The sequence below is a fragment of the Nocardiopsis sp. CNT312 genome (assembly GCF_000515115.1).
Taxonomy (GTDB): domain Bacteria; phylum Actinomycetota; class Actinomycetes; order Streptosporangiales; family Streptosporangiaceae; genus Nocardiopsis.
This window is the reverse complement of record NZ_AZXF01000011.1, coordinates 115,222-172,892: the sequence shown is the minus strand read 5'-3', so window position 1 is coordinate 172,892 and position 57,671 is coordinate 115,222. Positions and strand designations below refer to the sequence as shown.

Genomic DNA, 57,671 nt, shown 5'->3' with positions numbered 1-57,671 from the left:
GATCGACGTGCGCGACCTGGAGGTCGTGCCCCTGCCGGTGGCGCGGCTGCACACCGCGCAGAGCGGTGTGAGCGGCGGCATCTTCCTGCGCACCAGTCCGGGGGACCCGGAGTCGGTCGACATCCTCTTCCTCGACGGGGAAGGCGCCGACCTGTCGCCCGGGGCGCAGCGCAAGCTGGACCGCGTCTTCTCCCGTGCGGAGTACCGGCGGGCCTTCCCCGGCGAGATCGGTGAGCTCACCTTCCCCTCCCGAGGGGTGGAGAACTACTCCCACGACCTGCTGCGCTCGGTGGACACCACCGGTATCGCCGAGGCCGGGCTCAAGGTCGTGGTGGACTGCGCCGGCGGTACGGGTGCGCTGATCCTCCCGTCCCTGCTGGGCCGGATCGGTGTGGACGTGCTCACGGTGAACAACCGCCTCGACGAGTTCTCGCCCACCGACACGGCCTCCAAGCGGATGCGCGACATGGAGCGGCTCGCCACACTGGTGTCCGGGTCCAACGCCGACTTCGGGGTGCGGTTCGACCCGGTGGGCGAGCGGCTGTCCATCGTGGACGAGACCGGTTCCCTGATCGACGACGACCGCGCGCTGCTGGTCTTCCTCGACCTGGTCGCCGCCGAGCGAGGCGGGGGCACCGTGGCGCTTCCGGTGACGACCACGCGGGTGGCCGAGCGGGTGGCCCAGGCGCACGGAGCCCGGGTGCGGTGGACGGCCACAGCGACCGACGAGCTGACCAAGGCCGTACGCGCGGCCGGGGACGAGACGGTCTTCGCCGGCGACAACCGCGGCGGCTTCGTCGTTCCCGAGTTCAGCCCCACCAGTGACGGCATCGCCGCGTTCGTGCGGTTGCTGGGGCTGGTGGCGCGGGCGCAGCGCCCGGTGGGGCGGATCGACCGCGCCATCCCCCGGGCACACCTGCTGCGGCGCTCGGTTCCCACGCCGTGGGCGGTCAAGGGCAGCGTCATGCGGGCCGTGGTGGAGGCCGCCGGGGACAGGGAGCTGGACACCACCGACGGCGTGCGCGTCCTGGAGGAGGACGGCGGCTGGGCCCTGGTCCTGCCCGACACCTCCGAGGCCGTGACCCACCTGTGGGCCGAGGGCTCCGACTCCGACGTCGCCCACGCCCTTCTGGACGAGTGGGCGTCCGTGGTGGAGCGGGCCGAGGGATAGGTTCCCGGGGTGCGCGGCGGCCCCGCCGCGCACCCCGTCCACAGCCCCGGCCGTGGCCGGGGCGCTCCGGCTAAACTGGACACGACGGCGCTCCGGGCACGGTCGGGGAACTTCTTTCGAATCCGTGGCCCCGGGGACGAACCAAACCGGTCGGAGCGGCATCAGCACCAGAGCAGGTATCCATAGTCCGGATGAGGTCCTGCGGAGACGGCGCCCCGGGTGTCGGGGCCGCGGATCCTCCTGCCGGGGCGGGCCCGGGTGTCCCTGGCCGACCGGGGAGGGCGCACGCGCCTTCCGGGAGACGGATATGGTTTAAAGTCGAGTGTTCCCCGGTGTAGCGCGTCACCGGCCGGGTCGGTGATCCCGGCGGTGCGGACGCATGGCCGGGGTGATGAAGAGGACGACATGGGGGAAGAGACCTGACAGACCGACCACGTGAGGCGTACCGCTGCCGTGCGGCGCGTCGCCTCGCCGCTCCGGGCGGTGGGCGGGTGGAGAGCCCGTTCGGCGTCTGGAACGTGTCACCGATCAGCCGAATCAAGCACCGCCCCGTGCGGTAGGAGGCCGAGCCGACCTATGTCGAGCGTTTACTGCACGCAGTGCGGTCACGCCGTTGCGGATGATGCCCGTTTCTGCTCCCACTGTGGGACCCCGATCAGCAGGCCCCAGCAGCCGACTCCGCAACCGGGGGCGGCCGGGGATTCAGTCGGCGACGTCACATCCACTATTTCGATCTCTGGAATACAAGCCCTGGAGGACGAGTCCACCGGTGACGATCCGTCGACCGACGACCCGAACAGCGCCGACGCCCTTCCCGCGGGGACCGCGCTTCTCGTGGTCAAGCGGGGGCCCAACGCCGGCAGCCGTTTCCTTCTGGACAGTGATGTGACGACCGCGGGCCGCCATCCCAACAGCGACATCTTCCTCGACGACGTCACGGTCTCCCGTCGGCACGTGGAGTTCTTCCGGCGCGGAGGAGGTTTCGGCGTCCGGGATGTGGGCAGTCTGAACGGCACCTACGTGAATCGTGAGCCGGTCGACGAGGCGGAGCTGGGCGGAGGGGACGAGATCCAGATCGGCAAGTTCCGCATGGTGCTGCTGACGAAGCCGCGCCGCTGAGCGGCGCGAGAAGCCGGGGCGGGTGGGCCGACAAGGTTTGCGGGCCCCCGCCTCCGGAGAGCTTTGTAACGAAGGGTGCCGATTCAGCCCTCGGGTCCTGAATCCTCATGGGGGAGCGGGGACGAGTGCCCATCCGGCAATACGACGTCGTGGGACGGAGCCGCTGTGAAGCACATGGAGGTCGTCGGCGTCCGGGTCGAGATGCCCTCGAACCAGCCGATTGTCCTGCTCAAGGAATCCGACGGAGACCGCTACCTGCCGATCTGGATCGGCAGCGGGGAGGCGACGGCGATCGCGTTTGCCCAGCAGGGGATCGCCCCCGCGCGGCCACTGACCCACGATCTGTTCCGGGACGTGCTGGAGGCCCTGGACACGGGTCTGCGGACGGTGAACATCACGGGCCTGAACGACGGGATCTTCTATGCCGAACTGGTGTTCGCCAACGGTGTTGAGGTCAGTGCGCGCCCTTCCGACTCGATCGCCCTCGCGCTGCGGACCGGTACGCCGATCTACGCGCACGAGGACGTGATCGAGGAGGCGGGGATGCCCATGCCCGACGAACAGGAGGACCAGGTGGAGGCGTTCCGGGAGTTCCTGGACAACATCTCACCGGAGGACTTCGGCCGACGCGCGGAGTAGACCCGCCCCGGGGCGGGTCCACTCCGGCACGGGCCGGAGCCCGCCGCGCACGCGGCGGGCGCGAGGGGCCCGGGCGTGTGGGGGTGGGGCACTTGGCGACGCGCCGGTCGCCTTCGTTGACGCTTACGGTCGGTCGTCCTACCGTCGGTGCTGTGGAACCCGCGGCGCACCCCCGTCCCTGAGTGGGCATCCCCTGTCAATACCGCCGTGGGACGAGAGGCCGGAGGTCGGCGTGGCGGTAGCGGGCAGCGAGCGGGAGACCCATGACAGGCGGTCCGCGCTGCGGCTGGCGGGACAGCGGGGCCTGCTGTGCGAAGAGGACGTGGTGGCGCTGCCGATGGACGCCGGGTACAGGGGGCCGGCGGCGTGTACCGCCGCCGGGATCACCTACCGACAGCTCGACTACTGGGCCAGAACCGGCCTGGTGCGGCCGAGCGTGCCCGTCGGAGTCCAGGGCGCACCGCTGTACAGCCTCCCCGACATCCTCCTGCTGAAGGTGGCCAAACGACTCCTGGACACGGGCATCTCCCTCCAGCAGATCCGTACCGCCGTCGACCACCTGCGCGGCAGGCCAGCGCAGGACCTGGCCCGGATCACCCTGATGAGCGACGGTGCCAGCGTCTACGAGTGCACCTCCCCTGAGGAGGTCATCGACCTCATGCAGCGCGGGCAGGGCATGTTCGGCCTGGCCCTGGCCCACGTCTGGCGCGAACTAGAGGAGGCGCTGGGCGTGGTGCCCGCCGAGGAGCTGCCGGACGCCCCGCCGGTGGACGAGCTGGCCCGGCGTCGCAGGGAGCGCCGCACCGGCTGAGCGGGTCCGGGCGGAGTTGCGCGGAACACGCGCCCCGGGGCTCGGCTCCCGACGGGCGATCGACTACCGTTGGCACAACAAGGGTGAAAACGACATTCGTCCTGTCGTCGTATCCACATAGCGTCAACTGGCCGCCGATACCACGCGGGAGAGACCCCGGCAGGGGCGCCGACGGGGCAATACTCCCCAGTAACCTCTCAGGCACCATGGACCGTGTGGAGGAGGCCGCTCTGAAACCCGGCCCGAGGGCCCGGTGACAGAGGGGGAGACCGCGAGGAACACGCCGATCCGCTCGGCCCTGTCACCAGGAGGTCTCCGTGCCAGCCCAGTCCGCACCGCAGTCGCCGTCCGCGCCCGCCAGCGGCTTCGCCGACCGCCACATCGGCCCAACCCCCGCCGAGACCGCGCGGATGCTCGCCGCCGTCGGCTACGGATCCACCGCCGAACTCATGGCGGCCGCCGTTCCCGACGCCCTCCTCGACGACCCCGGACGCGGTGTCCGCCTCGCCCTGCCCGCGCCGGTCGGCGAGGCCGCGGCGCTGGCCGAACTGCGCGAACTGGCCTCCCGCAACCGGGTGCGCACGTCGCTGATCGGCCAGGGCTACTATGGCACCCACACCCCTCCGGTCATCCTCCGCAACATCTTGGAGAACCCCGCCTGGTACACGGCCTACACGCCCTACCAGCCCGAGATCTCCCAGGGCCGCCTGGAGGCCCTGCTCAACTTCCAGACCATGGTCTCCGACCTCACCGGCCTGCCCGTCTCCGGTGCCTCGCTGCTGGACGAGGCGACCGCTGCGGCCGAGGCCATGACCCTTGCGCGCCGCGCCTCCAAGAGCCGCTCCGACACGTTCGCGGTCGACGCCGACGTCTTCCCCCAGACCCTCGACGTGCTGCGCACGCGCGCCGAGCCCCTGGGTATCGAGGTCGTGACCGCCGACCTGTCCCGGGGCCTTCCGTGCGACGCCTTCGGCGTCCTGGTCCAGTACCCCGCAGCGAGCGGGCTCGTCCGCGACCCGGGCGCGGTCATCGCCGAGGCCCACGAGCGGGGTGCGCTGGCCGTCGTGGCCGCCGACATCCTCGCCCTCACCGTGCTGCGCAGCCCCGGTGACCTGGGCGCCGACGTCGCGGTCGGCTCCACCCAGCGCTTCGGTGTCCCGCTCGGCTTCGGCGGGCCGCACGCGGGCTACATGGCGGTGGGGGAGAAACTGCGGCGCCAGTTGCCCGGGCGACTGGTCGGGGTGTCCCGGGACGGGACCGGGCGGCCCGCCTACCGCCTCGCTCTCCAGACGCGCGAGCAGCACATCCGCAGGGAGAGGGCCACGAGCAACATCTGCACCGCCCAAGTGCTGCTGGCCGTGATGGCCGGGATGTACGCGGTCTACCACGGGCCCCACGGCCTGCGGGCCATCGCGCAGCGGGTGCACGCCGGAGCCGCGGCGCTGGCCGGGGCCCTGGAGGCGCAGGGCCTGGAGACGGTGCACACCGCCTACTTCGACACCGTGCGCGTCCGCGTACCCGACGCAGGAAAGGTGGTCCGCCGGGCACTGGAGGCCGGCTACAACCTCCTGGCCGTGGACGAGACCACCGTCGGCGTCAGCGTGGACGAGACCACCACCCCCGAGGACCTGGCACGGGTGGCGGCGGCCTTCACCGAGGGCGGCCCCGAACCGCTCTCCGACGCGGGGGACCGGCTGCCCGAGGGGCTGAGGCGCGGGATGGACTACCTCGCCCACCCGGTGTTCAACACCCACCGCAGCGAGACTTCCCTGCTGCGGTACATGCGCCGCCTGGCCGACCGCGACCTGGCGCTGGACCGCACGATGATCCCGCTGGGCTCGTGCACGATGAAGCTCAACGCCACCGCGGAGATGGAGCCGGTCACCTGGCCCGAGTTCGCGGACCTGCACCCCTTCGCCCCGGTCGACCAAGCGGCAGGGAGTCTGGCCCTGGCCCGCCAGTTGGAGGGCTGGCTGGCCGAGGCCACCGGCTACGACGCGGTGTCCCTCCAGCCCAACGCGGGCTCCCAGGGTGAACTCGCGGGCCTGTTGGCGATCCGTGCCCACCACCGCTCCCGGGGCGAGGGACACCGCGACGTGTGCCTCATCCCCAGTTCGGCGCACGGCACCAACGCCGCCAGCGCGGTGATGGCCGGCATGCGCGTGGCCGTGGTGGCCTGTGACTCCGGGGGCAACATCGACCTGGCCGACCTGAGCGCCAAGACCGCCGAGCACGCGGGGGACCTGGCGGCCATCATGGTGACCTACCCCTCCACGCACGGCGTGTACGAGGACACGGTCACCGAGGTGTGCCGCCTGGTCCACGAGGCGGGCGGCCAGGTGTACGTGGACGGGGCCAACCTCAACGCCCTTCTGGGCTGGGCCAAGCCCGGTGAGTTCGGTGCGGACGTCAGCCACCTGAACCTGCACAAGACCTTCTGCATCCCGCACGGCGGGGGCGGCCCGGGGGTGGGGCCGGTCGCGGTCCGTGCGCACCTGGCCGACTTCCTGCCGTCCCGGCCGGGCGAGGGGGCACAGGGCGCGGTGGGCGCGGTCTCGGCGGCCCCGCTGGGGTCGGCGGGCCTGCTGCCGATCTCCTGGGCCTACATGCGGATGATGGGCGGGGAGGGGCTGCGCGCGGCCACCGAGACCGCCGTGCTGTCGGCGAACTACCTGGCCCAGCGGTTGGAACCGTACTACCCGGTGCTCTACACCGGTGCGGGCGGCCTGGTGGCGCACGAGTGCGTCATCGACATCCGCCCCCTCCAGAAGGCCACCGGGATCAGCAACGAGGACGTGGCCAAGCGGCTCATGGACTACGGCTTCCACGCGCCGACCATGTCGTTCCCGGTGGCGGGCACGCTGATGGTGGAACCTACCGAGAGCGAGGACCTCGCCGAACTGGAGCGCTTCGTCGAGGCGATGGTCGCGATCCGCGCCGAGATCGACCGGGTGGCCTCGGGGGAGTGGGACGCCTCGGACAACCCGCTCAAGGGGGCACCGCACACCGCGGAGTCGCTGCTCTCCTGGGACCGCGGCTACAGTCCGCAGGAGGCGGTCTACCCGCTGGAGTCGCTGCGCCGGGACAAGTACTGGCCGCCGGTGGACCGGATCGACCAGGCCTACGGCGACCGGAACCTGGTCTGCTCGTGCCCGCCGCCGGAGGCCTTCGAGTCCTGACCGCGAGGGGGTACCGACCCATGCCTCGGTATCCCCTCTTGTCCGGTATTTCAGAAATCTACATCATCAAGGCGGCGGTTCGCGTGGGCACGGAAAAGGCAGCGAACAGGCCGACACGGCGCCTCTCGCGCTCCGCTCGCCCATGAGCGCCGCCGATCCGGCTACCGTGAGAGGGTCCGCCGCGCAGGGGCAGCGGACCGCACCGCCCCCCACCCCCCGTCGAAAGCGATCCGCCCATGACCACCACGGCCGGCCGCGAGGCCGCAGACCTGTGCGCCCAGGCCCGCGACCTCGCGGAGAACGGACACCTGGAGCGCGCCGCCGAGCTCTTCAGCAGCGCCGTGGCGGCCGACCCCCCGGTCGAGGTCCTGGCCGGTGCCCTGCTCGGCCTGGCCGTGGTCCGGGACCGGCTCGGCGATCTGGCGGCGGCCCGCGATGCCGCGCGCCGCGCCATGGACACCGGCGACCCCCGCTCCGCCCCGCGCGCCGCCCACCACCTGGCCCTGTCCCTGGAACAGGACGGACGGGTCGAGGAGGCGGCCGACGTCTGGCGCCGCCTCCTCGACCTGGGCGGTCCGGCCCAGGTCGTGGCCGCCCACCACGCACTGGCACGCCTGGCCGAGGCACGCGGGGACTCCGCGCGGGCACGGGAACACTGGGAGAGGGCGCTCGCTCCGCTCGCGGGAGCCGGGGAACCCGGCCCCCCGCACGCCGCGGCGGTCGCCGAGGCCGCCCGCGACCTCACCGGACGCCTCCTGGAACAGGGCGCCGCGGAGACTGCCGCCGCGGCCGCGGACCGCGGGCTGCGCGCCGCCCCCGACGACCCCGAACTGCGTGTGCTGCGCGCCGCGACCCGGATGGAGCAGGCCGTCACCGACCTGGTCGGTGCCCTGGACGCCCAGCCCGTGCGGCCCGACACCTTCGGCACCGCGGTCGAACTCCTGGCGGGGCTGCTGGCCCTGCGCGGGGAACCGGACGCCGCGGCCGGGGTCTGGAGCGAGGGCGTGCGCGGCGGCGCACCCGGGTGCGCCGAGGAGGTGCGCGGCCGCCTGCGGCGCGGCTTCGCACCGTGGGAGGACGACGGCGAAACGGACGGCGACGGGGGGGACCCGTGGTGGGAGCCCTACCTGGAGGAGGCCGTGGCCACCTCCAGCGCGCCCCTCCTCGCGGGGGAGCTGTTCGCTGCCCTCACCCGGATGTACGCCCTGCTCGCCGTGCCCGTGGCGGAGGGTGAGGCGCGCCCCGCCGTGCTGCGCCAGGTGATGGAACAGGCCCTGCGCGTCCCCGACGCGACGGTGTGGGGCGAGGGTGTGCACGCCGATGCCAGAGGCCGGATGGGGCGGGCGGCGGGAGGGGCGGACGTCCTCCCCCCGGGGCGGCCCGGCCGCGGCGGGCCGGACACCCCCTGAGGGTTCGGGCCGGGGATCAGGCCGCCACGCGGGGCCGGTGCGGAGCGATGGCGGCACCGTCGGGCAGAGGAGTGCACCGGTGTCGTCGAACAGGACGACACCGGTGCACAGCGGGCTCCACCCCTGCTCGGGGTGGTGGGCGAGCACCCGTGCGGCCTCACGGTCGGTGTCCGAGGAGGAGGGGCCGGGGGCTGGTGGCTGCACGTGAACACGGAGGGGCCCTTCGGTCGGACGCTCGGCTCTGCGCTGCCGCCAAGCGGAGTGGCTCACGTCACCTCATGCCGTGGTTCGGGCGGAGGGCGGCGGCTCTCCGCCTCCGCGTCCGGTTCTCCGCAGAGCGGGAGACCCGGGGCGGGCGCCTCCGTTCCGGCCGCTTCCGGTCACGTCGTCCTCAGTACCCGCCGCGTGTCCTGCGCGCCGCGGGCCGACCCCGCATGCCCGCCCCGGCCAGGCCGCCGTGCTGGAAGGCCCGGACCAGCTCACCGCCGAGGTTGACCCCCGCGCCCAGAGCCAGGCCCACCATGACCGCCTCCACCATGCTGAGCATCCCGGAGATGGCCGTGCCCTGGGTGAGTTCGATCAGCCCCCGGTACAGGATGCTCCCCGGGAGCAGGGGGGCGATGGAGGGCACGAGGTAGGGCAGCACCGGCCGTCGGGTGCGTCGCGCCAGCCAGTGGCCCACGACGCCTACCGCGACCGCGCCCACGACGGTGCCCACCACCGGCGGCACCTCCAGAACCGAGCGCAGGCCCGCGTAGATCACCCAGATCATCACCCCGAGCGCACCGATGGCGGGCAGCAGGCGGGGCGGCACGACCAGGGAGACGGCGAAGGCCATGGCGATGCCCGCGGCGCCGAGCAGCACCGGGACCTCCATGGAGATCCCCGCCGAGGGCAGGGAGTCCAGGTCGATGTGCACGTCCAGGCGCATGGCGGTGTAGGCCACCGCGGCCACCCCGGCCACGATCGCGCCGAGGATGAAGAAGGTCTCCAGCAGGCGCGCCGCCGCCGACACGTAGCTGCCGTTGATACCGTCCTGAAGGCTGGCTACCAGCGGACGCCCCGGCAGCAGGGCCATGATGTTCCCGGTGATGATCGCGCCCGCGGCCAGCCCCAGGTCGAGTTCCACGCTCACCCACAGCAGCGCCACGCCGATGGTCGCGGCCACGACCGCGGCTGCCGTCATCTGGTAGAACTCCGCCACACCGCGCCGGGCCAGGAACACCGCGACCCGGTCGCCCAGAACCGTGGCCAGGAACGCGGCCGTCGCCACGATGAGGCCGCCGCCCATCATCACACTGGCGCTGGAGGCGATCAGGCCGAGGCCGACCGTGATGAACCAGTTCGGGTAGGGCGCGCGGGCCCGGCGGATCCGGCTGAACCGGGTGGTGGCCTCCTCCAGGTCGAGTAGGCCCAGGGCGGACTCCTCCACCAGTGTGTGCAGTTCGCCGACACGGAAGTAGTCCAGGGTGCGGCGGCGCACGACGCGCTCACCGGTAACCGGCGGCTGCTCGCCGACCGGGTGGGTGGACAGCGTGATCGTGGTGAAGGTGACCGAGGCCTCTGTCCGGGGCAGGTCGAAGGCGACCGACAGGCTCAGCATGGCCTCACTGACGACCTCGGTGCTCTCCCCGCTGGCCAGCATCAACTCGCCCACGCGCAGCACCAGGTCGATGACGCGCGGGTCGGGGAGCGGCTCCTCCTCGTCGTCGAGGCCGTCGGCAGTCAGCTCCCGCTCGTGCTCGGCCCGCCAGTCGCGCATCCTGCTGAGCAGGATCTCCTCGCTCGGCGGTCCACCGCGCTCCCGCTTCGGCATCGTGTGCTCTCCGTTCCCCCTGTTCGGACCAGCGGTGACCGGATTGTTATCACCGCCTCCCAGTGGACGCCGTGATACGGGGGAGGGTTCGCCTGGACCGGGCACGAACACCGGTGAGCTCGATCACCGGAACATCCTGCCAGGGCGGGCGCGGTGCCTCCGGCGGCGACGCGCCGGGCTCAGGCGGTCGGCAGCGGCGGAGGGGTCCCGCCGAACTCCGGACAGATCGCCTGGTGCTCGCACCACCCGCACAGCTTGCTGCGGCGGGGGAGCCACACCCCCGAGCGGCCCGCCTCCTCGATGCGCTCCCAGAGAGCGGTGATCTCGGTCTCGGCGGCCCTCAGTTCGTCCTCGGTGGGGTCGTACCAGCGCACCGCCCCGTCTCCGCCCAGGTAGACGAGCTGGAGGCGACTCGGCACGATCCCCAGGTCGCGCCAGATCATCACCGCGTAGAAGAAGATCTGGAACCGGGCCTTGTCCTCGAACCGCGGATGGGGCGACTTGCCGGTCTTGTAGTCCACCACCCGGATCTGCCCCGAGGGTGCCACGTCGAGCCGGTCGACGTAGCCGCGCAGCCGCAGTCCGGTGGGCAGCGCCACCTCCAGGCGCATCTCGCGCTCCCTGGGCTCCAGCGCGGCGGGGTTCTCCAGGTCGAAGTAGCGCCGGACCAGGTGCCGCGCCGACTCCAGCCACGCGTCGATCTCCGCTTGGTCGGCGAACACCTCCCCGACCTCGGGCTTCTTGGTGCGCAGCCGCTCCCACTGGGGGTCGACGAGCCCGACCGCGGTGCGCGGGGTGCGCGTCTCGGAGGGGAGTTCGTACAGGCGCTCCAGGCAGGAGTGGACCAGGGTTCCGCGCAGCGCCTCGGGGCTGGGGGACTCGGGGAGCCGGTCCACGGCCCGGAACCGGAACAGCAGGGGGCACTGGAGGAAGTCGGCGGCCCGCGACGGCGACAGCGCGGACGGCAGGGGCACGGTGGTCATGGAGACGAGCGTAGGGGAACGGTGCCGCGGCCGTGCCTCCTCCGTCCCATGGGAGCCCTCGCCACACCCTTGGGGCAGAGCACCGTGTCGAAGGGATCTAGTCTGGGAGGTGTGACCGAGCGCAGTGACGACACCAGTACCGGGCCCCGGGGCCGTTTCTCCGCAGGGCAGGGCCTCGTCCTCGGACGGCCCTTCGGCGTGCCCGTCCACCTGAGCGCCTCGTGGCTGATCGTGGCGGCGCTGATCACCGTGGTCTACGGGGGAATCGCCCAGGACCGCCTGGCGCTGGGCCCCGGTGCCTACCTGCTCGCGTTCGTCTTCGCGGTGCTGCTCTACGCCTCCGTCCTGGTGCACGAACTCGCCCACGCGCTGGTGGCCCGGCGTTACGGGCTGCCGGTGCGGCGCATCGTCCTGTACGCCCTGGGCGGGGTCTCCGAGATCGAGCGCGAAGCGCCCACGCCCGGACGCGAGTTCTGGATCGCCTTCGCCGGGCCCGCGCTGTCGCTGGTGCTGGCGGGCCTGGGCTACCTGCTGTGGCTGCCGGTCGACCCGCTCACCGTGGTCGGGGAACTGCTGTTGCAGTTGTGGGTGGCCAACCTGCTGGTGGGCGTGTTCAACCTGCTTCCCGGCCTGCCGCTGGACGGCGGCCGGCTCCTGCGCGCGGCGGTGTGGCGGATGACCGGCCGCCCCTACGCGGGCAGTGTCGCCGCGGCCTGGGGCGGCCGGGTGCTGGCGCTGGCGATCGTGGCGCTGCCGCTGGTACCGGCCCTGTGGTCCGGTGCGAGCCCCGACCCGTGGGCGCTCGTGTGGGGCCTGGTCCTGGGCGGGTTCATCTGGACGGGCTCGACGGAGGCGCTGGGCCACGCCCGGATGCGGGCACGTGTGCCGGGGCTGCGCGCCGGGGCGCTGGCCCGCCCCGCGGTGGCCGTGGCGGCCGACACCCCTCTGGCGGAGGCGGAGAGGCGTGCGGCCGGGGCGGGGGCCGACGCGATCGTGGTCGTGGACCCGCAGGGCGCGCCCGTCTCGATCGTGCACCGGGCGGCGGCCGAGGCCGTCCCGGAGGCGCGCCGCCCCTGGGTGCCCGTGTCGAGTGTGTCCCGCGGGGTGGGCCGTGAGGCGGTGGTCCCCGCCGCTCTGGAGGGCGAGGAACTGCTGGAGGCGCTCTCGGTCCACCCTCTCGCGGAGTACCCGGTGGCGGGTCCGGACGGGCGGGTGCACGGGGTGCTGCGCTCGGCCGACGTCAACCTGGCGATGCGGGGGCGCGGGGCGGGCTGAGCGCCCTCACCGCCGGGCCCCCTGGGGCCAGAGCACGGTCACCGGCCGCGAGAGGGAGCGGGCGTAGGCGACCACGTCCGCAGTGCCGCCGGGGCCGCGTGCGGGCAGGCCGTCCCAGACGGCGATGAGCTGGTCGCTGCGGTCCACGAGCAGTCGGCCCGCGGCCATGTGCGCTTCGGGTGAGGACGCCGTGTGCCCGAGGTCGTGGATGCGCGCGGCCCCGGCGAGCAGGCGGTCGTAGGTGCCGTGGTGCTCCGCGGGAAGCGAGGCACGGTAGCCGCTCGCCGGGACGATCACCTCCAGCGGGGCGCCGGTGCCGAGCACGGTCTCGGCGAAGGCGGTGTCGGCACCGTCGGCGAGGCAGGACAGGCCGACCATGGCGCGGCCGTAGGGGGCCAGGTGGGCGCGGAGCAGGTCGGTGACGTCCGCGTCCACGTCGGGTGGCAGTGCACGGTGTCCGGTGATGCCGATGCGGATCAAGAGGCCTCCTTACACTCCTGATGGACTGGTCGGCGCGTGTGCACGCCGACCGGTCTGTACCTACCCAGTGACCGGGAGGTCGGCCGCGAGCGTGGCCAGGCGTGCGTCCAAAGCGTCGACGCAGACGGCCCGCGGCCCCCGGTAGCGGCGCCGGAACGAGCGCACCCGGCCCACCACGCGTTCGGACCCGTAGCGCAGTCCGGTGCTCAGGGCCTCCTGGAGGAGCCGGAACGCCTCGTCGATGTCGCCCGCGTCGGCGTGTGCGGAGGCCAGTTCCGCCTGGAGAAGCGCCGACTGCTTGGCGCTGGGGGGAGAGGAGGCCGCGGTGGCCTCGCCGAAGGCCGCGCGCGCCTGGTAGGGATCGCGCAGCCGCACCCCCACGAGCGCCCGGTACCCGGCCACCTTGGCCTGGTCGAAGGCGAACACCCAGGGCCAGGGCGGGTCGGCGTTGGCCGATCCGCCCGCGTCCCGTTCGGCCCGGTTGATGGCGCGCAGGGCCTCGGAGCGCTCGCCCAGGCTCGCGTGGGCGAGCGCCTCCGTGCAGGCGAGCCAGGCGCGGGCGGTGGGGTGGGCGGCGGGGCCCAGGACGTGTTCGGCCTCCCGGACCAGCCCCAGGCCGAACTCGGGGTCCTCCGCCGTGTCGGTCTCGAAGGCGGCCAGGGAGCCGAGCATGTAGACGTCGAGCAGCCGCATGCCCGCCTGGCGGGCGCGGACGACCGCGGTGCGGTAGTGCGCCCGGGCCGACCCCATGTCGCCCTGGTCGGCGTGCAGCCACGCCGCGAAGCCCGAGGCCTCACTGGCCGCGCCGCTCAGCGCGCCGAAGAAGGGTGTCCCGTGCGCGTGCCCGAGCATCTGCTCGCACAGGTGCACGTGTGCCATCGCGCTGGGCAGGAGGTTCCGGGCCGGGGCGGTGGCGTCCATCCGGCGCTGGCCACCGGTGATCGCCCTCAGTGCGGCCGTGGTGGTCTCGTCCACCGAGTGGTGCGCTCCGGCGCGGAGGGGGTGCGCCGGAGCGCCCGGAGCGCCCGGAGCGCCCGGGGCGGGCGGGAAGAGGGTGTCCGCGGTGATCGGACGTCCCGGTCTGCGCCGCGGCACGGGGCCGTTCGGCTCCGGGTCGTCGGCGAACCGGATCAGGTGCAGGGGGATCTGGAGCCGCCGGGCGAGGTCGTGGACCTGGGGGACGGTGAGCGCCTGCTGCCCGTTGACCACCCGCGAGACCCAGCTCTGGGAGTAGTCGATGGCCCGGGCCAGGGCCCCCTGCGACCAGCCGCGGGCTTCGCGCACGCCCTCCAGGACGGCCGCCATGTCGCAGGAGGCCAGTGCGGCGGCCATGTCGGGCCGTGCCCACAGGTCCGCGGGGGGAACGCCGTGTGTTCGGTTCATGGGCACACAGGGTAGGGACCCCTGTCGCCCCGGGTGGGCGTGTGGGAGAAAGAGATCCGGATGCGTGATCTGCGTAGCACCGTCCGGAGACCCTCCCGGTGCGGCGGAGCTCCGAGTGTCGCCGAGGCCGTTCGGCGGGCGGAGGCCACCAGGTCCGCGGAACGGCCTCCGCCGGACATGCGCGAGCCCTCTCCTCGCCTACCGCGGGCCCGGGACCGCCGCGCTCTAGTGCTTCAGTTCGGCGGCGGACAGCGCCGCGCCCACGATCCCGGCGGTGTTGAGCAGGGCCGCGGGCACGATGGGCGTGCGCAGGTCCAGGTGGGGCAGGAACCTCTCCGACTTGCGGCTCACCCCGCCGCCGACCACGATCAGGTCTGGCCACAGCAGCTCCTCCACCACCTGGTAGTAGCGGTTGAGCCGGGAGCGGGCCCACTCCTCGTAGGAGAGGTCGTCGCGTTGGCGTGCGGCCGAGGACGCCTGGGACTCCGCGTCGTGCCCGTCGATCTGCAGGTGGCCGAACTCGGTGTTGGGCACCAGGCGGCCGTCCACCACCAGGGCCGTTCCGATCCCCGTGCCCAGGGTGGTCAGCAGGACGACCCCGGAGACGCCCTTGGCGGCGCCGAAGCGGGCCTCGGCGACGGCGGCGGCGTCGGCGTCGTTGAGGATCCGCACGGGCCGTCCGGCGGCCTCGGAGAACAGTGCCTGGGCGTCGGTGCCGATCCATGCCTTGTCCACGTTGGCGGCGGTGCGCACCACGCCCTGCTGGACGACCCCGGGGAAGGTGATGCCCAGGCCCCCCTCCAGCGCCTCGGGGAAGTGCGCCACGATCTCGCCGATCACGAACGCCACCTCGGCGGGGCCCGAGTGCTCGGGGGTGGGTAGCCGCAGGCGGTCAGCGGTGAACTCTCCGGTTTCCAGGTCGACGGGGGCGCCCTTGATCCCGCTGCCGCCGATGTCGATTCCCAGTCCGGTGTCCGGATGTGACATGGAGTGTGCTTCTTCCTGGTTCTGTGTCCTGTGCGGGCTCCGGGGCCGCAGTCCGATCCTGCCCGATACGGGGGAGCGCGAACGCATGCGTGGTCGGTGCGGTGCCGTCGTGCCGATAATCTGGGCCACCGCCCTGACCATCGCCACGCGGGAAGACGAGAACGACAGTTGACCGGTATCCATGGCCGCCGCGGCCCCTTCGCCTACGGTGACACCGTGCAGTTGACCGACCCCAAGGGGCGCATGCACACCATCAGGCTGACCGAGGGCGGCGCCTTCCACTCGCACAAGGGCAAGATCGACCACTCCGACCTCGTCGATCGGCCCGAGGGCAGCGTGGTGCGCTCGGGGAACGGGACCGAGTACGTGGCGCTGCGGCCGCTGCTCATCGACTACACGCTGTCGATGAAGCGTGGCGCGACCATCGTCTACCCCAAGGACGCGGCGCAGGTCCTGGTGGAGGCCGACATCTTCCCCGGGGCCCGCGTGGTCGAGGCCGGTGCGGGGTCGGGTGCCATGTCCAACTGGCTGCTGCGCGCGGTCGGCGAGCGGGGCGCGGTGTACTCCTATGAGAGGCGCGCCGACTTCGCCGAGATCGCGCGCAGGAACGTGGAGCGCTTCTACGGTGGGCCGCATCCGGCGTGGAGGCTGACCGTGGGCGACCTGGTGGAGTCCCTGGAGGAGACCGAGGTCGACCGCGTGTTCCTGGACATGCTCGCCCCGTGGGAGTGCCTGGAGGCGGTCGCGGGGGCACTGATCCCCGGCGGGCTGGTGTGCTGCTACGTCGCCACCACCACGCAGTTGTCGCGGGTGGTCGAGGAGCTGCGCGAGGACCCCAGGTTCTACGAGCCGCGCTCGTGGGAGACCATGCTGCGTACCTGGCACGTGGAGGGGCTGGCGGTGCGCCCGGACCACAGGATGATCGGGCACACCGGGTTCCTGGTGACCGCGCGGCGCCTGGCCGACGGTGTGGAGGCGCCCGGACGCCGACGCAGGCCGGCCAAGGGGGCCTACGGCAAGGATTACGAGAGCGCGCGTGCCGCGGAGAGGGGAGCGGAGGGGTGAGTTCGCATATCGGCAGGAATCGGTTTTCCTTTGCTGGGAAAACCTTGCCCCCGACCGGCCACAGAGGTTACTTTCTCATTACGTCGGATCATCCTCTGGCGCTCTGACCTGGGTCGATGCGAGAGGGTCCGATGAGGCCCACGACACTCTCCCACGGTGGGAGGTTAGGAATTGGGCAGGGGTAGGTAGGTTCCGGAGTAGTCGTCCTTCTCATAGGGAGGTGGCGGACGTGGCCGAGCGCGACGACGAGCGGCAGAGCGACCGTGACCGTGAAGTTGCTGAACTCACGGCACAGGTCTCCTACATGGAAAAGGAACTCAGCGTGGTTCGGCGCAAGCTCGCCGATTCGCCCCGACATGTGCGCCTATTGGAGGAACGGCTGCGGGAGGCCCAGGGCAACCTCGCGGCGGCCAACGGGCAGAACGAGCGCCTGGTCTCCACCCTCAAGGAGGCTCGTGAACAGATCGTGGCCCTCAAGGAGGAGGTCGACCGGCTGGCTCAACCGCCCTCCGGCTTCGGCGTCTACCTGGGCGCGCGCGAGGACGAGACGGTGGAGATCTTCACCAACGGACGCAAGATGCGGGTCAACGTCAGCCCTTCGGTGGACGTCGACGCGCTGCGACCGGGCCAGGAGGTGATGCTCAACGAGGCGTTCAACGTCGTTGAGGTGGAGTCCTTCGAGACGGTCGGCGAGGTCGTCATGCTCAAGGAGATCCTTGAGGACGGCGAGCGCGCGCTGGTGATCTCCCACCACGACGAGGAGCGGATCGTCCGGCTGGCCGACCCGCTGCGCGACGAGCCGGTCCGGCCGGGGGACTCCCTGTTGCTGGAGCCCAGGTCGGGGTACGTCTACGAGCGGATCCCCAAGTCCGAGGTAGAGGAGCTCATCCTCGAAGAGGTCCCCGACATCGCCTACACCGACATCGGCGGCCTGGCCGGACAGATCGAGATGATCCGCGACGCGGTCGAGCTGCCCTACCTGTACAAGGACCTGTTCTACGAGCACCAGTTGCGCCCGCCCAAGGGCGTGCTGCTCTACGGGCCGCCCGGCTGCGGTAAGACGCTCATCGCCAAGGCGGTGGCCAACTCGCTGGCCAAGCAGGTGGCCGAGCGGACCGGCCGCGACGTCGGCAAGAGCTTCTTCCTCAACATCAAGGGTCCGGAGCTGCTCAACAAGTACGTCGGCGAGACCGAGCGGCACATCCGCCTGGTCTTCCAGCGGGCCCGGGAGAAGGCCTCCGAGGGCACGCCGGTCATCGTGTTCTTCGACGAGATGGACTCGATCTTCCGCACCCGCGGTTCGGGCGTGTCCTCCGACGTGGAGAACACCATCGTCCCGCAGTTGCTGAGCGAGATCGACGGCGTCGAGGGGCTGGAGAACGTCATCGTCATCGGCGCCTCCAACCGCGAGGACATGATCGACCCGGCGATCCTGCGGCCGGGGCGGCTGGACGTCAAGATCAAGATCGAGCGTCCCGACGCCGAGGCCGCCCGGGACATCTTCGCCAAGTACGTCACCGCGGAACTGCCGCTGCACGACGATGACCTCGCCGAGCACGGCGGTTCAACCAAGGCCACGGTGGACGCCATGATCCAGCGGGTCGTGGAGCGGATGTACACCGAGGGCGAGGAGAACCGGTTCCTGGAGGTCACCTACGCCAACGGGGACAAGGAGGTCCTGTACTTCAAGGACTTCAACTCCGGCGCGATGATCGAGAACATCGTCTCGCGGGCCAAGAAGATGGCCATCAAGGACTTCATCGACAACCAGTCCAAGGGCATCCGGGTCTCGCACCTGATGCAGGCCTGCGTCGACGAGTTCAGCGAGAACGAGGACCTGCCCAACACGACCAACCCCGACGACTGGGCCCGCATCTCCGGCAAGAAGGGCGAGCGCATCGTCTACATCCGCACCCTGGTGACCGGCAAGAAGGGCGCGGACTCCGGGCGGAGCATCGACACGGTGGCCAACACCGGCCAGTACCTGTGACGATAGGGCTGTGAGCGTGCTGTGGGGGGCCGACCGGGTTTGCCGGTCGGCCCCTTCCGTTGCCGGTGGTCTCCGGTCTCCGTGTCAGCAGGGGGTCAGCGGCCCACGGGGCCGGTTCCGGGCGCGGTGGAACCCGCCCTGACGGGGGCACACGACGTGACGCGGGGGAGACGCTGGGGGCGTGTGGCCTGCTGGTGGCCCCCGCACCCGTGGAGCGGGCCCCGGGAGGGGCGCGGTAGCCGGCGGTGGGCCGTGTGCGCTGTTGGGGCCGGCCGGCGTGCGTCGGCCACGGCGCCCGGGGTCAGCCCTTGACGTACTCGGCGCGGACCGCGTAGATGGCGGCTTCGGTGCGCGAGTGCACCTGGAGCTTGTCCAGGATGCTGCGCACGTGGTTCTTCACCGTGTTCTCGGTGATGAACAGCCGCTCCCCGATCTCCCGGTTGTTGAGCGAGTGGGCGAGCAGTTTGAGCACCTCGGTCTCGCGGGGGGTGAGCTGGGGGAGGTCCGGGCCGCTGGGGGGAGTGCTCTCCTGCTTGGCCAGTTCCGCGAACTCGCCGATGAGCTTGGTGGCCATCGCCGAACTGACGAACGACTGCCCCCGGGCGATGTTGCGCACGGCCCCGGACACGTCGGTCACCGAGATCTCCTTCAGCAGGTAGCCGGTGGCCCCCGCCTTGAGCGCGTCGAAGAGGTCGGACTCCTCGTCGCTCATGGTGAGCATGATGAACTTGGCCTCCGGCAGCGCCTCGCGGATACGCGAGCAGGCGTCGATACCACTGGTGTGCGGCATGCGCACGTCCATGAGGATGACGTCGGGGTGGTGTTCGACGGCCAGGCGGACGGCCTCTTCGCCGTTGGCCGCTTCGCTGACCACGTCGATGTCCTCGTCCAGGACCGAGACCAGGCCCCTGCGGAAGAGCGCGTGGTCGTCCACGACCATGACGCGGATGGACGGTGCGGAGGGCGGAGAGGACTGTTCCTTCGCCTGAGGGGGGAAGGCCGGAGGGGCTGTGGGGTGTGGACTCACCGGAACTCCTTGGGTGTGGCCGACCGGGGTGGGGGCGTTCCGTTCCGTGGGGGAGCGGCGGTGCCGTTCGCGCCGCCTTCAGGCGGGGACAGGTTTATTCATTTTAGGCTGCTCCCTCCACAGCGGGTGCGCATCCGGGAAACCTACCTCCGAGTATCCTGAAATTCCCTTGAAAAAATCCGTAAGGTCCGCGTTTAAACTGTTCGGGAGCGTTATGTGCCCCGCGCTTGGATGAAGGGGATATCCGTTTTCTGATCTGACCGAAACGTGAATCCGTGGCCTCGTCCCGCCCGGGCCGCGTTCCCGGTGCGGAGGCCTGCGGTCCTCCCCGCCGGCCGGCCCGGGACCCGTACCGGCCGGGGATCCGGCTGCCGGTGGCGGGTGTCCCGGCCCGGGCCCGCATACGCGCGGAGGGCTTTCCCCGGTTCGGCGGAGCACCGTTTTCGCAGGCCGTCACCTCCGGTCGGAGAAGGGCCGCCGCAATCGTGCTGGTCGGGAGGGAGGGGAGGGAATCGGCCGGTCGGACGAGAGCTGGGGAGAACACCGGAAAGAACCGGAGGAGCTGCCCCGCGCTCACCCGCCGGGACACCGACACGGTGATCCGATCTCTTTTTCCGTCCGCCCGCCGACCGGTTATCCCGCACGCGCGGGCGGCCCCTGAGGCCCAGTGCCGTCCCCGCCGCCCCGCACGGGCATGGGAGGGGTCCGGGAGGGTCCGGGCCGGACCTCGGTGCGGGGGCGGGGCCGCCGAGCCCTCTCCGTGTGGATCGGACGCCTGTCCGCAACGCCCGGGAACACGGCACTTGGGGCACGATTGGCGCGGAAGCGTTCAAGAGACGGTCTCGGTGGATAACCTCTGATCATGAGTGTGCGGCGGATTATGGGTATCGAGACCGAGTACGGGATCTCCGTCCCAGGAAACCCCGGGGCCAACGCGATGGTCACCTCCACCCAGGTGGTCAACGCCTACCTGGCCGCTTCGGCGGCCCGGGCCAGGCGCGCCCGGTGGGACTTCGAGGAGGAGAATCCGCTGCGCGACGCGCGTGGGTTCGACCTGGCTCGGGAGGTGGCCGACCCCACCCAGCTCACCGACGAGGACCTGGGGCTGGCCAACGTGATCCTCACCAACGGGGCCAGGCTCTACGTCGACCACGCCCACCCCGAGTACTCGGCCCCCGAGGTCACCAACCCGCGCGACGCGGTGCTGTGGGACAAGGCGGGCGAGCGCGTGATGGCCGACGCCGCGGCGCGGGCGGCCGCCACCCCGGGCATCGAGCCGATCCAGTTGTACAAGAACAACACCGACAACAAGGGCGCCTCCTACGGGTGCCACGAGAACTACCTCATGAACCGGTCGACGCCCTTCGGCGACATCGTCCGGCACCTCATCCCGTTCTTCGTCTCCCGGCAGGTGGTGTGCGGGGCCGGCAAGGTCGGCATCGGCGCGGACGGCCAGGGGAGCGGGTTCCAGCTCTCCCAGCGCGCCGACTTCTTCGAGGTCGAGGTCGGCCTGGAGACCACCCTGAAGCGTCCCATCATCAACACGCGGGACGAACCGCACGCAGACCCGGACCGCTACCGGCGGCTGCACGTCATCGTCGGCGACGCCAACATGAGCGAGGTCTCCACGTACCTGAAGCTGGGGACGACCGCCCTGGTGCTGGCGATGGTCGAGGACGGGTTCCTCAGCGCGGACCTGTCCCTGGAGAGCCCCGTGGCCGACCTGCGGGAGATCTCGCACGACCCGACGCTGACGCACCGGGTGCGGCTCAAGGACGGGCGGCGCATGACCGCGCTGGAGCTGCAGGCGGAGTACCTGGACCAGGCGCGCAAGTACGTCGAGGACCGCTTCGGCCCGGACGCGGACCCCGACACCGCCGACGTCCTCGACCGCTGGGCCTCGGTACTGGAGCGCCTGGGCCGCGACCCCATGGACCTGGCCGCGGAACTGGACTGGGTGGCCAAGCTCAAGGTGCTGGAGGGGTACCGCTCGCGCGATGGTCTGGAGTGGTCGCACCCGCGCCTGCAACTGGTCGACCTTCAGTACTCGGACGTGCGGCCGGACAAGGGCATCTACAACCGCCTCGCGGCCCGGGGGCGGATGCGGCGCCTGTTGGAGGAGCCGGAGGTGCTCCGGGCGGTCACCGAGCCGCCCGAGGACACCCGCGCCTACTTCCGCGGCCGCTGTCTGGCCAAGTACGCCGACTCGGTGGCCGCGGCCTCGTGGGACTCGGTGATCTTCGACCTGCCCGGCCACGACTCGCTGCAGAGGGTGCCCACCCTGGAGCCGCGCAGGGGCACCAGGGAGCACGTGGGCGCGCTGCTGGACGCCTCGGACACAGCCGCCGATCTGGTCGCGGTCCTCACCGGAGGCCGCGGCTGAGGGCGTTTCCGGACATCCGCGGCGTTGTGGCGGACACGGCCGCACCTGGTGCGGCCGGCCCCCGGCGTGTCCGTTCGGGCGCGGCGACCCGAGGTAACTAGCGAGTATCGGGCCTCGGGAAGGGGGTTGAGCCGCGCGCTGTTGGGCCAAGATAAGGGCGAGAGCTCCGAAAGGGAGGTAGCCAGCGATGGCGACGAAGGACACCGGCGGTCAGAAGCACGCCTCGCGCCGGGAGGCGGAGGTCGAGGAGACCGAGGCGACGGCGGACGCCCAGGAGAACAAGGAGAAGCTCGACGAGGAGGTCGACGACATCCTCGACGAGATCGACGACGTGTTGGAGAGCAACGCCGAGGACTTCGTCCGGCAGTTCGTCCAGAAGGGCGGCCAGTAGCCCCGCCTCAGCGGTTCGCTGACAGCGCACTCCGGTGCCGTCGGTGCCGCCGGGCGCACGGCTAGGGTCGGTTCCATCGGCCGGGAGACTCCGGCCCCAGAGCAATCGAGACAACGGCCGTCCCATCCGCCCCCATGGGTGGGACGCGAGTGGAGGGAGTCGCGTGTTCGAAGGGTTCGAGGGCGGACGGTTGCCCGCCGCGTTCATGAGTGCGGGGACCTCGTCCTTCACGGAGTTCGTCCGGTCCGTCAGCCCCGAGCTGCTGCCCGGACGGCACCTGTCCGCGGGCGGAGGGACCGAGCACCTCACCCCTGACGCGACGACCATCGTCGCCCTGACCTTTCCCGGGGGTGTGGTCATGGCCGGCGACCGGCGTGCCACCCAGGGCAACGTCATCGCCAACCGGGACATGGAGAAGCTGTTCCGCGCCGACGAGTTCTCCGCGGTCGCCATCGCCGGCTCCGCGGGGATCGGTATCGAGCTGGCCCGCCTCTACCAGGTGGAGCTGGAGCACTACGAGAAGATGGAGGGCCGTGCGCTCTCCCTCGAGGGCAAGGCCAACAAGCTGGCCCAGATGGTGCGGGGCAACCTCGGCATGGCCCTCCAGGGCTTCGTCGTGGTCCCCCTCCTGGTGGGCTACGACGAGACCGCCGAGGTCGGCCGCGTGTTCAGCTACGACGCCGTGGGCGGGCGCTACGAGGAGCACCGCTACCACTCCATCGGCTCGGGCTCGGTCTACGCCAAGGGGTCCCTCAAGAAGCTGTTCCGCGACGACATGGACGAGACCACCGCGATCAGGGCCGCGCTGGAGTCCCTCTACGACGCCGCCGACGACGACTCCGCCACCGGCGGGCCCGACCTGCACCGCAAGATCTTCCCCCTCGTCGACGTCGTCACCGAGGACGGCCACCGCCGCGTCCCCACCGACGACATCGCCCGTCTGGCCACGGAGGTGGTCGAGGGCCGGGCCGCCCGGCCCGACGGTCCGACCGCCGCACTGAGCTGACCGGGGCCGCGGGCCCACACGAGACCTCTTCCGACTAGGTAAGGAACGATCAGCGGTGTCGATGCCGTTCTACGTCGCCCCCGAACAGCAGATGAAGGACAAGGCGGACTACGCGCGCAAGGGCATCGCGCGCGGCCGCAGCGCCGTCGTCCTGCAGTACGAGGGCGGCATCCTCATGGTGGCGGACAACGTGTCCCGCACCCTGCACAAGATCAGCGAGCTCTACGACCGCATCGGCTTCGCCGCGGTGGGCCGGTACCCCGAGTTCGAGAACCTGCGCCTGATGGGGGTGCGGTTCGCGGACGTGCGCGGCTACCAGTACGACCGCCGCGACGTCAGCGGACGCCAGCTCGCCAACATCTACGCCCAGACCCTGGGCACGGTCTTCAGCGAGAGCCTCAAGCCCTGGGAAGTGGAGATCGTCGTCGCCGAGGTGGGCGAGACCGCTGACGAGGACGAGATCTACCGGATCACCTTCGACGGCTCGATCGTCGACGAGCAGGGACACGTGGCGGTGGGCGGCTCCTCCGAGCAGGTGGCCACCGTCCTCAAGGACCGCTTCGTCGCCGACGCCCCGCTCTCCGCGGCCCTGGACACCGCCGTCCACGCCCTGGCCAAGGAGAACGGGGAGGAGCGTGAACTGGAGGCGGGCAACCTGGAGGTGGCCGTGCTGGAGCGTTCACGCGAGCACAGGAAGTTCCGCCGCATCCACGGGCGGCGTCTGACCGCCCTGCTGGAGGAGGGCAGGACCCGCAGCGGCGCCGGCAGCCAGGTCACCGCGGACAGCGGCGACGAGACCGACGAGTGACGTGAGTGACGACCGCGGTGTGGCGTGCTGGACGCGCCCCACCGGCCGGGCGGGTGCGGACGGCGAGGCCCCGTCGTCCGCACCCCGGTGACGGAAGTGGGTGAGGCCGCGTGGAACGACGGATCTTCGGGCTGGAGAACGAGTACGGGGTCACGTGCACCTTCCGGGGGCAGCGCCGCCTGTCGCCCGACGAAGTCGCCAGGTACCTCTTCCGCAGGGTGGTCTCCTGGGGGCGCAGCAGCAACGTGTTCCTGCGCAACGGGGCCCGCCTGTACCTGGACGTGGGCAGCCACCCCGAGTACGCGACCCCCGAGTGCGACAGCCTCGCGGACCTGGTGGCCCACGACAAGGCCGGGGAGCGTATCCTGGAGGGGCTGCAGATCGACGCCGAGCAGCGCCTGCACGAGGAGGGCATCGCCGGCGACATCTACCTGTTCAAGAACAACACCGACTCGGCCGGCAACTCCTACGGCTGCCACGAGAACTACCTCGTCGGCAGGCACGGCGAGTTCGGCCGCCTGGCCGACGTACTGATCCCCTTCCTCGTCACCCGGCAGATCATCTGCGGTGCGGGCAAGGTCCTCCAGACCCCCCGCGGAGCGCTCTTCTGCGTCAGCCAGCGCGCCGAGCACATCTGGGAGGGCGTCTCCTCGGCGACCACGCGCTCGCGCCCCATCATCAACACCCGCGACGAGCCCCACGCCGACGCCGAGCGCTTCCGCCGGCTCCACGTCATCGTCGGCGACTCCAACATGAGCGAGACCACCACCCTGCTCAAGCTCGGCTCGACCGACCTCGTCCTGCGGATGATCGAGGCCGGGGTGGTCATGCGCGACTACACCCTGGAGAACCCCATCCGGGCGATCCGGGAGGTCAGCCACGACATGACCGGCCGCCGCAAGGTGCGGCTGGCCAACGGGCGCGAGGCCAGCGCTCTGGAGATCCAGCGCGAGTACCTGGAGAAGGTGCAGGGCTACGTCGACCGCCACGGCACCGACGCGGTGGGCAAACGGGTCCTGGACCTGTGGCAGCGCACCCTGGAGGCGGTGGAGACGCAGAACCTGGAGCTCATCTCCCGGGAGATCGACTGGGCCGCCAAGTACCTCCTGCTGGAGCGCTACAGGAGCAAGCACGACCTGTCGCTGTCCTCCCCGAGGGTGGCTCAGCTCGACCTCACCTACCACGACATCCACCGCGACCGCGGACTGTTCTATCTGATGCAGAACCGCGGCCAGATGGAGCGGGTGGTGGAGGACCTGAGGATCTTCGAGGCCAAGTCGGTGCCGCCGCAGACCACGCGTGCCCGGCTGCGCGGAGAGTTCATCCGCCGCGCCCAGGAGCAGCGCCGCGACTTCACCGTCGACTGGGTGCACCTGAAGCTCAACGACCAGGCGCAGCGCACCGTCCTGTGCAAGGACCCGTTCAAGTCGGTGGATGAGAGGGTGGAGAAGCTCATCGCCGGGATGTGAGGGCCGGGGGCTTCCGGGGGGGGTGGCCGGTTCGGCGTCATTCGGTAGTGTGACCCTGTCCTAAGCCGGAAACCAGAGGTTGTGACCCATGCACCGACGTGCCGCCGCCCTCGCGGTGCCCCTGACCGCGCTCGCCCTGGCGGTCTCGAGCTGCGGATCCATCCCCGAGGAGTGGCGCACCCCCGCCTTCCTCCGCATGGGAGAGGAACAGCTCGATCCCCGTCTGCCCACCGTCACCGGTGAGGTCGGCGAGGAGCCCGAGATCACCTTCCCCGACGAGGAGCTCCCCGACGAGGAGATCTCCGGGGTCGTGGCCACGGGCGAGGGCGAGGGGGAGCTGGTGCGAGCCGACGACCTCCTCGTCGCCAACGTGGTCCAGTACGAGTGGACCGGCCCCGGCGAGGGCGAGCCCGTCGAGGGCCAGTCCAGCTACGAGACCGGTGCCCCCGACCTGGTCCGGATGAACCAGATGCCGGAGTACATCACCGACGTACTGCTCAGCCAGTCCGTCGGCAGCCGTGCCGTCTACGTCTTCCCGCCCCTGAGCGAGCAGGAGGTCGAGCAGGCCGAGGCGCAGGGCCAGCAGGTTCCCGAGGGGGCCAGCGTGCTGGTCGTCGACGTGATGCAGCGTTTCGGTCAGGGCCAGACCGTGCCCGGCGAGCAGACCACCGACGGAGGCGGCGACCTGCCCACCGTCACCCAGGAGGACGCGGCCGCCCCGGTGATCGAGATCCCCGACACCGACCCGCCCGAGGAGCTGGAGGCCGTTCCGCTGATCGAGGGCAGCGGGCCCGAGGTCGAGGAGGGCCAGCAGCTCATCGCGCAGTACACCGGGATCCGCTGGGAGGCCGAGGAGGACGGCACCCACGAGCCGTTCGACTCCACCTGGAGCCGCGGCGGGGAGCCCTCCGACTTCACGATCGCCGAGGGCGCCGTGATCGACGGCTGGGTCGAGGGGATCGTCGGCCAGCGCGTGGGCAGCCGCCTGCTGGTGGTCATCCCCGGCGACCTGGCCTACGGGGAGACCGCCGAGGAGGCCGGCGGCGGTCCCGCGGGCACCCTGGTCTTCGTCGTCGATCTCCTGGGCGCGGTGGACAACCCGCCCCCCGCCGAGCCCGAGACCACCGAGGAGCCCTCCGAGGAGGCCAGCCCGGAGGAGGAGGCCGACGAGGAGGAGCCGGCCGGGGAGGCCACCGACGGCGAGGCCGAGGAGGAGTAGGCCTCCCGTATCCCGCGAGGCCCCGCGCCCGGCGCGGGGCTGACACTCCCGGGACGGGCGTGGTCCCCGGACGGCCGCTCCCGCCTGCGTAGAGTCGGTCCTGATCGGTCCGCGGCCGATGGGAGGGGCCATGACAGAACGACGGCGCTACTGCTACGTGTCCGGGTTGCGCCTGGGCGTCCCGGCACTGGAGGAACTGTGCGCCCAGGGGCGTCCGCCGGACCTGGTGGTGTCCTACCCGGTGGAACTGGCGCACCGCTGCGGGTACACCGACTTCGAACCCCTGACCAGCCGCCACGGCATCCCGCACCTGCGCGCCGCCGACATCAACTCCGACGAGGTGCGCGACGCCCTGTCCACCCACCGCATCGACCTCATGGTGGTGGCGGGCTGGTCGCAGCTCGTCCACGAACAACTGCTGGCCGCACTGCCCCTGGGCGGGGTAGGGCTCCACCCCTCCCCGCTGCCGGTCGGCCGGGGCCGCGCCCCCATCCCCTGGACCATCCTGCGGGACATGCGCTCCAGCGCCGTCACCCTCTTCCACCTGGACCGGGAGGCCGACACGGGGGACATCGTCGACCAGCTCTGGTTCGACATCCCCTCCGACACGACCGCCACGGGGCTCTACGAGCGCGTCGCCCACCTCCAGAGCGAACTGCTCGTCCGCCGCCTGGACGCCCTCTTGGCGGGCAGCGCGCCGCGTCGCCCCCAGACCGGGCACGTGTCGGTGTGGCCGCGCCGCCGCCCCTGCGACGGCCTGCTGGACTTCACCGCCTCCGGCGCCGACGTCGACCGGATGGTGCGGGCGCTCGCCGACCCCTACCCGGGGGCCTTCGCCAGGTTCGGCGGAGCCCACATCACCCTGTGCGGGGGAGCCGTCGACGAGACGGTCCAGGGGGGAGCACCGGGACAGATCGTGGCGGCGGGCCCCCACCGTCGGTGGGGTGTCACCTGCGGGGACGGGAGCGTGTTCGTTCCGGACTCCCTGCGCGTGGACGAGGGGGTGCGCGCCGAGCCCACCTCACTGGCCATGTTCCGTCCGGGGGCGTCCTTCGACGTGCCCTCACCGCACATGCTCGTGGCCAGCCGGTCGGACGCCGTCCCGCGCCAGGCCTTCGACAGCGACGCACTGCTGCGGGCCTGAGCGCACCGCCAACGCCACCGTCACCGCCCTCAGGCTCAGGAGCCGCCGTCGGCCAGGTGGGCGGCGCGGCGCCCGGCCGCGGCGGCGCTCAGGAAGGCGGCGCGGTCCTCGTCCAGCCCGCGCCCCATGGTCGAGACCTTGACCGGCAGCGACCGCAGCGCCTCCTCCAGGCCCTCCAGCCCCACCTCCACGAGCGTGTGCCGCCGGGCCAGGGGGGCGGCCTGGTCCCGCACGAGAGCCCCGAGGTCCCCGGGCAGGCGCGGGACCACCACGTCCGCGCGGGCCAGGGCCACCTTCCCGTAGGCGGTGCTGCTGTGGTGCGACACGCCCCGGTGGCGCGGTCTGGGGTCGGCCTCGCTCACCCTGAGCGAGGCCACCGGTCGGCCGCCGAGTACCGCCGCCGCGTTCACCGCCTCACCGCACGCCACCCCGGAGAAGCCCCACGGCGTCCCCGTTCCCAGGTTCCCCGGCCCCTGGCACACCACCGCCACGTCCGCGTTCAGCACGTGCCGGGCCGTGAGCAGCCCCGAGTGGACGGTGACCGCCTCCAGGTCGCCGCCGAACGCCTGCCCGGTGGTCACACAGCCCACCAGCAGGCCCTCCTCGCGCAGCACCCCGGTGACCCGGGAGAACGCCGCCGGCAGCGCGCCCCCGTCCAGCATCACGTAGGCGATCCGCGCCCCGGGGCGGTCGGCGCGCACCCCCGCCACCACGGCGGGCAGGGCCGAGTGCAGGTCGGCGACCACGACCGGCATCGCGTCGACCCCGGTCGCCTCGCGCAGGGCCTCGTGGTGGGGCGAGCCCTGTTCGTCGGCGCCCAGGACCGTGGCCTGGAGCGGGGTGTAGCGGGCCTTGACGAGGTGCCCGGGCCCCTCGGCGTCGGCGGGAGGCCGGTCGGGCAGGGCCACGACCATCGCGTAGCCGCCCGTCCCCAGCCCCAGGTCCAGCGCCCCGGTGTTGAGCAGGACCGTGTCGCCCACCTCCGGGTGGCCCACCAGGTCGGTGTAGGCCAGCGCCCGGCAGGTGACGGTGTCCCCCCGCCCGCGACCGGGGGCCAGCGCCACCACACAGGGGGCCACGCCGTCCCAGGACGGCAGGAGTCGACGGACTTCACCACGGCGCCACCGGATCATGATCGGCACGGTACCTTCGTTGCTGAAACCGGGACCGCAGCGACGCGCACGCGCCGCGGGTCCGACGATGCACACGGGGCGAAGAGGTGCGGATGATGTCGCGCAGGAAAACGGAACGGCAGTTGAACCTGGTCATCTGCCTGCTGTCCACGCGCCGCCACCTCACCGCACAGGAGATCCGGGCGACGGTGTACGGCTACGCGGAGGCCGAGAGCGAGTCCGCGTTCAAGCGCATGTTCGAGCGCGACAAGCGCGAGCTGCGCGACAACGGCATCCCCATCCAAGTCGGGACCGGGGACGCGGTCAGTGGTGAGGAGGGCTACCGCATCTCGCGCACCGACTACGAGCTTCCCGAGATCGAGCTGCTGCCCGACGAGGCCCTCGTCCTGGGCCTGGCCGCCCGCGCCTGGCGGTACGCCTCCCTCGGGGAGGCGGCGGCCAACGCTCTGTTCAAGCTGCGCTCCGCCGGTGTCCCCGTGGACGGGGAGGCCGCGCCCGGCCTGACCCCGGCGATGCGCACCGACGAGCCCGCCTTCGGCCCGGTCTGGCAGGCCGTGCGCGACCGGCGGCCGATCCGATTCGACTACCGCAAACCCGGCCAGGCGGAGGTCGAGCGGCGCGAGATCGAGCCGTGGGGGATCGTCAACCTGCGCGGCCACTGGTACGTGGCGGGCCACGACCGGGTGCGCGGCTCCCGCCGCGTCTTCCGGCTCGGCCGGATCCGCGGCGAGGTGAGCGTCCTGCGGACGGGGCCCGGTGTGGTCGTGCCCGAAGGGGTGGACCTGAGGTCGGTGGTGGCCGGGCACAGGGCCGAGCCCGAACGCGCCGCCACGGTCCGGGTGCGCACCGGTGCCGCCCATGAGCTGCGGCGGGGTGCCCTGCGCGTGGTCGCGGGCGAACGTGAGGGCTCCGACGGCTGGGACACCCTCACCCTGCCCTACACCGACACCCCCGATCTGGTACGGCGGGTGGCCTCATTCGGGTCGCGGGCGGCCGTGGTGGAACCGCAGGACGCTCGCGCGGCGATCCGCGCACACCTGGCCGCCACCGCCGAGCGGCAGGGCGCCGAACCGGACGGAGGGGGCGCGCCCCCCGGCGGCGCCCCCTCCGCCCCGGCACGCGGGCCGCGCTCGGCGGACCAGTTGCGCCGCCTGCTGATGCTCGTGCCCTACGCCCTGGGCCGCGACGTGCGCGTGCCCGAGGTGGCCGCCCACTTCGGGCTCAGTGAGAAGCAGGTGGTCTCCGACCTGAGCCTGCTGTGGATGTGCGGCCTGCCCGGGTACACCCCCGGCGACCTCATCGACGTGGATCTGGACGCCGCCAGGGAGACCGGCGAGATCATCATCGGCAACGCCGAGGCCCTGGCCCAGCCCCTGCGGCTCACCGCGGACGAGGCGGCCAGCCTGGTCGTGGGCCTGTCGCTGCTGGAGGCGCTGCCCGAGGCCGAGGGGCTGGAGGGCAGCGCCCTGAAGCGGGTGGGGGAGAAACTGCGGTCGGCGGCCGGGGCAGCGGTGGCGTCCCTGGCCGACGCGGTCCAGGTGCGGGTCGAGACCGACGAGGGGGTCGCCGAGACCCAGCGCCGCTGCGCCGACGCACTGGAGTCCGGCCAGCGCCTGCACCTGCGATACCTGTCCGGGTACCGGGACCAGGTCACCGAGCGCGACGTCGACCCGATGGGGCTGGTGGTCCAGGACGGCCACCGCTTCCTGGAGGGCTACTGCCACCTGCGGGGGGACGTGCGCCTGTTCCGGCTGGACCGTGTGCTGGACCTGGTGGTCCTGCCCTACGCCGCCGAGGTCCCCGAGGGCGTGGGGCGTCGCGACCTGTCCTCCGGGGTGCTCCAGCGCTCCGAGCGCGACGTGCTCGTCACCCTGGACCTGGAGCCGTCGGCCCGCTGGGTGACGGAGGACTACGTGTGCGAGTCGGTGGCCGAACGCTCCGGCGGAGGCGTCCGTGCGACGCTGCGCACCCCCGTGCCCGAGTGGGTGCTGCGGTTGGTGCTGCGGCTGGGGCCGGAGTGCCGGGTGGTGGCACCGGCCGCGCTGGCCGAGGAAGCTGCCGCGGAGGCGGGGCGGGCCCTGGCCCACTACACGCTGGACGGGGAGGGTGCGGGGGCCCGCTCGGCCCGGTGAGCCGCTGCCGTTCGTCCAGGTGTGAGGTGAGTGTCACGGCCCACCCGTTAGGGTGGTGTGCATGATCGCCCTCGCTGTCCTTGTGGGTGTGGTTCTGGCCGGAACATCCGTGATCGGGACCCTCGCCGTTCGCGCGGTCCGGTGTGCCCGGGTGCTCTCCCGGGAACTGGGCCGGACTTCCGCCGCGTACCGGGCGGGCAGGGTCGGCATGGACGAACGCGTCAACCGGAGTGGAATGCGAACGTGACCCTTCGGAACCGGACACCGCGTACGATCGAAGGCAGTCGTTCGCGCCCCACAGAGAGGTAGAACCATGGGAGCCCTCAACGGACCCACCATCGCGATCCTGGTGGTCTTGGCCCTACTGCTCTTCGGAGCCAAGAAGCTTCCCGATCTCGCGCGTTCCGTGGGCCGCAGCGCACGCATCCTCAAGGCTGAGAGCAAGGGCCTGGTCGACGACGACACCACCAAGGGTGCCGAGGACTCCGACGAGTCGAGCCGGTCGCAGACCGCCCAGCGCCAGAACACCGACGCCCCGCAGCAACAGGGCTACCCGCAGCAGCAGGGCTACCCGCAGCTTCCCGCGGGGCAGCGCATCGTCAACGAGTCGGGCGAGCCCCAGCCCCGCACCTACGGGAACTAGAACGGCGGGCGGCGCGCCTTCGGCCCGGCACCCTCGGGGGCGCCGGCCGGCGCGGCGACGCTGTGACCGTGTCGAGGGGCTCGCGTCCGCGGGGCGCGGGCCGGTGGAGAGAGAGTGACCGTACAGATGAGGGCACGAGGCCGGGGGGCCGACCCGGAGGGCCGTATGCCGCTCATGGACCATCTGCGTGAGCTGCGCGGCCGCCTGTTCAAGTCGCTGATCGGCCTGGCGCTGGGGGCCGTCGTCGGCTACGCGTTCTACCAGCCGGTGTGGGACTTCCTCACCGCGCCCTACTGTTCGCTGCCGGAGTCGGCCTCGGTCGACCCCGAGGGCTGCACCCTCATCGTGACGGGCCCCTTCGACCCGATCTTCGCCGCCTTCAAGGTGTGGGTGTTCGTCGGAGCGCTGGTCTCCGCCCCCGTCTGGCTGTACCAGCTCTGGGCGTTCGTCGCCCCGGCGCTGCACAGCCGGGAGAAGAAGTACGTCTACATCTTCGTGCCCTTGGCCGCGCTGCTGTTCTTCGGTGGCGCGGCGCTGGCCTACCAGATCACCGCGCTGGCCCTGAGCGTGTTGTTCGGGTTCTTGCCCGAGGACGCCGCGCCGTTCCTGACCGTGGGCGAGTACCTGGACTACATGGTCATCATGATGGCCATGTTCGGCCTGGGCTTCGTGATGCCCCTGCTGGTCGTCCTGCTCAACCTCGCCGGGATCCTGTCGCACGCCGCGCTGGCCAAGTGGCGCCGCGCCATCATCTTCGGGGCGTTCGCGATCTCCGCCGTCATCACCCCCGCCGAGCCGATCTCGATGCTCGCGCTCGCCGTGCCGCTGGTGGTGCTGTTCGAGATCGCCGAACTGGTCGCCTTCCTCAACGACCGCCGCAAGAGGCGCGACGACCCTCTGGCCGGGCTGGACGACGACGAGCTCTCCGACCTGGACGAGACGCCCTCGGACCTGGAGGCCACCGACAGCGGGGGCGAATCCGCCGAGCGTCGGTGAGCGCGGGTGCCAACCGCTAGGGTCTGGCGGTGGGGCCGCCGCGGGTGCCCCACCCGCCCCGGGACCGGCCCGGGGCACCGCAGGTGAGACGTGAAGGGTGCGATCGATGAGTGAGCAGTCCGGGGGCGCGCGTGAACTGCCCCCCGAGGCCATGGGCAACGAGAAGTGGCACGACACCACGCACGCGGTGTGGATGCGCTCGTCCCTGTCCAAGGAGACCTCCGATGCCGTCGTGGAGGTCGCCACGTTCGACGACGGCTTCCGCGCGGTCAGGGACGGCAAGTCGCCGGAGAAGGGCACCCTGTTCTTCACCCCGGCCGAGTGGGAGGCCTTCGTGCTGGGTGCCCGCGACGGCGAGTTCGACATCCCCGAGGAGTACCTCACCGAGGAGGAGCGCCGTATCCAGAACCGGGAGGTCGAGGTGGAGGCGGCGTGGGTGCCCTCACCGCTGAACACCCCCGAGGCGATGGAGGAGTACCGCCGCCGCGAGGCCGCCGAGCGGGCCGCCGCCGAGGCCTGATCCCGTCCCGGCGCGCCGCCGCCCCGCCCCGGTGGAGGACCCGAAGAGATGCCTGCCGACCTCGCCCTGCTGGTGGACCCCGGCCGGGGGCGCGCCGCCGTCGCCGCCGTGCGCCTGGTGCAGCGCCTGCGCGCTCGCGGCGCCCGGGTGCGCGTCCTGGCGGGGCGCTCGGGCGCCGACAGCGCCCGGCTGGCGCTGCGGGCCGCCGCCGAACGTCCGGACGCCCTCGTGGCCGTGGGCGGCGACGGTCTGGTCCACCAGGCCCTCCAGGGGGTCGTGGGGACCGGGGTGGCGCTGGCGATCGTTCCGGCCGGTACCGGCAACGACATCGCCCGGGCGCTCGGGTGCCCCGCGGGCCGGCCCGACCGTACGGCCGCGGCCCTCCTGGCCGGGAGGACCCGGCCGGTGGACGCGGTCCGCCTGACCCTGGCCGACGGCACCGAGCGCCACTACCTCAGCGTCCTGGCCTGCGGGTTCGACGCGCGGGTCAACGAGCGCGTCAACGGCTTCCGGTTCAGCGCGGGGCGGGCCGACTACCTGCGGGGCCTGGTCGCCGAACTGGGCTCCTTCGCCGCCGCCGACTACTCCCTCGACGTGGACGGGACGCGGATCGACGAGCCGGGCCTGCTGGTCGCCGTGGGCAACACCGCCGCCTACGGCGGGGGCATCCCCATGTGCCCCGGGGCGATCCCCGACGACGGCCTGCTCGACGTGGTGCTCCTGCGGGCGGCGCCTCTGGCGCACTACCTGCCGCTGCTGCCCAGGATCCTCACCGGGCACCACACAACCGACGCCACGGTGGTGGCCTTGCGGGGACGCAGGGTCGCGATCCGTGCCGGGGCGGGTGCGGCCTACGCCGACGGCGAGCGGATGGGTCCGGGGCCACTGGTGTGCGAGGCGGTGCCGAAATCGGTCGAGGTCCTGGACACGACCTCATAGTCTGGGGGCGATATGAGTAGCCACGCCGAGCGGTACGCCGCCTTCCAACGGCGCAAGAGCGCCTCCAGCGCTGCCATCGACGCCTTCCAGGCGCTGTACGGGTTCGACTTCGACCCGTTCCAGATCAGGGCGTGCAAGGAACTGGAGTACGGGCACGGGGTGCTGGTGGCCGCGCCCACCGGATCGGGCAAGACCGTGGTCGGGGAGTTCGCCGTCCACCTCGCCCTGAGCCAGGGGACCAAGTGCTTCTACACGACCCCCATCAAGGCGCTGTCCAACCAGAAGTACAACGACCTCGTCGCGCGCTACGGAAGCGACCGGGTCGGCCTGCTCACCGGTGACAACAGTGTCAACGGCGAGGCGCCGGTGGTGGTCATGACCACCGAGGTGCTGCGCAACATGCTCTACGAGGGGTCGGCCACGCTGGGCGGGCTGGCCTACGTGGTGATGGACGAGGTCCACTACCTCGCCGACCGGTTCCGCGGCGCGGTGTGGGAGGAGGTGATCATCCACCTGCCCGAGTCGGTGCAGATGGTCGCCCTCTCGGCCACGGTCAGCAACGCCGAGGAGTTCGGCGAGTGGCTCCAGCAGGTGCGCGGTGACACCACCGTCATCGTCGACGAGAAGCGGCCGGTCCCCCTGTGGCAGCACGTCATGGTCGGCCACCGGATGCACGACCTGTTCGCCGAACCGGTGGAGGAGGCCGACAGCGGGCGGGAGGACGGCGGCTCGGCGTCCAAGCGCAAGCGCGAGCGCCGCCGCGACCGGTCGTGGAAGCCGCGCGAGATCGTGGTCGGCGGTCGGAGGCTGGCGATCAACCCGCGGTTGACACGCATCGCCGAGGAGGACAGCCGCGTCACCCAGCTCGCGCACCGGCGCCGCTCCCCGCAGTCGCGGGCCCGGGGCAGCGCGCGGCCCCGCTCCCGGTACGCGCCGCCCTCGCGTCCCACCGTCATCACCGAGCTCGACGACGAGGGCCTGCTGCCCGCGATCACCTTCATCTTCAGCCGTGCGGGCTGCGACGACGCCGTGCGTCAGTGCGTGGCCTCCGGTCTGGTGCTCACCACACCGGAGGAGGCCGAGGAGATCCGTGCGTTCGCCCAGGAGCGGTGTGCCGACATCCCGCCCGCAGACCTGGCGGTCCTGGGGTTCTCACAGTGGCTGAGCGCCCTGGAGGCGGGGATCGCGGCGCACCACGCGGGGATGCTGCCGACCTTCAAGGAGGTCGTGGAGAAGCTCTTCTCCCGGGGGCTGATCCGCGCGGTCTTCGCCACCGAGACCCTCGCGCTGGGCATCAACATGCCCGCGCGCACCGTGGTCATCGAGAAGCTCGACAAGTGGAACGGCGAGACCCACGCCCAGCTCACGCCCGGACAGTACACCCAGCTCACGGGGCGCGCGGGGCGGCGCGGTATCGACGTCGAGGGCCACGCGGTCGTGATCTGGCAGGCCGGGACCGACCCCGAGTCGGTGGCGAGCCTGGCGGGTACGCGCACCTACCCTCTCGACTCCAGCTTCCAGCCCTCCTACAACATGGCCGTGAACCTCGTCGCCCGGGTGGGCCGACGCCGCAGCCGCACCATGCTGGAGGCCTCCTTCGCCCAGTTCCAGGCGGACCGGGCCGTGGTGGGACTGGTCAAGCAGTTGCGCAAGCACGAGGAGGCGCTGGAGGGCTACGCGGCCTCAGCCGAGTGCCACCTGGGCGACTTCATGGAGTACGCCGGGCTGCGCCGCGCACTCGGCGACCGGGAGTCGGAGCTGTCCAGGACCCGTTCGCTGCGCCGCCGCGACGAGGCGATGGAGAGCCTGTTGGGGCTGCGCCGGGGCGACATCATCCGGATCCCCTCGGGGCGCTTCTCCGGGCACGCCGTCGTCTTGGACCCGGGGCTCAAGCTGGATGTGCCCGCCCCGCTGGTGCTCACCGTCGGCAAGCAGGTCAAACGGGTCAACGCCACCGACTTCACCGTCCCGGTGCACCCTTCCGGCCGCGTCCGCATCCCCAAGTCGTTCTCGGCACGCTCGGCGCGCTCGCGCCAGGACCTGGCCTCGACGCTGCGCAACAAGCTCAGGGAGCAGGGCGACGCGCCGGCCGTCGAGCGGGGGAGGGACGGGCGCGGGTCGGGCGGTGGAGCCGAGGACGCCGAGGTGGTCCGGCTGCGCGCCGAACTGCGCCAGCACCCCTGCCACGGGTGCGACCAGCGCGAGGACCACGCCCGCTGGGCGGAGCGGTACTTTCGGCTGCGCAAGGAGACCGAGGGGCTGCGCCGCCGGGTGGAGGGGCGCTCGAACGTCATCGCGCGCACCTTCGACCGGGTGTGCGGCGTCTTGGAGGACCTGGACTACCTCACCGGTGAAACGGTGTCCGAGGACGGCTCCCGGCTGGCCAAGGTCTACTCCGACCTGGACCTGCTGGTGGCCGAGTGCCTGCGCCGCGGGGTGTGGCGGGACCTGGCGCCGGTGGAGCTGGCGGCCTGCGCGGCCGCTCTGGTCTACGAGCCGCGCCGTGACGACGACCCGTTCCCCCGGGTCCCGCAGGGGCCGGTCGAGGAGGCCTTGGCGGAGATGGTGCGGCTGTGGGGCGACCTCCACGAGGTGGAGGCGCGACACCGGGTGTCGTTCCTGCGCCAGCCCGACTTCGGGTTCGTGTGGACGGCCCACCGGTGGGCGCGGGGCGACCGTCTGGACGCCATCCTGCGGCAGGCCGACATGCCCGCCGGAGACTTCGTGCGCACCGCCAAGATGCTGGTGGACATGCTCAGCCAGATCGCGGGCGCGAGCGGTGACGAGCAGGTGCGCAGGAACGCGCGCAAGGCCGTCGACCTGGTCCGGCGCGGCGTGGTCGCCTACTCCTCGCTGAACTGAGCGGGGCCGCCGCCCGGGGAACAAGTCGGACCCGGGCGGCGTTGGCCGCAAAGTGGGACCCCGCGGGCACACCGTGCACCCGTCGGGGCCATCATGGGAGGGCACGGGACCCCGCCAGGGGCCTGTAGTCCGTACGTCTTCTGAAACGGGGATCAGGCAGTGCTGCGCACCCTCATCAACGGCAAGATCCACAGGGCCACCGTCACCCAGGCCGACCTGCACTACGTCGGCTCGGTCACGATCGACGCCGACCTGATGGAGGCCGCTGACATCGTGGACGGTGAGCAGGTCCACATCGTCGACATCGACAACGGCAGTCGGCTGGTGACCTACGCGATCACCGGTGAGCGCGGCAGCGGCGTCATCGGGATCAACGGCGCGGCGGCGCGGCTGGTCAGCCCGGGCGACCTGGTGATCATCATCTCCTACGCCCAGGTCGTCGAGGCCGAGCGAGCCGAGCACGTCCAGCACATCGTGCACGTGGACGCCGACAACAGGGTGATCGCCCTGGGCAACGACCCGGCCGAGCCGGTCCCGGGCAGCGAACTCGTCTCCGGGCGCCGCTGACGCCCGGCCCCGTGCGGGCCGCCGGACCTTCGTGGTCCGGCGGCCGACACGTTTTCGTGGCCGGTTCCGGCCGGATCGGTCGTGCTCGGGGCCGGGTATGCCCGTTCTCGTAATGGATGACGGGGATGAGGAACAGCGCCGGGTCGCGGAGCACGTCGAGTGGCAGAAGCAGGGGGCGTGGGTGGTCCTGTGGGGCCCCTACACCCGCTGTTTCTGGGCTTTCGCGTGCTGGCCGGTGGTCCCCGAGGAGGGGGTCGTGGTCTCTTCCGCCGACCCCAACGTCCTGTACACGCACATGCGGCAGGTCGAGCGCGAGCACCAGTATTTAGAGTGGCGCTATAAAAATCTTCGGTGAGACGCTACGATCCATCCGTTGTCAGGATGAACCGAAAGGTCGGTGGCGTGTCCACGCGAACATCCCCCCACAGCTCCGTGCTCTCGGCAGAGGGCCGCGCCCGCGTGCAGCGCCGTACCGTGGCGGCCCTCATGCTCGCCCAGGTGGTGGGGGGCCTGGGGATGGGCGCCATGCTGGCGGTGGGGGCGCTGATCGCCCTCGACCTGTCCGGTTCGCGGGCCTGGTCCGGGATGGCCACCACCATGATCACCCTGGGCGCCGCCGTCTTCTCCCTGCCGCTGGCCTCGCTGGCCGCGCGGCGCGGCCGACGCCCCGGACTCGCGCTCGGATGGGTGGTGGGGGCCCTGGGCGGCCTGGTCGTCATCGGTGCCACCGTGGCCGGGTGGTTCCCCCTCTTCCTGGTCGGCATGGTGCTGATCGGGGCGGGTACCGCGACCAACCTCCAGGCCCGGCACGCCGCCGCCGACCTGGCGGGGGAGGACACCCGGGCCCGGGACCTGTCCCTGGTGGTATGGGCGACCACCGTGGGGTCGGTGGCCGGGCCCAACCTCATCGGGATCGGCGGGGACCTCGCCGCCGGCCTGGGACTGCCCGAACTCCTGGGGCCGGCGCTGTTGACCACGACGGGGTTCGCCCTCGGTGCGGCGGCCACTTTCGTGCTGCTGCGTCCGGACCCCCTCGTGATCGCCTCGTTCCCTGAGCGGTGCCCGGAGGGGGCCCGGCCCGCGCCGCGCCGCTCACCCCTGGACGCGCTGCGCACCGTGGCCCGCAGGCCCCGTGCCCTGCTGGCGATCACCGCGATCGTCTCCGCCCACACCGTGATGGTGGGGGTGATGACGATGACCCCCGTGCACATGAGTGCCCACGGGGCGGCCCTCACCGTGGTCGGGCTGACCCTCTCCCTGCACATCCTCGGCATGTACGCCTTCTCCCCGCTGGTGGGGTGGCTTGCCGACCGTCTGGGGCGGGTCCCCGTGCTGCTGGCCGGACAGGCGGTCCTGTTGGTGTCGGTGGCCTTCTCGGCGGGGGCCGGACACGACGAGGTGCTGGTGACGGTCGGGCTCGTCCTGCTCGGTCTGGGCTGGTCGCTGTGCCTGGTGTCCGGGTCCGCGCTGCTGGCCGAGTCGGTTCCCGCCGATGAGCGGCCCCGGGTGCAGGGGGTCGGTGACCTGGTCATGAACCTGGGAGGGGCCTGCGCGGGCGCTCTGTCGGGCGTGGCGCTGTCCCTGACCGGCTTCGCGGGGCTCAACCTCTTCGCCGCCCTGTTCACCGTCCCGGTGTTCGTGCTCGCGGCGCGGGTTCTCCGGAACCCAACCCAGGCATGATCTTTACCTGAAAAGCCCTGGTATTGGGATGGTCGTCAGTACTTGTCTGGTTACGGTGCAGTCTGAGGCGTCCATTGGGCGCGGGCACCGGAGCGGACCGAGGGGTGTTCTCATGACCGATCGAGAGCCCGAGGAGGGCCCCGGGGAGCGGCCCGGACCGCCCCCCTCCGACGGGGACGCCCGCCCGGAGGGCGCCGCTCACGGCGAGAGCCCCGGGGGCACCTCCCCCGAACCCGGTCCGGGCGAGGCCTCCGAGGGGCCCAGCGGGCTTGGGCAGGCCGGTTTCGAGCACGCCGGGTACGCCCCCGGCTACGGGGAGACGGACCTGCCCGCGGCGGGGGCGGGCAGCCACCCGGGCGGCCCGCCCCCGCCCGGTGCGCCGACGCCCCCGCCGGGCACCTACGGTCCGCCTCCGCCCGCACCCACGCCGTGGGGCAAGGTCGTCGGCATCGGCTGCGCCGTGCTCCTGTTCGTTCTGCTGCTCATGGGCGGGTGTACCGCCCTGCTGCTGGTCACGGCGGGCGGGAACGGGGAGTCGGCGCAGGAGGTCGCGGACCCTGAGGCGGACGCCCCGAGCGAGCCGGTGGAGGAGGAGATCACCGCGGTGGAGACGGAGTTCGAGCCCAGCTCCCTCTACACCGAGGGGGAGTTCACGAGCGTGAAGGTGTCGGTGACCAACACCGGTGAGGAGGACATCGACGTCAACCCCCTGTACTTCTCCGTGGTGGACGCCCAGGGGCGCACGCACGGCGTCGGCGACGCCATCGCGCTGGACGAGAACGAACTGGAGGCGGGTTCCGTGGCCCCGGGGGAGACGGTCACCGGGACGGTCACGGTCCCCGGCGAGGTGGAGGCCGCCACGCTCGTGTTCGACCCCTTCTACCACGAGGCGGTCGAGGTTCCGGTGGAGGAGCCGTAGGGACGGGACCGGTCAGGGGGCGAGCGCGGGGTCGCGCAGCCACTCCGACAGGTCCTTCCGGCGGTCGGAGTCGCGCTTGAGCGGGCAGGTGGTGCAGAAGCCGTGCTCGGGGTCGGCCTTGTAGTCGAAGCAGCAGGTGCCCCGCACCGCCCACGTGCCACGCGGGTGCTGCGGGGCGAACGGGAACAGGCGCGGCCGCCGGCGCGTCACCGCGCCCGCCCCGACCACGGCCTCGCCCAGGCGAGCGGCCAGGCCCCACGCCTGTTCGGCGTCCCGGCCCAAGTAGCGGGCCGGGTTGAGCATGTAGAAGTGCAGGGTGTCCACGACCCACCCCCACAGGGTCCGCAGCCCGGCGCGCGAGTGGGCGTGCAGGTCTTCCAGGAGGGGGCCGAAGGTGGCGACCACGCCTTCGGCGGCCGCGCGCACCAGGGCGTCCTCGTCGGCGACGGTGACCGTGTCCGGCCTGCCGGAGGCGGTGTCACCGGGAAGCACCGCCCAGTGCGCGCCCGCCACAGCCGGGGTGGCGAAGCGTGAGGCGACGGTGTCCCAGGGCAGGTACAGGGTGTCGGGCCTCAGCAGCGGCGCCCGACCGGTCAGGTACAGCGACGCCGACACCAGGAAGATCGGCTCACGCAGGGTCACCCGCAGGAAGTTGGTGGCGGCGGGCAGGCGGTGACCGGGGCCGTGCTCGGTGCGCAGCTTGTCGTGCAGGATGCGCAGGGCACCCTCCTCCACCAGGTGGTCGGAGCGGTACCAGTGGACGGTGGCGCGGTGGGGCCGGTCAGGGGCGGCGGAGTCCGTGATCTCGGGCAGCGGTGCGAACTTCAGTGGTGCACACGCCTCGCACAGTGCACCGAGCGGGTCTTGAGTCACCGCGGAACCTGCCCTTCCTCACATGACGGCCGTTGCAGGGCTGACCGCAGCGGCCACCGGGGACGGTCCATCTGCGCCTGTGAAGTGAGGCTACCCTAACATTTCATTGCGGGCAATCCTCGGCCGGGGTGCTATGGGGAAAGAAAGTACAGGTCACATGGTTCCGGAGGCCGCGTGCGGCAACCGCCCCAAGCGGTCGCCGGCGAGGCCTTCCCCGCCCTCGCACGCATGCTCCGGGAACCGGAAGGGCCCCTCGGCCGGGCCCCTCCGGGGGAGGGGGCGACGGGCCCTGCTTCGGGATCCGCGGCTCCTCGACCGCATCGACGCCTACGTCCGCGCCGGGGGCTCCGCCGCTAGCGGATGAGGACCAGGTGGTGCCGCGACAGTGCGCGGACCACGGAGGCGGTCGCACCGGTGTCCCCGCCGACGCGCTCGGCCAGATCGGCCACGGTCAGGGTCCGCTCCCGCGCCAGCGCATCCAGTACGGGTTCGGCCACGGCCGGGAGCCGGTAGCGGCGCCCGGCCACCGTGACGCTCACCCGGCCGCCCTCCCGCTCCAGCGGCGGGGGCAGGATCGGCGCGAACTCCACCACCGCCTCCGGTGCGGGGTCGGCGTCCTCCACCGGCCACGGCAGCGAGAACGAGGTGCGCCGCGGGAAGCGGGCGTCCCGCTCAGCCAGGAACGCGTCCAGGCCGTGCTCCTCGGCCAGTTCCGCCAACCGAGCCAGGAGCGCGTGCAGGTGCTTGCCGCGCTCGTCGCCGTCGGCGAACCTCGGCAGGTCGCGGCGGAACAGCTCCTCGTCGAACAGGCGCCGCACCAGCGCGTCGGCCCAGTCCACCCCGGTGGCGCGGGTGAATCCGAACGTCAGGTGCATGCTCACCTCGCCCGTCCCGGTCACCGTGTGCCACCAGCCGCGCGGCACGTGGATCACCTGGCCGGGCCGCAGCACGCCCTCCCAGACCACCTGGAGCTCCCCGCCCGCGCCGCGGGGCGGCGTGTGGGAGTGGTCGGTGTCGTTCTTCATGGGGTGCGGTCGCGAACCGGGCCCGTGCACCTGCCAGTGCTTGGTCCCCTCCACCTGGACGATGACGGTGTCGTGGTCGTCCCAGTGGGTGTCGAACCCGCGCGACTCCCCCCAGATGAGGTACAGGTTGGCCTGCACCCGCTCGCGGACCAGCCGCATGAGGTCGTCGGCGGCCGCCGCGATCGGCGGGTGCATGCGGTCGATGCCGTCCAGGACCAGGCTCGCCCCGGACCGCAGTTCGCCGTAGAGCCCCTCGGGGCGGATCACCCTGCGGGCGGTGCGCGAGGCGGTCCCCTGCTCGGTGTACCGCTCGACGGGGACCGGGGAGCCGTCCCGGTGCAGTCGCAGGCGCGGCGGCTCGGGCGCGCACGAGGCGATCACGGCGTTGAGGTCGTCGAAGGTCAGTAGCGAGCGGACGGTGTCCGCGCCCAGGTCGGCCAGGAGGAACCCCTCGGACAGGCGCGAGGTGAAGGTCTCGCGGCCCGTGGCGTCACACAGAGCCCGGGTGAACAGCTCTCCCGTGTCGGTCACGTGGTGCCCTCTCATGAGAGGTGGAGCCCGCCGGGCGCGCCGCGCAGGCACGCCCGGCGGGGCCTGATCAGATGAAGTCGGAGCTGGAGTCGGTTCCGTCGCTGTCGCCGCCCGCGGTGATGTCGCGGGAGGTCACCTCGGCCAGGTCCTCGACCTCGATCTCGAACGGGTCCATCGCACACCTCGTCATTTCGTGTGGGTTCCTCATTCTCTGTTCGGGACGGCACCGGGTCGCCCCGGCACCAGCCCCGTCTCGTGGGCCGCGAACGCGTGCGCGTCGGCGGCCAGTGCCACCGCACGGCCGACCGCGCGCGGGCCGTGCCCCACGTCGCGCTCGTACCGCAGCAGGGCCCGCGGGGCCTCCCCGCCCCGGTCCCGCGCCGCCGCGAGCAGCGCAGCGCACATCTTGCGCGGGTGGGCCGCGTCGGTGCGGGTGTCACCGTGGAAGCCGGTGAGCAGGACGCTGGGGAAGCGTGGGGACGGGCTGTCGCAGGAGCGCTCCAGCGCCCGGTGGTAGGGCGAGTAGGACATCAGGGCGGCGAAGTCGCCGGGGTCGGCGGCGGTGCCGAACTCCCGGGTCCACATCCGGCCCAGCCCCAGGCGCTCGAAGCGGGCCATGTCCGCCAGCGGCGCGGAGGCGATGACCGCCGCGCACAGGTCCGGGCGGGACGTGGCGGCGGCCAGGACGAGCAGTCCCCCGGCGGAGCCGCCCGACAGACACAGTTGCGCGCGAGTGCACAGCCCGCGGTCGACGAGGGCGTCGGCGGCGGCGACCAGGTCCTCGACAGCGCGCGGCTTGCTTCGGCCCGAGCCCGCCAGGTGCCAGCCGCGTCCGGCGTCGCCGCCGCCGCGCACGTGCGCCACCGCGTAGCGCCCGCCCGCCAGAAGCCAGGCCAGGACGGTCGCGCTGAACCCGAACTGGCGGGGCCGCCCGAACCCGCCGTAGGCGTGCAGGAGGGTCGGCCCCGGTCCGGGGGTGCCGGGGGCGGTGAAGACGGTGATGTGGACCCGGGTGCCGTCGGCCGAACGGCAGCCGGTGAGTGTCCGGGTGACCTTGGGCGGTGGCGGGGCCGTGTGCGCCCGGGGCGGCCAGGGCAGGGTGCGGGAGGAGCCGGGGGGCAGGCGCAGGACGCGCTGCTGCTCCGAGACGTCGGCGTAGGCCAGGTACACCGATCCGTCCGGGGCCGCCTGGGGGTCGGAGGCCATCCCCTCGCCCGGCAGGTCCACCCCGGACAGGAGGGCGCCCGAACGCGCGTCGTAGCGGGACGCCTCGCTGATCCCCCACCGGGTGCGCACCGTCAGCAGTTCCGGCCGCTCGGCGGTGCCGTAGGGGGTGAAGGCGTCCAGCGTCGCGCCACCGTCCTCGGGGACCACCTCGCGCCAGTGCTCCACGCCGGGGTCCTCGGGGGAGACCGCCATGACGCGGCGGCGTGGCGCGTCGAGGGTGGTGCGCAGGTACAGCAGGCCGTCGGGGCCCGCTAGGGCCTCGGTCTCGGCCTCCAGGCCCACCTGGACGGGGCGCGGACGGGGGTCGGCGAGGTCGGCCAGCCACAGGTCGGTGCGGTGCCCTGTGCCGTGGCTCTCGCTGATGAGCAGCCACCGGCCGTCCAGGGCGCGGACGCCGGGGACGCTCGCGGGAGCGGTGCAGGCGTGCACCAGGCGCTCGGAGCCGTCGGCGACCCGGCGCAGCCACACGCCGCGCACCCCCCGCACGCCGTCGCGGCGCACGTAGTGGAAGGCGGGTTCGGGGCCGGGAACCCAGGCCACGTGGGAGTAGCGGACGCCCTCCACCACCGGGCCGGCCTGTGTCCCCGACGCCGTGTCCAGGACGCGCATCCGGCCGCGTTCCACACCGCCCACGGAGGTCTGGACGGCGACCAGCGCTCCGTCGGGGCTCGGCTCCCAGGAGTCGAGCGTGGTGCCGCCGTCCGGGTCCTCCTCCGCGGGGTCGTAGACGGTGCGGGCCGGGCCCTCGCCGCGGGCGGGCAGGGCGACCAGCGCCGGGTGCTCGCGCCGGGCGCGGCGCACGGTGGCCAGCAGCAGCGGGCCCCGCTGCCGGGGCGGGGTCCACAGGTCGGTGTCCACCAGGGAGCGGATGCGCTCGGCCAGGGGTGCGCGCAGCGGCCAGGCGGCGGCCTGCCGCTCGTACTCGCGGTCGCGGTCGCGCAGCCAGAGCGAGGTCCGGGGGGAGTCGGCCTCCTCCAGCCAGCGGTAGGGGTCGGTGACGCGGCGGCCGTGCAGGAGGTCCGCGGCCGTTCCTCGGGGGGCGGCCCCGTGGGGTCGGTTGAGCACCCCCACATCGTTGGGTCCGGGCCGGAGACCGGTCAAGGCAGACCTGTCTTACCCCGGGTGATGCGAATATGACGTCTGGGCCAGGTTTGGTGCGGGGAACGGCGCCGCCCCCGGCCATGTGGGCCGGGGGCGGCGGGTCCGGCCGGCGGAGTCAGCGGTCGTGCGGGGAGCCGATCGCCAGGCCGCTGACGCGGTCGAAGAAGTGGAGCTGGTCCACGTCCACGGACAGGCTGATCGTGTTGCCGGGCCGGACCTGGCTGCGCGGGCTGACGCGGGCGGTGAACATCGAGCGGTCCGCGCCCAGCGGGAGGCCGGCCTCGGAGCCCTCGTCCTCGCCTGCGGCGTCCTTGGCCAGGGCGGCGGCGTCCTCGTGGCGGACCGGCGGGGCGTCGATACCGAAGATGACGTTGATCTCGGTGCCCAGCTCCTCGGTCACCTCGGCGGTGATGTCGAGGGTGGGGCCGCCGTCGCCGCCCGTCTCGGCGTCACTGAAGTCCGAGGGGCGGATGCCCAGGATGACCCGCTGGCCCAGGTAGTCGCGCAGCTCCTTGCGGGACTCCAGGAGCGACGCGGGCACCGGGATCTTGTGGTCGGCGAAGGCCAGGAGCGCGCCGTCGCCGTCGGCGGACAGGTCGGCCTCGACGAAGTTCATGGCGGGGGAGCCGATGAACCCGGCCACGAAGAGGTTGACGGGGGCGTCGAACAGCCGCTTGGGGGTGTCGACCTGCTGGAGGCGGCCGTCGCGCAGCACGGCGACCCGGTCGCCGAGGGTCATCGCCTCGGTCTGGTCGTGGGTGACGTAGACGGTGGTGACGCCCAAGCGCTCGTGGAGCTGGTTGAGGGAGGCGCGCATCTGCACGCGCAGCTTGGCGTCGAGGTTGGACAGCGGCTCGTCCATGAGGAAGGCGCGGGGCTCGCGCACGATGGCGCGGCCCATCGCCACGCGCTGGCGCTGGCCGCCCGACAGAGCGCCGGGCTTGCGCTTGAGGTAGGGATCCAGGCCCAGCATCCCGGCAGCCTCGTTGACGCGGCGGGCGATCTCGGCCTTGGAGACCTTGCGCAGCTTCAGACCGAAGGCGAGGTTCTGCTCGACCGTCATGTGGGGGTAGAGCGCGTAGTTCTGGAAGACCATCGCGATGTCGCGGTCCTTGGGGGCGCGGTCGTTGACGATCTCGCCGCCGATCTCCAGGGTTCCGTCGGAGATCTCCTCCAGGCCGGCGATCATGCGCAGCGCGGTGGACTTGCCGCAGCCGGAGGGGCCGACGAGCACCATGAACTCGCCGTCCTCGATCCGCAGGTTCAGGTCGTCGACGGCCTTGACGTCGCCCCCGTAGATCTTGTCGACGCCTTTGAGTTCGATCTCCGCCATGCTCTCGCGCTCCCGGTCCGGTTCGTGGCTGTACGGGGAAGGCCCCCAGTGTTTCGAATCTGATCGAAACAGGATCTTTGTTGATCACATGACACATGAATCTGACTGAAATGTCCAGAGCTGACAGAAAATCGATCAGGTGCGAACGCCGTACCGGACCCTCCTGGCCGACTAGCACGGGCGACCCCATGTGCGTTAGCCTGTCCGACGGTCAACCCCCTCCCCGCACGCGTGCTCGGCCCGCCGGTCCTACGACACGGCTGACCGGGTTGAGCCACCGGGTCGGGGAGTCTGGGTAACCTAACGACCAGTCCAGCACTGGACGGACCGGTCGCGCGTCCCCCACTCGTCCGATCGGACGCTGCATCACGCGCCAGGTGCAGCCGGGATCGGGTGAAGGGCGGTTCGACACGGCCGGGCGGGGGGTTGGACCCGGAAAAGGCCCGAACATCCAGTAGACAACGGTTTTCCGAGCTCGCCGCCGACGGGACGGAGCCGGTCCGAAGGGTGGCTCGGGCCTTTTCCGCGTCCCCCCATATCCTGGGCCGCGAGCACGCACCTCCCCGCAGCCGAAAGCGAGCAGCCCACGTGGTCGCCGAGCACACCGAACGCGCCCCGGACACCGACGAACCCGCACCCGGGCGCTCGCAGGCGCCCCCGGACCGGTGGCCCTCCACGCTCTCTCTCGGCCACCGCTGGGGCGGATACGACCTGCTCTGGCGCTTCCTGGCCGCCGTGGCCTCCGGCCTGGCCCAGCTCTTCGCCCTGCCGCCCTATGGATGGTGGTGGCTGGGGCCGCTGAGCGCCGCCCTGCTCGCCTTCGCCGTCGCCGGAACCCGGCTGCGCCGTGCCGCCTGGCTGGGCGGCCTGGCCGCGGCCGTGCTCATGGTGCCGCTGGTGAGCTGGCAGGGCATCTTCGGCCTCGACGTGTGGCTGCTCATCGCCGCCGCCGAGTGCGTGTACTTCGTTCCCATGGCCATGGGGCTGTCCCTGGCCCTGCGGATGCCCCTGTGGCCCGCCACGACCGCCGCCCTGTGGGTGGCCCAGGAGGCCCTGCGCGCCCGCTGGCCGCTGGGCGGCTTCCCCTGGGGCAAACTCGCCTTCGCCCAGCCCGACACCCCCTTCTCCGGCTACGCCGCCCTGGGCTCCTCCCCCCTGGTCACCTTCGCGGTCGCCCTCACCGGCGGCCTGGCGCTGTGGAGCGTGCTGCGCACGGTGTCGGCCCTGCGCGGAGCGGAGCCGGGCCGGGGCCGCTCCCTCGCCCTGTCCGGGGCCGCGCTCGCCGCCGCCGCGGCGGTCGTCGCGGGTGCCACCCTGGCCCCGGCGGTCGGCCGCCCCGCCGAGTCCGGGACCGTCACGGTCGCCATGGTGCAGGGCAACGTGCCCGGTGTCGGCCAGGTGAGCATCACCGGTGAACGCGCCCAGGTGCTGCGCAACCACGTCGACGGCGTCCACGATCTCGCCGACGCCGTCCGCGCGGGCGCCTACCCCCAGCCGGACGTGGTGCTGCTTCCGGAGAACGCCAGCGACATCGACCCCTTCCGCGACCCCGAGGCCGAACGCCTCATCTCCGGGGCCGCGCGTGACATCGGCGCACCCCTGCTGTGGGGCCTGAGCCGGTTCAACGACGATGGCACCCGCTACATCCAGAGCGTGGTGTGGGACCCCCGGACCGGTCCGGGCCAGGCCTACGACAAGCGCTTCCTCGTGCCCTTCGGCGAGTACATCCCCTACCGCGACTTCTTCACCCGGTTCGTGGCCCGGCTCGAACAGGTGGGCTCCGACGCGGTCCCGGGCACCGAACCCGGTGCGCTGGAGGCGGGCGGGACCACCCTGGCCGTGGCCATCTGCTTCGACGTGGCCTTCGACCGGCCGGTGCGCGAGTCCGTCGCCGCCGGTGGACAGGTCATCGTGGTCCCCACCAACAACGCCAACTACAACTTCACCGGCCAGTCCGAGCAGCAGTTGGCCATCACCCAGTTGCGCGCCGTCGAACACGGCCGGACCGCAGTCGTCGTCTCCACCAGCGGCATCAGCGCGGTGGTGGAGCCCGACGGCAGCGCCGTCTACACCTCGCCCGAGGCCGAGGCCGACCTGCACGTGGCCGAGATCACCACCGTTGAGGGACCCTCGACCGCCACCCGGCTGGGCGCGCTCCCCGAGGCTCTGCTGAGCGCGGTGGGCCTCGCGGCCGCCGTCGCCGCCGTGGTCGTCGGCCGCCGCGCCCGCAGCCGGTAGCGGACGGGCCGGGGACCTGCGCCTCGGCCGCCGCGGGAACCATGGGCCGCGGGTGCGCGTTGACCACGGCAGGGACGAGTGCCGAGATGGGATGGTGTCCGATGGCGCTGCTGGTTCTGCTGGCGCTCATGGCGCTTCCGTTCGTGGAAGTGTGGCTGATGATCGTGGTCGGCGGGTGGATCGGGGTGCCGTGGACGATCGCCGTGCTGGTCTCCCTCACCGTGCTCGGCGGCGGTGTGCTGCGCCGCGCGGGCACGAAGGCGTTCCGCGACGCGGACGAGGCCATGCGCTCCGGTGAGCCACCGCGCGGAGGCCTGCTCGACCCGCTCATGGTCATGGTCGGCGGGCTCCTGCTCGTCGTGCCCGGCTTCCTCACCGCCCTCCTGGGCGTGCTGATGGTCCAGCCCTTCACACGGCCCGCCCTGAGGTGGGCCTTCAGCGGCTGGACCCGGCGCCGGATGAGCCGTATGCAGGAGCGCATGGACCGCCGGTTCACCCCTCCGGCGGGCGGCGTTCCCGGTCAGGGCGGCCCGTTCGGCCCCCGCCCCGGCGGCGGCCCCGGGGGAGGGGCCGACAGCGCCGGCTCGTCCCGAGGCCGCGTCATCCAGGGCCACTTCGAGCCGGTGGACGACGACAGGCGCTGACGGCACGGCACCGTCCGCTCCCACGGGAACCGGCCGGGTCCGGACCCGGCCGTGCACGGGGCTCAGCGGCCCGGGTGCCGCCCCGCCGCCAGAGCCAGCAGGCCCAGGGCGGCCGAGCCGAACAGCACCACGCCCATGGGCACCGCGCTCTGACCGCCCAGACCCACCAGCGGCGCGGCCAGGGCGCCGATGAGCATCGGGAAGGCGCCGATCAGAGCGCTGGCCGATCCCGCCCGCTCCTCCTGGCCGCGCATCGCCAGAGCCGAGCCCGACGCCAGCAGCGCCCCCATCGAGGCCGTGTACACGACCGAGGACAGCGCGAGGGCGGCCAGCGGAGCGTGCATGAGCGCGGCGGCCAGGATCGCCCCCGCAGCCGCCGTCGCGGTGGAGGAGGCGGCCCACAGCAGGGAGCGCTCCGTGAACCGCTCGCTGAGCCGGCCCACGGAGGCGCTGCCCGCGACCATGGCCAGTCCGCCCGAGGCGAAGAGCGCCCCGAACCCCTGGGCGGACAGCCCGTACAGCTCCTGATAGACGAACGGCGTCCCCGCCACGTAGGCGAAGCTTCCACCGTGCAGCAGCCCCAGGGCCAGTGCGTAGGCCAAGAAGGTCCGGTCGAGCAGCAGCGCACCCATCGAACGCAGGGTGCCCCCGAGGCTGCCGGGCACGCGCCGACGCGCGGGCAGGGTCTCCGCCAAACGGGCGAAGGCGATCGCGGCGACGACCGCGCCGAGCGCGGCAAGGAAGACGAAGACCACCCGCCAGCCACCGAAGGGCAGTGCCAGGATCCCGCTGCCCACCAGCGGCGCCACCAGGGGGGTCACCGCGATGATCGCGGTCAGGGCCGCGAAGAACCGCGTCATGTCCGTGCCGCCGAATACGTCGCGCACCACCGCGCGCGAGAGCACCACCCCGGCCGAGGCGGTGAAGCCCTGGAGGAAGCGTGTGAGGGCCAGGGCGCCGGTCCCCGGTGCCAGGGCGCACAGCAGCGACGAGGCGACGAACAGCGCCAGGCACACCAGCAGCGGCCCGCGCCGCCCCAGGGCGTCGCTCAGGGGACCGACCACCACCTGGCCCGCAGCCAGGCCCATCATGCACGTGGTCAGGCTCGCCTGCACACCGGACTCCGACGCCTCCAGTTCGGCGGCGATGGCGGGGAAGCCCGGCAGATAGGTGTCGATGGACAGCGGCCCCAGCGCCGACAGCAGCCCCAGGAGCAGCGCCAGACCCGCGCGGGCCCGGCCCGTCGGAGCACCCCGTGGTGCGGCCGGGGGCCGCGGCAGGCCGCCCGTCGACGCGTCCCCCGCCCCGGTCACGACGCGGCCCCGCGGACCGACCGCTCGGGACCCGCCTCACGGGCCGCCGCCCGGGCCGTCATCCGATCGTCCACGACGCGGATGACGGTGATCGCCGCGATCGCGCACCCGGCCACCGCCAGGCCGGTGAGCACCTTGGCCGGGTCGCTCACGTCCAGGTCGAAGAACCCCTGTCCCAGCGGTGTGACCAGGGCCAGCACCAGCAGGCCCGCCATGGCCGCCACCAGCACGGCCTTCCACCACACGTAGGGCCGGGCCACCAGCAGCAGCACCCACAGGGTGGTCGCGCACAGCGTGATCACCACGGCGGTCCGGTCGGCGGGGTCGGGGACGGTCCGCCCGCCCAGCACCAGCAGGTAGGTCGTCACGGCCGCCACACCCGACACCGTCCCGGCGGGGACCGCCAGCCGCAGCGTTCGCAGCACGAACCCGGGGCGGACGATGTCGGTGTTGGGTGCCAGCGCCAGGAAGAACGAGGGGATACCGAAGGTCACCGCGTTGATCAGGGTGGCGTGCCGGGGGAAGAACGGGTAGGCCACCGCCAGCAGGCCCACGACCACGGCCAGCACCATCGTGTACACGGTCTTGGTCAGGAACAGCCCTGCCACCCGTTCGATGTTGCCGATCACGCGGCGGCCCTCGGCCACGACCCTCGGCAGCACCGCGAACCGGTCCTCCAGCAGCACCAACTGCGCGACCGAGCGCGAGGCCGGGCTGCCCGAGCCCATCGCCACGCCGATGTCGGCCTCCTTCAGCGCCAGAACGTCGTTGACGCCGTCGCCGGTCATGGCCACCGTGCGGCCGCGGTCGCGCAGCCCCCGCACCATGTCGCGTTTGCGCTCGGGGCCCACCCGACCGAACGAGGAGTGGCGCTCCACGGCCTCGGCCAGGTCGTCGCGGTCCTCGGGCAGGTCCCGGACGTCCACCGGGCGGTCGGCTCCGGCCAGCCCCACCTCGCGCCCCACCGCGCCCACGGCCGCCGCGTGGTCGCCGGAGACGATCTTGACGTCCACCCCCTGTGCGCCGAAGTAGTCCAGGGTGGGTCCGGCGTCCTCGCGCACCCGCTGGTCCAGCACCACCAGGGCCGCGGGCCGCAGCCCGCCGGGGAGCCCGTGGGTGTCCACGCGCTCGGCGGCCCGTGCCAGGAGCAGGACCCGGTGCCCCTGACCGCCCAGCCGGGCGGCCTCGGCCGCGGCGGGGTCGTCCGCGGGCACCAGGACGTCGGCGGCGCCCAGTACCCAGTGCCGCTCCCCCTCCGGTGTCAGCAGGCTCGCGCCGCTCCACTTGCGGGCCGAGGAGAAGGGAACCAGCGCCGTCACCGGCCAGTCCGGGGCCTGCCCTCCGGTCGCGGCGCAGCCCCGGGCGATCGCCGCCATGCTCGGGTTGGGGTCGGGGTCGCCGGCGGCCAGCGCGGCGAGCACACGGGCGGGGGAGTCCTGCGGGCCCTCCCCGCCGCCCAGTTCGCGGACGGCGGACAGCCGCATCCCCGCCTCGGTGAGGGTGCCCGTCTTGTCGGTGCACACCACGTCCACCCGGGCCAGGCCCTCGATCGCGGGCAGCTCCTGGACCAGGCACCTGTGGCGGCCCAGCCGGACCACCCCCACCGCGAACGCGATGCTGGTGAGCAGGATCAGCCCTTCGGGGACCATCGACACCAGAGCCGCCACCATGCCGCGCAGCGCGTCGGCGAGGGGTCCGGAGACCTGGCCGCCCGCAGAGGCCTCCTCCAGGGCGGTGCCTTCGCCCAGGAACAACTGGCTGTAGACCAGCAGGCCCCCGACAGGGAAGAGCGCGTAGGTGATCCATTTCAGGATCCGGTCGATCCCCGACCGCAGTTCGGAGCGCACCAGGGAGAACCGGCTCGCCTCCTCGGCCAGGCGCGCGGCGTAGGCGTGCCGTCCCACCTTCGTCGCCCGGAACCGCCCGTGGCCCGCCACCACGAAGCTGCCCGACATGACGGTGTCGCCGACCGCCTTGGCCACGGGGTCGGCCTCACCGGTCAGCAGCGACTCGTCGACCTCCAGAGCGCCCGAGGAGATCACCGTCCCGTCCACGACGACCTGGTCGCCGGTGCCCACCTCCAGCACCTCGTCTAGGACGATCTCCTGGGCGGCCACGCGCTCCACGGCTCCCTCGCGCACCACACGGGGGCGCGCCGCGTTCACGATCGCCAACCGGTCCAGGGTCCGCTTGGCCCGGACCTCCTGCACGATGCCGATGAGGGTGTTGCACAGGACCACCATCGCGAACAGCCCGTCCTGGACGGGCCCGATGAGGGCGATGATGGTGAACAGCACGGCGATCATCGCGTTGATGCGCGTGAACACGTTGCCCCGGATGATCTGACCGACGCTGCGGCCGCCCCGGACCGGGACGTCGTTGGTCCGTCCCGAGGCCACCCGCTCGGCGACCTGCGCCCGGCTCAGCCCGGACTCGTCGGCAGGCGCGGCCGGGCCGACCCGGTCGGGTGCGGCCAGCGCCGCGCGGACCGCACCGCCGTCGGGGGGATCGGGATGTTCGGGCACGCGGCTCTCCTGTAGGGGGCTCGGGGCGGGGAGGACGGTGCCGCGGCCGCCCGGGACACGGACCGCCGGACACCAGCGCTGTCAAGACTAAGAGCTGTTCCCGGACCGCGGTGCCGAACCAAGGCGCGTTCGCGCCTCCGCGGGGTCGTCGTGCTCCCGGGCCTCCGGGTGCGTACCGGTGAGAACCGCAGTCTCCAGTGCGGAGACGAAGCACACCTCGCGGTCGGCGGTCCGGCCGCAATACCTTTTTCGGGCATACGGTTGCAGTGAGGGCGCGACCGTTCCGATACCACGTGAAGGACACCATGTGCACCGTCATCGTCGGATTCGACCCCGGCGCGGACACGCCGCTGGTCATCGCAGCGGTCCGGGACGAGATGCGGGACCGCCCCTGGGACGGGCCCGGTCGGCACTGGCCCGACCACCCCGACGCCGTCGGAGGCCGTGACCGGAGCGCGGGCGGCACCTGGCTGGCCGTGGACACGGCGCGTGCGCGCACGGCCGCGCTGCTCAACGGGTGGCCATGGGACGGCCGCATGCCCTGGGAGGGCACCTACCCGGCGAGCCGCGGCGACCTGCCGCTGCGCGCCCTCGCCCAGCACGGCCGGGACGCCCTGGCCGAGGTCGACGCCGGCAGGTACGCGCCCTTCCACCTCCTGGACGCCGACGCCCACCGGGCGGTGCTGCACAGTTGGGACGGGCGCCGTCTGGACACCCGTCCTCTGTCCGCCGGGGTGAGCGTCATCGTCAACACCGGGCTCGACCCGGCCGCTCCGCGCGTGGTCCGCCACCGTCCCGAGTTCGCGCGCACCCGCCCCGATCCCGCGGGCCTGGCCGCGGCCCCGGACACGGGTGAGATCTGGGGGGACTGGGTGGATCTGCTCGCCGCGGCCGCACGCGACACCCCCCGCTCGGCGGGCACCGGCGGCGCGGGAGACCCCTCGGGCCTGATCGCCCACGCCGAACTCGGTGACGGCAAGGTCTGGGCGACAGGGTCGGTGACCCTCGTCGCCGCCGACGCCGGAACCGTCCGACACGCCTTCACCACCGATCCCGCCGATTCCCGGTCCTGGCGCGTGGTCGACGTGTGAGGCGTCGGCCGGGCCGCCTGGCCACCGCGGATCAGCACAGGTGCGCAAGGCCTCCGACCGGGTATGTAGAAGGATCCGAAACCGCGCTATAAGCGGCGTACTGGACCGTGGCCTCGAGGCCCGAAACCGGTCGGCGGCCCGGGGACGTGCCGCCGCACGGCCCCGGGTACCCGCCAGCCCCCTCTCGGAAGGACTCCCGAATGAACGCCAGCCCCGCCCACCAGGAATTCTCCCGCCGCGCCCACGAACTCCCGCACGACCCCGCCGACCTCGTCGGCCGGTGGACGCGCGTTCACAGCGGCCCCCACGACCGGGTCGGTGTCCTTGTGCACGCCACGAGGAGCATCGACACCGGGGCGCAGGGCTGGGACTGGTCGCTGCGCACCCCCACCGGCGTGGTCAGCGACCGTGGGGAGCTGCGGGTGACGCCGCTCGGGGACCACGACGGCGGACGGGCGCGCGCCGCCCGCCGCAGACTCCGCGCCATGCGCGCGGACCTCGCCGAGCTCGCCCCCCACGACACCGCGGCCGAGGGGGTGGAGGCCGACCTCGAACTCCTGGAGTGGGAGCTGGCGGCCCGGCCCTGAACCGCCTCGACCTGAGCGGTGGTGCGCTCCGTCTCCGGTTCCCGACACCGGGTGAACAGGCCGGTAAACCGGCAGCGCGCCCGGGGCGTCTCTGTGTGCAGACGGCGCGGACGCCGTGGTCCACACGCGTACACACCGCGTTCAGGTCAGGGGGACGGGCCCTATGGGCGGATATGGCGGGCAACTGGAGAGAAGCTCCTACTGGCTGTTCTACGTGGTCTCCGTGGCCGGTGCCCTCGTGCACTGGCGGCAGGACGGCGTGCTGCTGGCCGCCGCCTGCGCCGTGTCCGCCGTCCTGGGAGCCTTCCTCATCGTCCGGGCCAGGCCCCGCCTGGGCGGCTGAAAGCCGACCCGAGCGAGTCCGTGCTGTCTTCCGCGCACCCTGGCCCACCTGCGGCGAAAGGTCGACGGAGGACGTCGGCCACCGGTGTGTCGCTGCGCACACACCAGGACGTACCAGGCCATCCCGCGGTGTTCACCGCACCCGTGTCGCGTAGTCTTCCGGGTATGCGTTCCTGGTCTGCGCCTGACATCGCCCCCCTCCCGGGCACCGGCGGCCCGCTCCGTGTCCACGACACCGCCACCGGTCGGATACGGGAGACGGCACCGGGCCCCCGGGCCGGGATGTACGTCTGCGGGATCACCCCCTACGACGCCGCCCACCTCGGCCACGCCTTCACCTACCTGACCTTCGACCTGGTCAACCGGGTCTGGCGCGACGCCGGACACGAGGTGGACTACGTGCAGAACACCACCGACATCGACGACCCGCTCCTGGAGCGCGCCCAGGCCACCGGCGTGGACTGGCGCGACCTCGCCCACCGCGAGATCGACGTGTTCCGCGGCGACATGGCCGCCCTGCGCGTCATCCCGCCCACCTCCTACGTGGGGGTCGTGGAGTCGGTCGACCTCATCAGCGCGCTGGCAGAGCGCATCCGCGCCGCCGGCGCCGCCTACGACCTGGACGGCGACCTGTACTTCTCCGCCGCCGAGGCCCCCAAGTTCGGCGAGGTCGGCGGGCTGGAGCACGAGGAGATGCTCACCCTGTTCGGCGAGCGCGGCGGCGACCCCGGCCGCGCGGGCAAGCGGGGCCCCCTGGACTGGCTGCTCTGGCGCGCCGAGCGTCCCGGCGAACCCGCCTGGGACAGCCCCCTGGGCCGGGGACGCCCCGGATGGCACATCGAGTGCAGCGCCATCGCCCTGGACCGGCTCGGCCCCGGCTTCGACCTCAACGGCGGCGGCAGCGACCTCGTCTTCCCCCACCACGAGATGGGCGCGGCCGAGACCCGCTGCGTGACCGGCGGCCCGGGCGCCCACCACCACGTGCACGTGGGCATGGTCGGCCTCGACGGCGAGAAGATGTCCAAGTCCCGGGGCAACCTCGTCTTCGTCTCCAAGCTCCGCGAGGAGGGCGTGGAGCCCGCCGTGATCCGCACCGCCATGCTCGCCCACCACTACCGCTCCCCGTGGGAGTGGACCGGTGCCGAACTCCCTGTCGCCCGCGCGCGGGTGGAGCGCTGGCGCGCCGCCACCGCCCGGGGATCGGCGCCCGACGCCACGCCGCTGCTGTCCGCGGTCCGCGCCGCACTGGCCGAGGACCTGGACTCGCCCGCGGCCCTGGCCGCGATCGACGCCTGGGCCGAGGCCGCCCTCACCGAGGGCGGCACCGACACCGGCGCTCCCGCACTGGCCCGTGCCACCCTGGACACCCTCCTGGGCGTGCGGCTCTAGGGTTCGCACGCGGGGCCGCGGCCCGGCGCCACGCGGCCGGATTTCGTCGTTTCCCGGACGCGGAGGGTGTGGAGATGGTGGGATATGCGGCCATGACCACTCCCATACGGCTCAGCACCGCCGCCGCGCTCGTCACCGACTTCGCCTCCACCGGTGCCCGGCTCACCGACCGGGCCGACCTCGCCCGCTTCCTGCGCCGCCACCACCTGGCCTCCGAGGGCTCCATGCCCATCACTCTGGGCGACCTGGAGGAGGCCCTGGCCCTGCGCGAGGCCATCCGGGCCGTCCTCACCGGTGGGGCCGACCCCGAGGTACTCGCGCGCGGTCAGCGCGTCCTCGACGGGCTGCGCCTCACCGTGCGCCTGGAACCGGACGGCTCCCCGGTCCCGCTTGCGCCGGCCGTGGTCGACGAGGTGCGTCGCGGCCTGGCCCGGATCGCGGGGGCCTGGGCGGTGGTGAGGGCCACGGGGGAGTGGCGCGAACTGCGGGTGTGAGGCGTCCTCACCGCCGGTCGACCGCGCAGGAGGCCGTTGCTCCCGGCAGCCGGTAGCGGTGGGCGGCCACCCACCGGTAGGCGGCACGGTTGACCGCCCGCAGCAGGGGGAGCCGCATCAGCCGCCCCACGGGCCGGGTGAGGGCGCGGCCGTGGACGAGCACCTCCGCCACCGCGTCCCCGCCCGCGAAGCGGCGTCCGTCGGGGTAGACCACCCACGCCTGGGCGTCGGCCTGCTCCGGGGTGAGGCCGAGCGCGGCCAGGTCGGCGTCCTGCCAGGCGGTGAACGCGGTGCGAGTACGTACCCGCTCGCGTGCGAAGACCACCGCGCGCTGGCAGAACCCGCAGTCCTGGTCGTAGAGGAACGTTCCGGCCCCGGGCGCAAAAGGTGTCATACCGCCATCATGCCCGGCGCGGGGCCGCCGACGCGGCCGGGGTTCAGCCGTCCTCGCGGCGGCGCAGGTAGCGCTCGAACTCGCGGGCGATCGCGTCGCCGGTCGCCTCCGGGAGTTCGGCGGTGTCCTTGGCCTCCTCCAGACCGCGCACGTAGGCGGAGATGTCCTCGTCCTCGGCGGTGAGCTCGCTGACATTGGCCTCCCAGGCCACCGCGTCCTCGGGCAGCTCGCCCAGGGGAACGGCCGCCTCCACCAGGTCCTCCACCCAGCCCAGCAGGGCCAGGGCCGCCTTCGGACAGGGCGGCTGCGCCACGTAGTGGGGGATGGCAGCCCACAGCGACACCGTGTCCACGCCCGCCTCGGAGAGGGCCTCGTGCAGCACGCCCACGATGCCGGTCGGGCCCGTGTAGGTGGTGGGC

Annotated in this window: 48 protein-coding genes, 1 pseudogene and 1 riboswitch (2 of these 50 only partly in view); of the genes and pseudogenes, 33 read left to right on the top strand and 16 right to left on the bottom strand. The window is 72.6% G+C overall.

The window, feature by feature from the left end; genetic code table 11:
* The 6 genes from B042_RS0103530 to B042_RS21805 form a co-directional block, all read left to right on the top strand.
* On the top strand, nucleotides 1-1,171 hold the 3' end of the coding sequence (locus B042_RS0103530; protein WP_028647086.1) for a sugar phosphate nucleotidyltransferase. The gene continues 1,388 nt to the left of window position 1, outside the view; 1,171 of the gene's 2,559 nt are visible here — the last part of the coding sequence; its start codon lies beyond the left edge, outside the window; its stop codon occupies nucleotides 1,169-1,171.
* 576 nt (nucleotides 1,172-1,747) lie between these two features.
* Nucleotides 1,748-2,290, top strand: coding sequence for an FHA domain-containing protein (locus B042_RS0103525; protein ID WP_028647085.1), 543 nt, complete (start codon nucleotides 1,748-1,750; stop codon nucleotides 2,288-2,290).
* Nucleotides 2,291-2,455: 165 nt separating this feature from the next.
* Nucleotides 2,456-2,929, top strand: a complete 474-nt coding sequence (locus B042_RS0103520; protein ID WP_028647084.1) for a bifunctional nuclease family protein — start codon at nucleotides 2,456-2,458, stop codon at nucleotides 2,927-2,929.
* 337 nt (nucleotides 2,930-3,266) lie between these two features.
* Nucleotides 3,267-3,740, top strand: a complete 474-nt coding sequence (locus tag B042_RS0103515) for a MerR family transcriptional regulator (RefSeq protein ID WP_081748580.1) — start codon at nucleotides 3,267-3,269, stop codon at nucleotides 3,738-3,740.
* Nucleotides 3,741-3,875: 135 nt separating this feature from the next.
* Nucleotides 3,876-3,964: riboswitch (glycine riboswitch) on the top strand.
* Between the two features lie 93 nt (nucleotides 3,965-4,057).
* Nucleotides 4,058-6,919 (top strand): aminomethyl-transferring glycine dehydrogenase, encoded by a 2,862-nt coding sequence (gene gcvP, locus B042_RS0103510; protein WP_028647082.1) that lies wholly within the window; start codon nucleotides 4,058-4,060, stop codon nucleotides 6,917-6,919.
* Between the two features lie 236 nt (nucleotides 6,920-7,155).
* On the top strand, nucleotides 7,156-8,328 hold the full coding sequence (locus B042_RS21805; protein WP_051415433.1) for a lipopolysaccharide assembly protein LapB: 1,173 nt from the start codon (nucleotides 7,156-7,158) through the stop codon (nucleotides 8,326-8,328).
* Between the two features lie 16 nt (nucleotides 8,329-8,344).
* On the opposite strand, the pseudogene B042_RS26330 reads toward B042_RS21805, so the two are convergent.
* The 3 genes and pseudogenes from B042_RS26330 to B042_RS0103495 form a co-directional block, all read right to left on the bottom strand.
* Nucleotides 8,345-8,540: pseudogene (locus B042_RS26330) on the bottom strand (DUF5999 family protein).
* Between the two features lie 179 nt (nucleotides 8,541-8,719).
* On the bottom strand, nucleotides 8,720-10,090 hold the full coding sequence (locus tag B042_RS0103500; protein ID WP_028647081.1) for a threonine/serine exporter family protein: 1,371 nt from the start codon (nucleotides 10,088-10,090) through the stop codon (nucleotides 8,720-8,722).
* Between the two features lie 233 nt (nucleotides 10,091-10,323).
* Complete coding sequence (locus B042_RS0103495) at nucleotides 10,324-11,127, bottom strand: PD-(D/E)XK nuclease family protein (protein ID WP_028647080.1); 804 nt, start codon at nucleotides 11,125-11,127, stop codon at nucleotides 10,324-10,326.
* A 111-nt stretch (nucleotides 11,128-11,238) separates the two neighbouring features.
* Here B042_RS0103495 and B042_RS0103490 point away from each other — a divergent pair, with 111 nt between their 5' ends.
* A complete protein-coding gene (locus B042_RS0103490; RefSeq protein ID WP_036553785.1) occupies nucleotides 11,239-12,402 on the top strand; it encodes a site-2 protease family protein in 1,164 nt (387 codons plus the stop codon).
* 6 nt (nucleotides 12,403-12,408) lie between these two features.
* On the opposite strand, the gene B042_RS0103485 is transcribed toward B042_RS0103490, so the two are convergent.
* From B042_RS0103485 to ppgK, 3 genes are all read right to left on the bottom strand, one after another.
* Nucleotides 12,409-12,882, bottom strand: a complete 474-nt coding sequence (locus B042_RS0103485; RefSeq protein ID WP_028647078.1) for a hypothetical protein — start codon at nucleotides 12,880-12,882, stop codon at nucleotides 12,409-12,411.
* A 60-nt stretch (nucleotides 12,883-12,942) separates the two neighbouring features.
* A complete protein-coding gene (locus tag B042_RS0103480) occupies nucleotides 12,943-14,214 on the bottom strand; it encodes a helix-turn-helix domain-containing protein (RefSeq protein WP_028647077.1) in 1,272 nt (423 codons plus the stop codon).
* Nucleotides 14,215-14,490: 276 nt separating this feature from the next.
* Entirely contained in the window at nucleotides 14,491-15,252 is a 762-nt protein-coding gene (ppgK, locus tag B042_RS0103475) for a polyphosphate--glucose phosphotransferase (protein ID WP_028647076.1), read from the bottom strand.
* A 168-nt stretch (nucleotides 15,253-15,420) separates the two neighbouring features.
* Here ppgK and B042_RS0103470 point away from each other — a divergent pair, with 168 nt between their 5' ends.
* On the top strand, nucleotides 15,421-16,317 hold the full coding sequence (locus tag B042_RS0103470; protein WP_028647075.1) for a tRNA (adenine-N1)-methyltransferase: 897 nt from the start codon (nucleotides 15,421-15,423) through the stop codon (nucleotides 16,315-16,317).
* A 220-nt stretch (nucleotides 16,318-16,537) separates the two neighbouring features.
* Nucleotides 16,538-18,307 (top strand): proteasome ATPase, encoded by a 1,770-nt coding sequence (gene arc, locus B042_RS0103465; protein WP_081748569.1) that lies wholly within the window; start codon nucleotides 16,538-16,540, stop codon nucleotides 18,305-18,307.
* A 301-nt stretch (nucleotides 18,308-18,608) separates the two neighbouring features.
* Here the strand turns inward: arc and B042_RS0103460 are convergent, their stop codons facing one another.
* Nucleotides 18,609-19,334, bottom strand: a complete 726-nt coding sequence (locus B042_RS0103460) for a response regulator transcription factor (protein ID WP_028647073.1) — start codon at nucleotides 19,332-19,334, stop codon at nucleotides 18,609-18,611.
* A gap of 862 nt (nucleotides 19,335-20,196) precedes the next feature.
* Between B042_RS0103460 and dop the strand changes: the two genes are divergently transcribed.
* From dop to B042_RS0103425, 7 genes are all read left to right on the top strand, one after another.
* The gene (dop, locus tag B042_RS0103455) at nucleotides 20,197-21,717 is read left to right on the top strand and encodes a depupylase/deamidase Dop (protein ID WP_369797663.1); all 1,521 of its coding nucleotides are present in this window, start codon (nucleotides 20,197-20,199) and stop codon (nucleotides 21,715-21,717) included.
* Between the two features lie 187 nt (nucleotides 21,718-21,904).
* Entirely contained in the window at nucleotides 21,905-22,108 is a 204-nt protein-coding gene (locus tag B042_RS0103450) for a ubiquitin-like protein Pup (RefSeq protein ID WP_028647071.1), read from the top strand.
* Nucleotides 22,109-22,271: 163 nt separating this feature from the next.
* Nucleotides 22,272-23,114 (top strand): proteasome subunit beta, encoded by an 843-nt coding sequence (prcB, locus tag B042_RS0103445; RefSeq protein WP_028647070.1) that lies wholly within the window; start codon nucleotides 22,272-22,274, stop codon nucleotides 23,112-23,114.
* Nucleotides 23,115-23,169: 55 nt separating this feature from the next.
* Nucleotides 23,170-23,922: a proteasome subunit alpha gene (gene prcA, locus B042_RS0103440; RefSeq protein WP_028647069.1), complete on the top strand. Its 753-nt coding sequence runs from the start codon at nucleotides 23,170-23,172 to the stop codon at nucleotides 23,920-23,922.
* A 110-nt stretch (nucleotides 23,923-24,032) separates the two neighbouring features.
* Entirely contained in the window at nucleotides 24,033-25,391 is a 1,359-nt protein-coding gene (pafA, locus tag B042_RS0103435) for a Pup--protein ligase (protein ID WP_028647068.1), read from the top strand.
* Between the two features lie 88 nt (nucleotides 25,392-25,479).
* Nucleotides 25,480-26,610 carry an FKBP-type peptidyl-prolyl cis-trans isomerase gene (locus tag B042_RS0103430; RefSeq protein WP_028647067.1) on the top strand — a complete coding sequence of 377 codons (1,131 nt, stop codon included), beginning with the start codon at nucleotides 25,480-25,482 and terminating at the stop codon, nucleotides 26,608-26,610.
* A 130-nt stretch (nucleotides 26,611-26,740) separates the two neighbouring features.
* Nucleotides 26,741-27,754 carry a methionyl-tRNA formyltransferase gene (locus B042_RS0103425; protein WP_028647066.1) on the top strand — a complete coding sequence of 338 codons (1,014 nt, stop codon included), beginning with the start codon at nucleotides 26,741-26,743 and terminating at the stop codon, nucleotides 27,752-27,754.
* A gap of 35 nt (nucleotides 27,755-27,789) precedes the next feature.
* Here the strand turns inward: B042_RS0103425 and B042_RS0103420 are convergent, their stop codons facing one another.
* Nucleotides 27,790-28,887: a DUF3866 family protein gene (locus B042_RS0103420; protein ID WP_028647065.1), complete on the bottom strand. Its 1,098-nt coding sequence runs from the start codon at nucleotides 28,885-28,887 to the stop codon at nucleotides 27,790-27,792.
* Between the two features lie 95 nt (nucleotides 28,888-28,982).
* On the opposite strand from B042_RS0103420, the gene B042_RS0103415 reads away from it, so the two are divergent.
* The 10 genes from B042_RS0103415 (at nucleotide 28,983) to B042_RS21800 (ending at nucleotide 40,145) form a co-directional block, all read left to right on the top strand.
* Nucleotides 28,983-31,019, top strand: a complete 2,037-nt coding sequence (locus B042_RS0103415; protein ID WP_028647064.1) for a YafY family protein — start codon at nucleotides 28,983-28,985, stop codon at nucleotides 31,017-31,019.
* A 313-nt stretch (nucleotides 31,020-31,332) separates the two neighbouring features.
* The gene (gene tatA / locus B042_RS0103410; protein ID WP_028647063.1) at nucleotides 31,333-31,662 is read left to right on the top strand and encodes a Sec-independent protein translocase subunit TatA; all 330 of its coding nucleotides are present in this window, start codon (nucleotides 31,333-31,335) and stop codon (nucleotides 31,660-31,662) included.
* Nucleotides 31,663-31,827: 165 nt separating this feature from the next.
* Nucleotides 31,828-32,658, top strand: a complete 831-nt coding sequence (tatC, locus tag B042_RS0103405) for a twin-arginine translocase subunit TatC (RefSeq protein WP_028647062.1) — start codon at nucleotides 31,828-31,830, stop codon at nucleotides 32,656-32,658.
* A gap of 106 nt (nucleotides 32,659-32,764) precedes the next feature.
* Nucleotides 32,765-33,178 carry a DUF397 domain-containing protein gene (locus B042_RS0103400; RefSeq protein WP_028647061.1) on the top strand — a complete coding sequence of 138 codons (414 nt, stop codon included), beginning with the start codon at nucleotides 32,765-32,767 and terminating at the stop codon, nucleotides 33,176-33,178.
* A gap of 48 nt (nucleotides 33,179-33,226) precedes the next feature.
* The gene (locus B042_RS0103395; RefSeq protein ID WP_028647060.1) at nucleotides 33,227-34,117 is read left to right on the top strand and encodes a diacylglycerol kinase family protein; all 891 of its coding nucleotides are present in this window, start codon (nucleotides 33,227-33,229) and stop codon (nucleotides 34,115-34,117) included.
* 12 nt (nucleotides 34,118-34,129) lie between these two features.
* The gene (locus B042_RS0103390; protein WP_028647059.1) at nucleotides 34,130-36,979 is read left to right on the top strand and encodes an RNA helicase; all 2,850 of its coding nucleotides are present in this window, start codon (nucleotides 34,130-34,132) and stop codon (nucleotides 36,977-36,979) included.
* A 159-nt stretch (nucleotides 36,980-37,138) separates the two neighbouring features.
* The gene (gene panD, locus B042_RS0103385) at nucleotides 37,139-37,546 is read left to right on the top strand and encodes an aspartate 1-decarboxylase (protein ID WP_028647058.1); all 408 of its coding nucleotides are present in this window, start codon (nucleotides 37,139-37,141) and stop codon (nucleotides 37,544-37,546) included.
* 112 nt (nucleotides 37,547-37,658) lie between these two features.
* Nucleotides 37,659-37,901, top strand: coding sequence for a hypothetical protein (locus tag B042_RS0103380; protein ID WP_155988854.1), 243 nt, complete (start codon nucleotides 37,659-37,661; stop codon nucleotides 37,899-37,901).
* A 47-nt stretch (nucleotides 37,902-37,948) separates the two neighbouring features.
* The gene (locus B042_RS0103375) at nucleotides 37,949-39,226 is read left to right on the top strand and encodes an MFS transporter (RefSeq protein WP_028647056.1); all 1,278 of its coding nucleotides are present in this window, start codon (nucleotides 37,949-37,951) and stop codon (nucleotides 39,224-39,226) included.
* A gap of 112 nt (nucleotides 39,227-39,338) precedes the next feature.
* Nucleotides 39,339-40,145: a DUF4352 domain-containing protein gene (locus B042_RS21800; RefSeq protein WP_036553784.1), complete on the top strand. Its 807-nt coding sequence runs from the start codon at nucleotides 39,339-39,341 to the stop codon at nucleotides 40,143-40,145.
* A gap of 12 nt (nucleotides 40,146-40,157) precedes the next feature.
* On the opposite strand, the gene B042_RS0103365 is transcribed toward B042_RS21800, so the two are convergent.
* The 4 genes from B042_RS0103365 to B042_RS0103345 all read right to left on the bottom strand — a co-directional run bounded on the left by B042_RS0103365 (nucleotide 40,158) and on the right by B042_RS0103345 (nucleotide 46,235).
* Nucleotides 40,158-41,018: a (2Fe-2S)-binding protein gene (locus B042_RS0103365; protein WP_028647055.1), complete on the bottom strand. Its 861-nt coding sequence runs from the start codon at nucleotides 41,016-41,018 to the stop codon at nucleotides 40,158-40,160.
* 353 nt (nucleotides 41,019-41,371) lie between these two features.
* Nucleotides 41,372-42,574: a JmjC domain-containing protein gene (locus B042_RS0103360; RefSeq protein ID WP_028647054.1), complete on the bottom strand. Its 1,203-nt coding sequence runs from the start codon at nucleotides 42,572-42,574 to the stop codon at nucleotides 41,372-41,374.
* 204 nt (nucleotides 42,575-42,778) lie between these two features.
* The gene (locus B042_RS0103350; RefSeq protein ID WP_028647053.1) at nucleotides 42,779-44,866 is read right to left on the bottom strand and encodes a prolyl oligopeptidase family serine peptidase; all 2,088 of its coding nucleotides are present in this window, start codon (nucleotides 44,864-44,866) and stop codon (nucleotides 42,779-42,781) included.
* Between the two features lie 151 nt (nucleotides 44,867-45,017).
* Nucleotides 45,018-46,235, bottom strand: coding sequence for an ABC transporter ATP-binding protein (locus B042_RS0103345; protein WP_028647052.1), 1,218 nt, complete (start codon nucleotides 46,233-46,235; stop codon nucleotides 45,018-45,020).
* A 588-nt stretch (nucleotides 46,236-46,823) separates the two neighbouring features.
* Here B042_RS0103345 and lnt point away from each other — a divergent pair.
* Together lnt and B042_RS0103335 are read left to right on the top strand one after the other, a co-directional pair.
* Complete coding sequence (lnt, locus tag B042_RS0103340) at nucleotides 46,824-48,473, top strand: apolipoprotein N-acyltransferase (RefSeq protein WP_028647051.1); 1,650 nt, start codon at nucleotides 46,824-46,826, stop codon at nucleotides 48,471-48,473.
* A gap of 101 nt (nucleotides 48,474-48,574) precedes the next feature.
* On the top strand, nucleotides 48,575-49,117 hold the full coding sequence (locus B042_RS0103335) for an FxsA family protein (protein WP_028647050.1): 543 nt from the start codon (nucleotides 48,575-48,577) through the stop codon (nucleotides 49,115-49,117).
* A 62-nt stretch (nucleotides 49,118-49,179) separates the two neighbouring features.
* On the opposite strand, the gene B042_RS0103330 is transcribed toward B042_RS0103335, so the two are convergent.
* Nucleotides 49,180-50,397: a multidrug effflux MFS transporter gene (locus B042_RS0103330; RefSeq protein WP_028647049.1), complete on the bottom strand. Its 1,218-nt coding sequence runs from the start codon at nucleotides 50,395-50,397 to the stop codon at nucleotides 49,180-49,182.
* A gap of 29 nt (nucleotides 50,398-50,426) precedes the next feature.
* Complete coding sequence (locus B042_RS21795; protein ID WP_081748567.1) at nucleotides 50,427-52,955, bottom strand: HAD-IC family P-type ATPase; 2,529 nt, start codon at nucleotides 52,953-52,955, stop codon at nucleotides 50,427-50,429.
* Nucleotides 52,956-53,260: 305 nt separating this feature from the next.
* Between B042_RS21795 and B042_RS0103320 the strand changes: the two genes are divergently transcribed.
* The 5 genes from B042_RS0103320 to B042_RS0103300 all read left to right on the top strand — a co-directional run bounded on the left by B042_RS0103320 (nucleotide 53,261) and on the right by B042_RS0103300 (nucleotide 56,858).
* A complete protein-coding gene (locus B042_RS0103320) occupies nucleotides 53,261-54,046 on the top strand; it encodes an NRDE family protein (RefSeq protein ID WP_028647048.1) in 786 nt (261 codons plus the stop codon).
* 200 nt (nucleotides 54,047-54,246) lie between these two features.
* On the top strand, nucleotides 54,247-54,633 hold the full coding sequence (locus B042_RS21790; protein WP_051415432.1) for a hypothetical protein: 387 nt from the start codon (nucleotides 54,247-54,249) through the stop codon (nucleotides 54,631-54,633).
* A 163-nt stretch (nucleotides 54,634-54,796) separates the two neighbouring features.
* Nucleotides 54,797-54,976, top strand: a complete 180-nt coding sequence (locus B042_RS0103310) for a hypothetical protein (RefSeq protein WP_028647047.1) — start codon at nucleotides 54,797-54,799, stop codon at nucleotides 54,974-54,976.
* A 164-nt stretch (nucleotides 54,977-55,140) separates the two neighbouring features.
* The gene (mshC, locus tag B042_RS0103305; protein ID WP_081748566.1) at nucleotides 55,141-56,364 is read left to right on the top strand and encodes a cysteine--1-D-myo-inosityl 2-amino-2-deoxy-alpha-D-glucopyranoside ligase; all 1,224 of its coding nucleotides are present in this window, start codon (nucleotides 55,141-55,143) and stop codon (nucleotides 56,362-56,364) included.
* Between the two features lie 92 nt (nucleotides 56,365-56,456).
* Entirely contained in the window at nucleotides 56,457-56,858 is a 402-nt protein-coding gene (locus B042_RS0103300; protein ID WP_028647045.1) for an ABATE domain-containing protein, read from the top strand.
* Nucleotides 56,859-56,865: 7 nt separating this feature from the next.
* On the opposite strand, the gene B042_RS0103295 is transcribed toward B042_RS0103300, so the two are convergent.
* Nucleotides 56,866-57,252, bottom strand: coding sequence for a thiol-disulfide oxidoreductase DCC family protein (locus B042_RS0103295; protein ID WP_028647044.1), 387 nt, complete (start codon nucleotides 57,250-57,252; stop codon nucleotides 56,866-56,868).
* Nucleotides 57,253-57,295: 43 nt separating this feature from the next.
* Nucleotides 57,296-57,671: the 3' end of a PAC2 family protein gene (locus tag B042_RS0103290; RefSeq protein WP_028647043.1), read on the bottom strand. It continues 464 nt past the right edge of the window; only the last 376 of its 840 coding nucleotides appear in the window; the start codon falls outside the window, past its right edge; its stop codon occupies nucleotides 57,296-57,298.

Coding starts and splice junctions, on each gene's coding strand:
- B042_RS0103420 (WP_028647065.1), bottom strand. CDS start 28,887: ATGATCCGGTGGCGCCGTGGTGAAGTCCGTCGACTCCTGCCGTCCTGG.
- B042_RS0103345 (WP_028647052.1), bottom strand. CDS start 46,235: ATGGCGGAGATCGAACTCAAAGGCGTCGACAAGATCTACGGGGGCGAC.
- B042_RS0103480 (WP_028647077.1), bottom strand. CDS start 14,214: ATGGCCGCCGCACTGGCCTCCTGCGACATGGCGGCCGTCCTGGAGGGC.
- B042_RS0103495 (WP_028647080.1), bottom strand. CDS start 11,127: ATGACCACCGTGCCCCTGCCGTCCGCGCTGTCGCCGTCGCGGGCCGCC.
- mshC (WP_081748566.1), top strand. CDS start 55,141: ATGCGTTCCTGGTCTGCGCCTGACATCGCCCCCCTCCCGGGCACCGGC.
- B042_RS0103300 (WP_028647045.1), top strand. CDS start 56,457: ATGACCACTCCCATACGGCTCAGCACCGCCGCCGCGCTCGTCACCGAC.
- B042_RS0103430 (WP_028647067.1), top strand. CDS start 25,480: ATGCACCGACGTGCCGCCGCCCTCGCGGTGCCCCTGACCGCGCTCGCC.
- dop (WP_369797663.1), top strand. CDS start 20,197: ATGAGTGTGCGGCGGATTATGGGTATCGAGACCGAGTACGGGATCTCC.
- B042_RS0103380 (WP_155988854.1), top strand. CDS start 37,659: ATGGATGACGGGGATGAGGAACAGCGCCGGGTCGCGGAGCACGTCGAG.
- B042_RS0103320 (WP_028647048.1), top strand. CDS start 53,261: ATGTGCACCGTCATCGTCGGATTCGACCCCGGCGCGGACACGCCGCTG.
- B042_RS0103400 (WP_028647061.1), top strand. CDS start 32,765: ATGAGTGAGCAGTCCGGGGGCGCGCGTGAACTGCCCCCCGAGGCCATG.
- B042_RS0103525 (WP_028647085.1), top strand. CDS start 1,748: ATGTCGAGCGTTTACTGCACGCAGTGCGGTCACGCCGTTGCGGATGAT.
- B042_RS0103310 (WP_028647047.1), top strand. CDS start 54,797: ATGGGCGGATATGGCGGGCAACTGGAGAGAAGCTCCTACTGGCTGTTC.
- B042_RS21800 (WP_036553784.1), top strand. CDS start 39,339: ATGACCGATCGAGAGCCCGAGGAGGGCCCCGGGGAGCGGCCCGGACCG.
- B042_RS0103335 (WP_028647050.1), top strand. CDS start 48,575: ATGGCGCTGCTGGTTCTGCTGGCGCTCATGGCGCTTCCGTTCGTGGAA.
- B042_RS0103425 (WP_028647066.1), top strand. CDS start 26,741: ATGACAGAACGACGGCGCTACTGCTACGTGTCCGGGTTGCGCCTGGGC.
- B042_RS0103515 (WP_081748580.1), top strand. CDS start 3,267: ATGGACGCCGGGTACAGGGGGCCGGCGGCGTGTACCGCCGCCGGGATC.
- B042_RS0103390 (WP_028647059.1), top strand. CDS start 34,130: ATGAGTAGCCACGCCGAGCGGTACGCCGCCTTCCAACGGCGCAAGAGC.
- B042_RS0103415 (WP_028647064.1), top strand. CDS start 28,983: ATGTCGCGCAGGAAAACGGAACGGCAGTTGAACCTGGTCATCTGCCTG.
- B042_RS21805 (WP_051415433.1), top strand. CDS start 7,156: ATGACCACCACGGCCGGCCGCGAGGCCGCAGACCTGTGCGCCCAGGCC.
- ppgK (WP_028647076.1), bottom strand. CDS start 15,252: ATGTCACATCCGGACACCGGACTGGGAATCGACATCGGCGGCAGCGGG.
- B042_RS21790 (WP_051415432.1), top strand. CDS start 54,247: ATGAACGCCAGCCCCGCCCACCAGGAATTCTCCCGCCGCGCCCACGAA.
- B042_RS0103500 (WP_028647081.1), bottom strand. CDS start 10,090: ATGCGCGACTGGCGGGCCGAGCACGAGCGGGAGCTGACTGCCGACGGC.
- tatA (WP_028647063.1), top strand. CDS start 31,333: ATGGGAGCCCTCAACGGACCCACCATCGCGATCCTGGTGGTCTTGGCC.
- B042_RS0103450 (WP_028647071.1), top strand. CDS start 21,905: ATGGCGACGAAGGACACCGGCGGTCAGAAGCACGCCTCGCGCCGGGAG.
- B042_RS0103395 (WP_028647060.1), top strand. CDS start 33,227: ATGCCTGCCGACCTCGCCCTGCTGGTGGACCCCGGCCGGGGGCGCGCC.
- tatC (WP_028647062.1), top strand. CDS start 31,828: ATGCCGCTCATGGACCATCTGCGTGAGCTGCGCGGCCGCCTGTTCAAG.
- B042_RS0103295 (WP_028647044.1), bottom strand. CDS start 57,252: ATGACACCTTTTGCGCCCGGGGCCGGAACGTTCCTCTACGACCAGGAC.